Source organism: Candidatus Burkholderia verschuerenii (genome assembly GCF_001189365.1).
Classification (GTDB): Bacteria; Pseudomonadota; Gammaproteobacteria; order Burkholderiales; family Burkholderiaceae; genus Caballeronia; species Caballeronia verschuerenii.
In genome coordinates this window covers 1-40,896 of the sequence record NZ_LFJJ01000095.1, presented here as the reverse complement: position 1 = coordinate 40,896, position 40,896 = coordinate 1, and the positions used below count along the sequence as shown (strand labels likewise).

30 protein-coding genes and 4 pseudogenes are annotated in these 40,896 nt (G+C 62.9%); 24 read left to right on the top strand and 10 right to left on the bottom strand.

Annotated elements, in window-relative coordinates:
* Nucleotides 1-10 precede the first annotated feature (10 nt).
* The 6 genes from sdhC to gltA all read left to right on the top strand — a co-directional run bounded on the left by sdhC (nt 11) and on the right by gltA (nt 5,061).
* Nucleotides 11-421: a succinate dehydrogenase, cytochrome b556 subunit gene (sdhC, locus tag BVER_RS16880; protein ID WP_050454295.1), complete on the top strand. Its 411-nt coding sequence runs from the start codon at nt 11-13 to the stop codon at nt 419-421.
* A 2-nt stretch (nt 422-423) separates the two neighbouring features.
* A complete protein-coding gene (gene sdhD, locus BVER_RS16875; RefSeq protein WP_050454294.1) occupies nt 424-792 on the top strand; it encodes a succinate dehydrogenase, hydrophobic membrane anchor protein in 369 nt (122 codons plus the stop codon).
* A 6-nt stretch (nt 793-798) separates the two neighbouring features.
* Nucleotides 799-2,574 (top strand): succinate dehydrogenase flavoprotein subunit, encoded by a 1,776-nt coding sequence (gene sdhA / locus BVER_RS16870; protein ID WP_050454293.1) that lies wholly within the window; start codon nt 799-801, stop codon nt 2,572-2,574.
* An 18-nt stretch (nt 2,575-2,592) separates the two neighbouring features.
* The gene (locus BVER_RS16865; RefSeq protein ID WP_050454292.1) at nt 2,593-3,294 is read left to right on the top strand and encodes a succinate dehydrogenase iron-sulfur subunit; all 702 of its coding nucleotides are present in this window, start codon (nt 2,593-2,595) and stop codon (nt 3,292-3,294) included.
* A 1-nt stretch (nt 3,295) separates the two neighbouring features.
* The gene (locus BVER_RS16860; RefSeq protein ID WP_050454291.1) at nt 3,296-3,565 is read left to right on the top strand and encodes an FAD assembly factor SdhE; all 270 of its coding nucleotides are present in this window, start codon (nt 3,296-3,298) and stop codon (nt 3,563-3,565) included.
* A gap of 194 nt (nt 3,566-3,759) precedes the next feature.
* The gene (gene gltA / locus BVER_RS16855; RefSeq protein WP_050454290.1) at nt 3,760-5,061 is read left to right on the top strand and encodes a citrate synthase; all 1,302 of its coding nucleotides are present in this window, start codon (nt 3,760-3,762) and stop codon (nt 5,059-5,061) included.
* Between the two features lie 98 nt (nt 5,062-5,159).
* Here gltA and BVER_RS16850 read toward each other — a convergent pair whose 3' ends face one another.
* Together BVER_RS16850 and BVER_RS16845 are read right to left on the bottom strand one after the other, a co-directional pair.
* Nucleotides 5,160-6,512, bottom strand: a complete 1,353-nt coding sequence (locus tag BVER_RS16850) for a HipA domain-containing protein (protein WP_050454289.1) — start codon at nt 6,510-6,512, stop codon at nt 5,160-5,162.
* The gene (locus BVER_RS16845) at nt 6,512-6,787 is read right to left on the bottom strand and encodes a helix-turn-helix domain-containing protein (RefSeq protein ID WP_332309122.1); all 276 of its coding nucleotides are present in this window, start codon (nt 6,785-6,787) and stop codon (nt 6,512-6,514) included. Before BVER_RS16845 ends, BVER_RS16850 begins: the two co-directional genes overlap by 1 nt.
* A gap of 431 nt (nt 6,788-7,218) precedes the next feature.
* On the opposite strand from BVER_RS16845, the gene leuC reads away from it, so the two are divergent.
* From leuC to purF, 16 genes are all read left to right on the top strand, one after another.
* A complete protein-coding gene (gene leuC, locus BVER_RS16840; RefSeq protein WP_050454287.1) occupies nt 7,219-8,628 on the top strand; it encodes a 3-isopropylmalate dehydratase large subunit in 1,410 nt (469 codons plus the stop codon).
* Between the two features lie 24 nt (nt 8,629-8,652).
* On the top strand, nt 8,653-9,303 hold the full coding sequence (gene leuD, locus BVER_RS31620; protein ID WP_050454286.1) for a 3-isopropylmalate dehydratase small subunit: 651 nt from the start codon (nt 8,653-8,655) through the stop codon (nt 9,301-9,303).
* 22 nt (nt 9,304-9,325) lie between these two features.
* A complete protein-coding gene (leuB, locus tag BVER_RS16830) occupies nt 9,326-10,393 on the top strand; it encodes a 3-isopropylmalate dehydrogenase (protein WP_050454285.1) in 1,068 nt (355 codons plus the stop codon).
* A gap of 147 nt (nt 10,394-10,540) precedes the next feature.
* Nucleotides 10,541-10,693 (top strand): hypothetical protein, encoded by a 153-nt coding sequence (locus BVER_RS31615; protein ID WP_157056093.1) that lies wholly within the window; start codon nt 10,541-10,543, stop codon nt 10,691-10,693.
* Between the two features lie 84 nt (nt 10,694-10,777).
* Nucleotides 10,778-11,899 (top strand): aspartate-semialdehyde dehydrogenase, encoded by a 1,122-nt coding sequence (gene asd / locus BVER_RS16825; RefSeq protein ID WP_050454284.1) that lies wholly within the window; start codon nt 10,778-10,780, stop codon nt 11,897-11,899.
* 143 nt (nt 11,900-12,042) lie between these two features.
* A complete protein-coding gene (locus BVER_RS16820) occupies nt 12,043-13,917 on the top strand; it encodes a FimV/HubP family polar landmark protein (protein ID WP_083452219.1) in 1,875 nt (624 codons plus the stop codon).
* 1 nt (nt 13,918) lies between these two features.
* Nucleotides 13,919-14,722, top strand: a complete 804-nt coding sequence (truA, locus tag BVER_RS16815; RefSeq protein ID WP_050454282.1) for a tRNA pseudouridine(38-40) synthase TruA — start codon at nt 13,919-13,921, stop codon at nt 14,720-14,722.
* Nucleotides 14,719-15,387: a phosphoribosylanthranilate isomerase gene (locus BVER_RS16810; protein WP_050454299.1), complete on the top strand. Its 669-nt coding sequence runs from the start codon at nt 14,719-14,721 to the stop codon at nt 15,385-15,387. The genes truA and BVER_RS16810 overlap by 4 nt, the downstream gene beginning before the upstream one ends.
* Nucleotides 15,388-15,435: 48 nt before the next feature.
* The gene (trpB, locus tag BVER_RS16805; RefSeq protein WP_050454281.1) at nt 15,436-16,629 is read left to right on the top strand and encodes a tryptophan synthase subunit beta; all 1,194 of its coding nucleotides are present in this window, start codon (nt 15,436-15,438) and stop codon (nt 16,627-16,629) included.
* A gap of 11 nt (nt 16,630-16,640) precedes the next feature.
* Complete coding sequence (locus BVER_RS16800) at nt 16,641-17,492, top strand: DNA-methyltransferase (protein ID WP_050454280.1); 852 nt, start codon at nt 16,641-16,643, stop codon at nt 17,490-17,492.
* Between the two features lie 72 nt (nt 17,493-17,564).
* Complete coding sequence (trpA, locus tag BVER_RS16795) at nt 17,565-18,368, top strand: tryptophan synthase subunit alpha (protein WP_050454279.1); 804 nt, start codon at nt 17,565-17,567, stop codon at nt 18,366-18,368.
* A gap of 81 nt (nt 18,369-18,449) precedes the next feature.
* Nucleotides 18,450-19,322 carry an acetyl-CoA carboxylase, carboxyltransferase subunit beta gene (accD, locus tag BVER_RS16790; RefSeq protein ID WP_050454278.1) on the top strand — a complete coding sequence of 291 codons (873 nt, stop codon included), beginning with the start codon at nt 18,450-18,452 and terminating at the stop codon, nt 19,320-19,322.
* 73 nt (nt 19,323-19,395) lie between these two features.
* On the top strand, nt 19,396-20,706 hold the full coding sequence (gene folC / locus BVER_RS16785) for a bifunctional tetrahydrofolate synthase/dihydrofolate synthase (RefSeq protein ID WP_050454277.1): 1,311 nt from the start codon (nt 19,396-19,398) through the stop codon (nt 20,704-20,706).
* Nucleotides 20,707-20,743: 37 nt separating this feature from the next.
* Complete coding sequence (locus BVER_RS16780; RefSeq protein WP_050454276.1) at nt 20,744-21,442, top strand: SPOR domain-containing protein; 699 nt, start codon at nt 20,744-20,746, stop codon at nt 21,440-21,442.
* A 9-nt stretch (nt 21,443-21,451) separates the two neighbouring features.
* Nucleotides 21,452-21,964 carry a CvpA family protein gene (locus tag BVER_RS16775; protein WP_050454275.1) on the top strand — a complete coding sequence of 171 codons (513 nt, stop codon included), beginning with the start codon at nt 21,452-21,454 and terminating at the stop codon, nt 21,962-21,964.
* Between the two features lie 163 nt (nt 21,965-22,127).
* Nucleotides 22,128-23,693: an amidophosphoribosyltransferase gene (gene purF, locus BVER_RS16770; RefSeq protein WP_050454274.1), complete on the top strand. Its 1,566-nt coding sequence runs from the start codon at nt 22,128-22,130 to the stop codon at nt 23,691-23,693.
* Nucleotides 23,694-23,756: 63 nt separating this feature from the next.
* On the opposite strand, the gene BVER_RS16765 is transcribed toward purF, so the two are convergent.
* From BVER_RS16765 to BVER_RS16755, 4 genes and pseudogenes are all read right to left on the bottom strand, one after another.
* Nucleotides 23,757-24,524 (bottom strand): helix-turn-helix domain-containing protein, encoded by a 768-nt coding sequence (locus BVER_RS16765; RefSeq protein WP_050454298.1) that lies wholly within the window; start codon nt 24,522-24,524, stop codon nt 23,757-23,759.
* 17 nt (nt 24,525-24,541) lie between these two features.
* Nucleotides 24,542-24,882: pseudogene (locus BVER_RS30260) on the bottom strand (FKBP-type peptidyl-prolyl cis-trans isomerase).
* Nucleotides 24,883-25,168: 286 nt separating this feature from the next.
* Nucleotides 25,169-25,585, bottom strand: a pseudogene (locus tag BVER_RS33975) (glycosyltransferase family 4 protein); the annotation flags it as partial.
* A 1,116-nt stretch (nt 25,586-26,701) separates the two neighbouring features.
* Nucleotides 26,702-27,970 (bottom strand): flippase, encoded by a 1,269-nt coding sequence (locus tag BVER_RS16755; protein ID WP_050454273.1) that lies wholly within the window; start codon nt 27,968-27,970, stop codon nt 26,702-26,704.
* Between the two features lie 534 nt (nt 27,971-28,504).
* Between BVER_RS16755 and BVER_RS16750 the strand changes: the two genes are divergently transcribed.
* Both BVER_RS16750 and BVER_RS16745 read left to right on the top strand, forming a co-directional pair.
* Nucleotides 28,505-29,614: a sensor histidine kinase gene (locus tag BVER_RS16750; protein ID WP_332309121.1), complete on the top strand. Its 1,110-nt coding sequence runs from the start codon at nt 28,505-28,507 to the stop codon at nt 29,612-29,614.
* Between the two features lie 71 nt (nt 29,615-29,685).
* Nucleotides 29,686-31,051, top strand: a pseudogene (locus BVER_RS16745) (hemolysin family protein).
* A gap of 19 nt (nt 31,052-31,070) precedes the next feature.
* Here BVER_RS16745 and treY read toward each other — a convergent pair.
* From treY to glgX, 4 genes and pseudogenes are all read right to left on the bottom strand, one after another.
* Nucleotides 31,071-34,016 (bottom strand): malto-oligosyltrehalose synthase, encoded by a 2,946-nt coding sequence (treY, locus tag BVER_RS16740; protein WP_050454272.1) that lies wholly within the window; start codon nt 34,014-34,016, stop codon nt 31,071-31,073.
* Nucleotides 34,017-34,054: 38 nt separating this feature from the next.
* On the bottom strand, nt 34,055-36,220 hold the full coding sequence (gene malQ / locus BVER_RS16735) for a 4-alpha-glucanotransferase (protein ID WP_050454271.1): 2,166 nt from the start codon (nt 36,218-36,220) through the stop codon (nt 34,055-34,057).
* Complete coding sequence (gene treZ / locus BVER_RS16730) at nt 36,217-38,070, bottom strand: malto-oligosyltrehalose trehalohydrolase (RefSeq protein ID WP_232316591.1); 1,854 nt, start codon at nt 38,068-38,070, stop codon at nt 36,217-36,219. The genes malQ and treZ overlap by 4 nt, the downstream gene beginning before the upstream one ends.
* Nucleotides 38,071-38,200: 130 nt before the next feature.
* Nucleotides 38,201-40,422: pseudogene (glgX, locus tag BVER_RS16725) on the bottom strand (glycogen debranching protein GlgX).
* Nucleotides 40,423-40,896: the final 474 nt, after the last annotated feature.

Sequence of the window (40,896 nt, the reverse complement as noted above, 5' to 3'; positions counted from 1 at the left end):
GGGGTCTAGCATGGCTGAAGCCGTAAAAAAACCAAGGCCCGAGTACCGGAACATCGGGATCGGCCAACTCGCGCAATACCGCTTGCCGCTCGCAGGGAAGGTGTCGATCCTGCATCGTGTCAGTGGCTTGCTGTTGTTCGTGTGTCTGCCGTTCATCCTGTATCTGCTCGATCAGAGCCTCACGTCCGAACTGAGCTTCGAGGCGTTCAAGGGCTTCCTCGCCAATCCCATCGTCAAGATCGTCGTGCTCGTGTTGTCGTGGGCGTATCTGCATCACTTCTGCGCGGGCATTCGTTTTCTCTTGCTCGATACGCACGTCGCAGTCAATAAGGAAGGCGGCAAACAGACCGCGCTCATCGTGCTGATCGTGTCGCTGCTGCTCACGCTCGCGATGGCCCTTAAACTCTTCGGAGCGTTTTAAACATGGCAACCCACAATCGAGTCGGACCGAAGCGTCTGGTCGTCGGCGCGCACTACGGTCTGCGCGACTGGCTCGCGCAACGCATCACCGCGGTCGCGATGGCCGTCTATACCATCGTGCTGCTGGTGCTGTTCTTCGGCGCGCATAACTTCTCCTACGAAGGCTGGGCCGGCATCTTCGCGATGCAGTGGATGAAGCTCGCCACCTTCGTCGTCCTGCTGTGCCTGTTCTTCCACGCGTGGGTCGGCATCCGCGATATCTGGATGGACTATGTCAAGCCCATGGGCGTGCGCCTCTTGCTGCAAGTGCTCACGATCCTCTGGCTGCTCGGATGCGCCGGCTACGCCGCACAGATTCTCTGGAGAGTTTAAAAGAACATGGCTGCAATCAAGACATCCCTGCCGCGTCGCCGTTTCGACGTGGTCATCGTCGGCGCGGGCGGCTCGGGCATGCGCGCCTCGCTGCAACTCGCGCGCGCGGGCCTCTCCGTCGCGGTGCTCTCCAAGGTGTTTCCGACGCGCTCGCATACGGTGGCCGCGCAAGGCGGCATCGGCGCTTCGCTTGGCAACATGAGCGAAGACAACTGGCACTACCACTTCTACGACACGATCAAGGGCTCCGACTGGCTCGGCGACCAGGACGCGATCGAGTTCATGTGCCGCGAAGCACCGAACGCCGTCTACGAACTCGAACACATGGGCATGCCGTTCGACCGTAACGCGGACGGCACCATCTATCAACGTCCGTTCGGCGGCCACACGGCCAATTACGGCGAGAAGCCGGTGCAACGTGCTTGCGCCGCTGCCGACCGTACCGGCCACGCGCTGCTGCATACGCTGTATCAGCAGAATGTCGCGGCTAAAACGCACTTCTTCGTCGAATGGATGGCGATGGATCTGATCCGCGACGCTGACGGCGACGTGCTCGGCGTCACCGCGTTGGAGATGGAAACCGGCGAGGTCTATATCCTCGAAGGCAAGACCATGCTGTTCGCCACGGGCGGCGCGGGCCGTATCTTCGCGGCATCGACGAATGCGTTCATCAATACCGGCGACGGCCTCGGTATGGCCGCGCGCTCGGGTATCGCGCTGCAGGACATGGAGTTCTGGCAGTTCCACCCGACGGGCGTCGCGGGCGCGGGCGTGCTGATCACCGAAGGCGTGCGCGGCGAAGGCGGCATTCTGCGTAACTCGGATGGCGAGCGATTCATGGAGCGTTACGCGCCGACGCTGAAGGATCTGGCACCGCGCGACTTCGTCTCGCGTTCGATGGATCAGGAAATCAAGGAAGGCCGTGGCGTGGGTCCGAACAAGGATCACGTGCTGCTCGATCTGTCGCACATCGGCGCCGAGACGATCATGAAGCGTCTGCCGTCGATTCGCGAGATCGCGCTGAAGTTCGCCAACGTCGACTGCATCAAGGAGCCGATTCCGGTCGTGCCGACCATCCATTATCAGATGGGTGGCATTCCGACGAACATGCACGGTCAGGTCGTCGGCACGGCGAAGGGCTACAACGATCCGGTCAACGGTTTCTACGCAGTGGGCGAATGCTCGTGCGTTTCCGTGCACGGCGCGAATCGTCTGGGCACGAACTCGCTGCTCGACCTCGTTGTGTTCGGGCGCGCGGCGGGCAATCACATCATCAAGCACGCGATGGAAATGAAGGAGCACAAGCCACTTCCCGCCGATGCAGCGGACTTCGCGATGGAACGCCTTGCAGTATTGGAGAAATCCACCTCGGGCGAATACACGCAAAACATCGCCAACGATATCCGCGCGACGATGCAGGCGCACGCGGGCGTGTTCCGCACGGCCAAGCTGCTCGAAGAAGGCGTCGGCAAGATCGGCGAACTGGCGGAGCGCGTGAAGCACGTGCATCTGAAAGACAAATCGAAGGTGTTCAACACCGCGAAGGTCGAAGCGCTGGAATTGGCGAACCTGATCGAAGTGGCGCGCGCGACGATAGTGTCGGCCGAAGCGCGTAAGGAAAGCCGTGGCGCGCACGCGCACAGCGACTACGAGCATCGCGACGACGAGAACTGGATGCGCCACTCGCTGTGGTTCAGCGAAGGCGATCGCCTCGACTATAAGCCGGTGCAGATGAAGCCGCTGACGGTCGAATCGGTGCCGCCGAAGGCACGGACCTTCTAAGGCACAGGGGAAATTCAAATGGCAAAGAGAATTTTTGAAGTCTATCGCTACGATCCGGACAAGGACGCAGCGCCGCGCATGCAGACGTACGAGCTCGATCTGACGCACGAGCGCATGCTGCTGGATGCATTGGTGAAGTTGAAGGAAGTCGACGAAACCTTGTCGTTCCGTCGCTCGTGCCGCGAAGGCGTGTGCGGATCGGACGCGATGAACATCAACGGCAAGAATGGTCTCGCGTGTCTGACGAACCTGAACGAACTGCCGCAGAAGATCGTGCTGCGTCCGCTGCCGGGTCTGCCGGTGGTGCGCGACCTGATCTGCGACTTCACGCAATTTTTTAATCAGTATCATTCGATCAAGCCGTATTTGATCAACGATACGCCGCCGCCGGAGAAGGAGCGTCTGCAGTCGCCGGTTGAGCGCGACGAGCTCGACGGCCTGTACGAATGCATTCTGTGCGCGAGCTGCTCGACGTCGTGCCCGAGCTTCTGGTGGAATCCGGACAAGTTCGTGGGTCCGGCGGGCTTGCTGCAGGCTTACCGTTTTATCGCGGACAGTCGCGATGAAGCGACCGGCGAGCGTCTGGATAATCTGGAAGACCCGTATCGTCTGTTCCGTTGCCACACGATCATGAATTGCGTCGACGTGTGCCCGAAGGGGCTGAACCCGACCAAGGCGATTGGCAAGATCAAGGAATTGATGGTGCGTAGGGCGGTCTGACATGGACGAATCGCATCAGTCCGACCCGCTGCGCCGCGCTCGCCTTCGCTGGCGCGCCCGGCGCGGGCTGCTGGAAAACGATCTGATTTTCGAACGTTTCTTCAGCAAATACGAACAACAGCTCAGCGACGCCGACGTGGCCGCTTTGACCCGTTTGCTTGAGCTGAGCGACAACGAATTGATGGACCTGCTGCTCGCGCGCACCGAGCCGGAAGGCGATCTCGCCACGCCGGACGTCGTGCGCCTGCTGCAGATGCTGCGGAACGTGTGATTTCGGCAGAAATCCACGGAGTTTTGCAAAATAGGCAGGTCCGCACTGGGTGCTTAACTCAGGCTTCACGACGGACCGGCTAAATAACAGGCCGGCAAAGAGACCACCGGCCACCAGTACAGGCCTTTGCCCGCGCAGCTTCCGTCGTGCAAATTATCGAAACCTGTATCTATACCTTCGATTGAGGATGTGCTATGACCCCATCAGATGTTAAAGCCACGCTATCGTTCAGCGACAACTCGCCGAGCGTCGAAATGCCGATCTACAAGGGCACGATGGGCCCGGACGTGATCGACATCCGCAAGTTGTACGGTCAGACCGGCAAGTTCACGTATGACCCGAGCTTCATGTCGACGGCGTCGTGCAATTCCGCCATCACCTATATCGATGGCGACAAGGGCGAGCTGCTGTATCGCGGCTACCCGATCGAGCAACTCGCGGTGAACGCCGACTTCCTCGAAACGTGCTACCTGCTGCTGAAAGGCGAACTGCCGACCGAAGCGCAGAAGGCCGAATTCGTGGACACGGTCACGCGTCACACGATGGTGCACGAACAGATGCACTTCTTCTTCCGCGGCTTCCGTCGCGACGCGCATCCGATGGCCGTGCTGACGGCTGCGGTCGGCGCGCTGTCGGCGTTCTATCACGACTCGCTGAACATCAACGATGCGCGTCATCGTGAAGTGTCGGCCATTCGCATGATCGCGAAGCTGCCGACGCTGGTCGCCATGGCGTACAAGTTCAGCATCGGCCAGCCGTTCGTGTATCCGAAGAACGAACTGTCGTACAGCGCGAACTTCATGTACATGATGTTCTCGAACCCGTGCGAAGAGTACAAGGTCAACGACGTGCTGGTGCGCGCCCTCGACCGTATCCTGATTCTGCACGCGGACCACGAGCAGAATGCGTCGACCTCGACGGTGCGTCTGGCGGGTTCGTCGGGCGCGAATCCGTTCGCGTGTATCGCGGCCGGTATCGCGTGTCTGTGGGGCCCGGCGCACGGCGGCGCGAACGAAGCCGCGCTGAACATGCTCGAAGAGATCGGCTCGGTCGACAACATCCCCGAGTTCATCAAGCAGGTGAAGGACAAGAACTCCGGCGTGAAGCTGATGGGATTCGGTCACCGCGTCTACAAGAACTACGATCCGCGCGCCAAGCTGATGCGCGAAACCTGCCACGAAGTGCTGAACGAACTGGGCCTGCACGACGACCCGCTGTTCAAGCTCGCGATGGAACTGGAAAAGATCGCGCTGGAAGACGAATATTTCGTGTCGCGCAAGCTGTATCCGAACGTCGACTTCTATTCGGGCATCGTGCAGCGCGCGCTGGGCATCCCGACGTCGATGTTCACGTGTATCTTCGCGATGGCACGTACGGTCGGCTGGATCGCGCAGTGGAACGAGATGATCGCCGATCCCGAGCAAAAGATCGGCCGTCCGCGTCAGTTGTTTATCGGCCAGACGCCGCGCGAGGCGAAGGCGATTACGAAGCGGTAAGTTGAACGGTTGATTCGGAAGTACAAAGCCCCCGGCGAGTGATCGCCGGGGGCTTTTGTTTTGCGACGACGAACTCGATAGCCGACCGCGCAGCCTCGTCAGAGCAGCGCCTTATCGACCTTCGATATAGCGGGCGCAAGCCTCGTCAGATGTTCCGACTGCACCGCGATGAATCGCGCGATATCGTGCACGAGAGCGCGTTCGTCGCCGATGTACGACTCTGACGCGGCCAACTCGTCGGCGGTGCGCGTCGCGAGCTTTGCCAGCCGCGTCAGTTCCCTCGCGAGAAAGGCTGGCTGCGTGGCGGTGCGATGAGCGAAGTCCGCCATCGCGAAGGGTGTGATGTCGCCGAGGTGGAAAACATCGCCGTAAGCCATCGCCATGTCCTGCTCGACGCCGTCGCCATAGACATTGACGGAGACGAGATCGTAGAACGGCGCGGGCGATAGCCCCGAATGACGGACGAAGAACGAGATGTTCTTGCCGTGCGCGTCGCTATTGCCGATGAGCAACTGAAATAGCGCCCATCGCAGCATGACGCCGCGCGCCTGCGCCGGATTTTCCATCAGACGGCCGATCGAGAAGAGCCGCTCGAAACTCACGTCCTCGCGAATATTGCGCACCTCCGGCGCGTTGCCGAAGTTGCGCTCGTACTTATACGACACGGATGCATCCAGCGCCTGACAGCCATCGATGGCATGAATGCGGCGGACGGTCGTCGCCTCGCCGCGCGCATCGTCGACCTGGATTTCGCGATCGAAGCGCTCGATGAGCAGCACGGGCTCGAGAATCCTGCGCAGCGAGACCGGCGCCACCGGCAAGCCCATTCGCGCGGCCAGCGTCATGCAGAAATGCTCGTTGGCGACCATGTGAGGCGTTGCGGCATTGCGCGAATCAGGCTTGAGGATGTGCGTGGAGCTGAGCGAACCGTCCGCGAGCGAAAGTCGATCGCCTTCCACGAGAACCTGCAACTTGTCCTGATAGCCGGCGACCGACAGACGCACCTTCTGGTCCCAGACCGGAAACGGGAGCGTATCGCGGTCGCGGATGCGTTCGCTGAGTTCGGCGTCCGAGATCACGCGACGTTGCGGAGCGAGTGCCGGCGCAAGCGCGGCGCTCGCTCCGTCTGGAAAGGGCTGGAAACTCAGCGCGCCGACGGGTTCCTTTCCCAACACACGCACCAGCCCGAAGATGTTGTCCTTGGAAATCTGGCTGGCTATGGACGCTACATCGAGTGCGCGGCCTTCCGGCAGCAGATTGGCCAGAAAGCGCTGCACCGAAGCCGACTTCGGCGCGTCGCCGTTCAGCGGAATGTGCGGAGACAGGGGATAGCTGTCATCGCGTGCGCGCCAGGCGTCGTCGTAGTGGAATGTGAAGCGTTCGTCGTTCGAATCGAACCCGACGCGTCCGACCAGCGCACCCTGCGTGGCGACCTGAAGAATGTGCTCCATCAGGTCGCCGCCTCATCGGACGGCCCGAGCGCGCGGAGCAGCTTGCCGGAGTCCGCGCGGGCCACGACGAGAAGGCTCAGGCCCAAGCCATCGAGCACGCGCAACAGGCGGTCGCTGCCGACCGGATTGCCGTTCTCCAGGCGCGATAGAACGCTCGTGGACACGCCGAGCAGGGCGGCGGCATTGTCGATACGCATGGATTGTTCGTGACGCCTGTTACGGACCAGCAGGCCCAGCGCGGTCAGGTCGCTGGCAAGCGGGCTGGTGTTCTTCACAGGGAGCGGAAGCGAGCGCGGCATGATTTTCCGGATGTGGAAACTATGTGAATACGATATCTGGCTCGACCATTGTTTATCGAATATGGAAATTATAGGTCGAAAAGGAAGTTTGTAGATTATAGTTTCCGCATACCGACAATTTTCTCTTTCCGTAACCCTGTGAACTCAAAGTTGTCGAATATAGAAACGAAGGCGCGTGTTCGTGCCAAGAGAAAATCATGAGGTGGGATTTTCCAGCTCTGCCGTCACGCGCATCGTGCTGAGCGCCAGCTGGGCACAACTTATCCAGGTACTGACACCACCATAACCACTTGTTTTTACTAGGTTTTTCTCATCATCCTAGTACCCGCGCGCGTCGTGAAAGTGGCATAATCATCGTACAAGCCGGTAACAGATCAACCCCGCAGTCACCTACGAAAGCGCTCATCATGGCTCAGACTCTGTACGACAAACTGTGGAACACGCACGTCGTCCACACCGAAGAAGACGGCACCTCGATCCTCTACATCGACCGTCATCTGCTGCATGAAGTGACCAGCCCGCAGGCCTTCGAAGGCCTCAAGCTGGAGAAGCGTCCGGTGTGGCGCATCAGCGCGAATCTGGCCGTGTCCGACCACAACGTGCCGACCACCGACCGCTCACACGGCATCGCCGATCCGGTGTCGAAGCTGCAAGTCGATACGCTCGACGCCAACTGCGATAGCTTCGGCATCACGCAATTCAAGATGAACGATCTGCGTCAGGGCATCGTGCATATCATCGGGCCGGAGCAGGGCGCGACGCTGCCGGGCATGACCATCGTCTGCGGCGATTCGCACACGTCCACGCACGGCGCGTTCGGCGCGCTGGCGCACGGCATCGGCACGTCGGAAGTGGAGCACGTGCTCGTCACGCAAACGCTCTTGCAGAAGAAGAGCAAGAACATGCTCGTGAAGGTGGAAGGCCAGTTGCCGCGCGGCTGCACGGCGAAGGACATCGTGCTGGCGATCATCGGCAAGATCGGCACGGCGGGCGGCACCGGTTACGCGATCGAATTCGGCGGATCGACCATCCGTTCGTTGACGATGGAAGGCCGCATGACCGTTTGCAACATGGCGATCGAAGCGGGCGCGCGCGCCGGCATGGTCGCGGTGGACGACACGACGATCAACTATCTGAAGGACCGTCCGTACTCGCCGCAGGGCGTCGAGTGGAATCAGGCGGTGGAATACTGGCGTCAGTTCAAGTCGGATGACGGCGCGCAGTTCGATCGCGTCGTCGAGTTGAATGCCGCCGAGATCGTGCCGCAAGTGACGTGGGGCACGTCGCCGGAAATGGTGACGTCGATCGACGGCCGAGTGCCCGATCCCGAGAAGGAAAAGGATCCGGTCAAGCGCGACGCGATGGAACGCGCGCTCACGTACATGGCGCTGCAGCCGAACACACCGATCGACGCGATCAAGCCGGACAAGATCTTCATCGGCTCGTGCACGAATGCGCGTATTGAAGATTTGCGCGCCGCCGCGTATGTCGTAAAGTCGCTGGGCAAGCGCGTCGCATCGAACATTCGCCTGGCGATGGTCGTGCCGGGCTCGGGTCTCGTGAAGGCGCAAGCCGAGCGCGAAGGCCTTGACAAGATTTTCACGGACGCCGGTTTCGAATGGCGCGAGCCGGGCTGCTCGATGTGTCTCGCGATGAACGCCGACCGCCTCGATTCGGGCGAACGATGTGCATCGACGTCGAACCGCAACTTCGAAGGCCGTCAGGGCGCGGGCGGACGCACGCACCTCGTGAGCCCCGCGATGGCCGCCGCCGCCGCGATCGAAGGCCATTTCGTCGACGTGCGCAAGCTCGCGTGATCAACCCGGATATCGAGAAAGACCATGGAAAAATTCACCGTACATAGCGGCCTCGTCGCGCCGCTCGATCGCGAAAACGTCGACACGGACGCGATCATTCCGAAGCAGTTTCTGAAGTCGATCAAGCGCACCGGCTTCGGTCCGAATGCGTTCGACGAATGGCGTTATCTCGATGTCGGCCAGCCCGGACAGGACAACAGCAAGCGTCCGCTGAATCCGGATTTCGTGCTGAACCACCAGCGTTATCAGGGCGCATCGATTCTTTTGACGCGCAAGAATTTCGGCTGCGGCAGCTCGCGCGAGCACGCGCCCTGGGCGCTGGATCAGTACGGCTTCCGCGCGATCATCGCGCCGAGCTTCGCGGATATCTTCTTTAACAACTGCTTCAAGAACGGCCTGCTGCCGGTCGTGCTGACGGAGCAGCAAGTCGACAAGCTGATCAACGAGACGAACGCGTTCGTCGGCTTCAAGCTGACCATCGATCTGGAAAAGCAGGTCGTGCGCACGGGCGACGGCACGGAGTATCCGTTCAACGTACCGGGCTTCCGTAAATACTGCTTGCTGAACGGTTTCGACGATATCGGTCTCACGCTGCGTCACGCGGACAAGATCAAGCAATACGAAGCGGAACGTTTGACGAAGCAGCCGTGGTTGAATAACCGCCTCGTCGGATAAACACGCAGAAAGGAAAACAAAGATGAAGATTGCAATCCTCCCCGGCGACGGCATCGGTCCGGAAATCATGGCCGAAGCGGTCAAGGTGCTGAACGCGCTCGGCGAAAAGTTCGAGCTCGAAGAAGCGCCGGTCGGCGGCGCAGGTTACGAAGCGCACGGCCATCCGCTGCCGGACTCGACGCTGAAGCTCGCGAAAGAAGCCGACTCGATTCTCTTCGGCGCGGTCGGCGACTGGAAGTACGACAAGCTCGAGCGCGCGCTGCGTCCCGAGCAGGCCATTCTGGGCTTGCGCAAGCATCTGCAACTGTTCGCGAATTTCCGTCCGGCGATCTGCTATCCGCAACTGACGGGCGCGTCGTCGCTTAAAGCCGAAATCGTCTCGGGCCTCGATATCCTGATCGTGCGCGAACTGAACGGCGACATCTACTTCGGTCAGCCGCGCGGCGTGCGTCCTTCGCCGGACGGTCTGTTCGAAGGCGCGCAGGAAGGCTTCGACACGATGCGTTATTCGGAGCCCGAAGTGCGCCGTATCGCGCATGTCGCGTTTCAGGCGGCGCAGAAGCGTCAGAAGAAGCTGACGAGCGTCGACAAGGCGAACGTGCTGGAAACGTCGCAGTTCTGGCGCGACATCATGATCGACGTGTCGAAGGAATATGCGGACGTCGAGCTGTCGCACATGTACGTCGACAACGCGGCGATGCAGCTCGTCAAGGCGCCGAAAGCGTTCGACGTGGTCGTGACCGGCAACATGTTCGGCGACATCCTCTCCGACGAAGCGGCGATGCTGACCGGTTCCATCGGCATGTTGCCGTCGGCGTCGCTCAACAAGGCCAACAAGGGCCTCTACGAGCCGTCGCACGGGTCCGCGCCGGATATCGCGGGCAAGGGCGTCGCCAATCCGCTGGCGACCATTCTCTCCGCCGCGATGATGCTGCGTTACTCGCTCGGCAAGACGGAGCAGGCCGATCGTATCGAAAGCGCGGTGAAAAAGGTGCTGGAGCAAGGCTACCGCACCGGCGATATCGCAACGCCCGATGGCAAGATCGTCGGCACGAAGGAAATGGGCGACGCAGTGCTGAAGGCGCTGTAATCGCACGCGGGACGATCGGCCGCTTACTGCAATAAAGCGGCCGATCGTCTCGTTTTACCGATGTTCCCGCAGGATCCGCACGAATTTCATCGGCGAGCCCAATCCGGCCGACGAAAACGCCAAAGTTTCGTGTAGACTGCAAAAATCATGGCGAAGAACCCTCAATTCTCACTGGATTCCCTCGGCGGCGGCGCACAAGCTCGCTCGGCGGAACTCGCCATCGGCACGCAAATCGTGGCAATCGCCACGGTTACGACACGCATTACGAAAATCTCCATCAAAGCGATCACGATTCGCTGATCGTCCCTCGTGTCCGAGCGTCTTCCCTGCGCGGCCACGCCGGGTAAAGATGCGGGGAAGCGTCCACTTCAAAGGTAGTGAGTCATGAACGTAGGTCTCGTTGGTTGGCGCGGCATGGTCGGCAGCGTCCTGATGCAGCGCATGCAGCAGGAAGGCGATTTCGATCTGATCGAACCGGTGTTCTTCAGCACCAGCAATGCGGGCGGCAACGCGCCGTCGTTCGCCAAAAACGAGACGAAGCTCAAAGATGCGACAAGCATCGACGACCTGAAAAAGTGCGACGCCATCATCACGTGCCAGGGCGGCGATTACACCAATGACGTGTATCCGAAGTTGCGCGCGGCGGGCTGGAAGGGCTACTGGATCGACGCGGCCTCGGCGCTGCGCATGAAGGACGATGCGGTCATCATCCTCGATCCGGTGAACCTCGACGTCATCAAGGATTCGCTGGTCAAGGGCGGACGTGATTTCATCGGCGGCAACTGCACGGTCAGCCTGATGCTGATGGCGCTCGGCGGCCTGTTCCGCGAAGGCCTCGTCGACTGGCTCACAGCCATGACGTATCAGGCGGCATCGGGCGCGGGCGCGCAGAACATGCGCGAACTGCTGTCGCAGATGGGCGCGCTGCACGCGTCGGTGGCGAGCGATCTGGCCAATCCGTCGTCGGCCATTCTCGATATCGACCGCAAGGTGCTCGCCACGATGAACAGCGACGCCATGCCGACCGACAACTTCGGCGTGCCGCTCGCGGGCTCGCTGATTCCGTGGATCGACAAGGATCTCGGCAACGGCATGTCGAAGGAAGAGTGGAAGGGCGGCGCGGAAACCAACAAGATTCTCGGCAAGCCCGCGATGGGCCAGCCGGGCTCGATTCCCGTCGACGGTCTGTGCGTGCGTATCGGCGCGATGCGCTGCCACTCGCAGGCGCTGACCATCAAGCTCAAGAAGGACGTGCCGCTGGACGAAGTGAACGGCATCCTTGCCTCGGCGAACGACTGGGTGAAGGTCGTGCCGAACGAGCGCGAAGCGTCGATGCGCGATCTGTCGCCGGCAGTCGTCACGGGCACGCTGACGGTGCCGGTCGGCCGTCTGCGCAAGCTCGCGATGGGCGGCGAATATCTGTCGGCTTTCACGGTCGGCGATCAGCTTCTGTGGGGCGCGGCCGAGCCGCTGCGTCGCATGCTTCGCATTCTGCTGGACAAGTAAAGTAAACTACGCGCTTCGGAAGCCCGGAAGCGTGTGCCGTCAGCAAAAGCGCCGCGTTTCTCGCGGCGCTTTTTGTTTTTTCGGCGGTGTTCCGGCGACCGCTCCAAAGTTCGTATTCATCTTCGTCGCGCCCTGGAGTCTCAATGATTCGTCGACCTTTCCGGTCTTTCATCTCGTCATCGCGTGCGGCGTGCGCCGCAGCTGGTCTGGTCGTGTGCGCGGCTTATTGGGCGGCACCGGGCGAAGCGCTCGCTCAGGCGAGCAGCGCTTCGCCCGTTGTCGCCGCCGCGGCAGCCACCGGGCAGACTTACGCGGTCAAGCCGGGCCAGTCGCTCAATGACGTCGCGGGCGAACTCACCGGCTCGAAAGATCGCGACGTGCGTCAGAAAATGGCGCGCGCGCTGTTCGATGCCAATCCGAACGCGTTCGCCGGTCACGACATCAACAAGCTGAAGCTCGGCGCAACGCTCAACGTGCCGCCCGCCGATGGAACCGCCGCGCCTGCCGCGCCCGCGACGCCCGCGACGCCCGCTGCGTCCGCTGCGTCCGCGCCCGCCGCGCAAGAGGCCGCTCCGGCGATGGCGTCCGCGCCTGCGCCCGCACCGGCCGAAACGCCCGCTCCGGCCCAAAGCGCCGATACGGCGAGCAACGCGCAGACGTCTGCGGCCCAGCCCGCTTCGAGTGCCGAGGACGCGGCCTCGGCTGCGACCGCGGAAAGCACATCGTCCGCGCAGGCGGCGCCTGCTCCCGCGCCGACCGCGGGCGCGGAGAACTCGGGCAAGCCCGCGTCGCGACTCGGTCCGGATCCCGTCGTGTTCGGCGCGGCGGCTGCCGTGCTCGTCGTGCTGTTTCTGCTGCTGAAGCGCCTGATCGACCGGCGCAGCAAGGCAAAGGCCAAGCCGTCGGATTCCGGCGACGAACGTACTTTCGCGACGCTGGAGGAAGCGCAAGCCGACGCCGACGCGCGCAACGCGGCGCTGAAACAACGGCATGCGCCCGAGGCGCTGGCGACCGGCGCGGCCGTCGCCGCGACTGAAGCGCTTCATCGCGGCACGTCGGATGTCGGCGCGGCAGCGGAAAGCATCGAGCACGAAGAAGCCACGCAGCCCGCCGCGACGCCCGACGACGACACGCCGCCGCCGTCCACCGAGACGGCGCAATCGGTCGAAGCCGCGACCGAGCATGACGCCGTCGAATCGGACGAGAAGTTTGCGCCGGTGTCGCCGGCTGCGCATCATCCGGATTTCGTGTCGCCGGCCGTCGCCGCCGCCGCGATCGAAGCAGAAGCCGCCGAAAACACCGAAGAAGCCCAGCATGCCCGCGAGGCCGCCGCGCGCGAAATCATCGCGCACGACGCCGAATTGCGCGAAGCGAAGGCGCTCGCCGCGCAGGAACAGGCCACCGAGCGACGCGAAACCGAAGCGCGCCACGCGCTCGAAACGGCCGATGACGCCGAGGAAGAAGGCCTGTCGCCCGCGCTGCGCTTCCCCATGCCGAAATTCCCGGACGATGCCATCGAGGCAATGGATTCGCTCGATCTGAATCTGCCGCCGCGCATGGAACTGACGCTGAATCTGCCGACCGGCACGATCACGTCCGACAACACGCCGACGCCGTCGCCGGCTCCGCAGGCTGCGTCGCCGGTGGGATCGCCGACGTTCGTGCCACAGGCCGCCGCGCAAGGCGCGTCGCTGCAATCGCCGACCGTCGCTATGCAGATGGAAGCGGGCACGGCGGGCGCGGGTTCAGTCGCGGGCCTGGGTGCGACGCAGTTCCTGCCGCTCAGTCTCGACTTCGACGTGAATCAGCCGAAGAGCCAGTCCGCGCCGCTGCCCGCGCTGACGTCCACGCAACTCGCGGCGATCGCGCGCAACAAGCTGGAACTGGCGGGCGAATATATCGAATTGGGCGATCTGCCGGGCGCGCGGACCTTGCTGCAGGAAGTGATCGCATCGAACGATCCGGCTACGCGCCAGCAGGCCACCACGCTGCTGTCGACGCTCGCCTCGCACTCCTGATATGCGGATTGCGCTAGGCATTCAGTACGACGGCGCGGCGTTTTGCGGCTGGCAATCCCAGCCGCACGGCAAGACGGTTCAGAATGCGCTGGAGCGCGCGCTGGCGGAATTCGCGCAGACGCCGCTTCAGACCGTGGTCGCGGGCCGCACGGATACGGGCGTCCACGGGCTCGGCCAGGTCGTGCATTTCGATACCGACCTCGAGCGCACCGATTTCTCCTGGGTGCGCGGCACGAATGCGTTTTTGCCGGACAGCGTCGCGGTGCAATGGGCCAAGCCGATGCCCGACGACTTCCACGCCCGCTTCGCCGCGTTCGAGCGCACCTACTATTACGTGCTTTACGTGAATCCGGTGCGCTCGCCGATGCTGTCGAAGCGCACGGGCTGGGTCCATACGCCGCTCGATGTCGCCGCGATGCGCGAATCGGCCGCGTGCCTGCTCGGCGAGCACGATTTCTCGTCGTTCCGCGCCGCCGATTGCCAGTCCAAGACGCCAGTCAAGCATCTGTATCAGATCGATGTGCGCGAGCAGGGCGACTTCGTGCATTTTCGCTTCCGCGCGAACGCGTTTCTGCATCACATGGTGCGCAATCTGATGGGGTGTTTCGTCGCCATCGGGCGAGGCCGGCATCCGGCATCGTGGATGGCGGACGTACTCACCGCGCGCGACCGCCGCATCGCTGCGCCGACCTTCATGCCGGACGGGCTGTATCTGGCCGAGGTCGGCTATCCTGAACGTTTCGCGGTGCCGCCGCCGCATATCGAAAGCATGCCCTGGAGCGCAGTGTGGATGGACACGAAATGACCGATCGCGACCTTCATCGCACCAGGATCAAACTATGCGGATTGTCCAGGCAGGCCGACGTCGAGCACGCGGTCGAACTGGGCGCGGATGCGGTCGGTTTCGTGTTTTATCCGCCGAGCCCGCGTTCGGTCAGCGTCTCGCAGGCGGTCGAATTGACGCGATACGTTCCGCCGCTGGTATCGTCGGTCGGCTTGTTCGTTAACGCGACGCCCGAATGGATCCGCGAAGTGACATCGGTTGTGCCGTTGACGCTTTTGCAGTTTCACGGCGACGAAACGCCCGAACAATGCGCCGAGCTCGCGGCGATTGCGGGTTTGCCCTATTGGCGCGCAGTGCGTGTAGGGCCTGATGCAGCCGCAAGTGATTTGCTAGAATCGTCACTTAACTATGCAGCCGCAGACGGCATTTTGCTGGATGCCCTCGTCGAGGGCTTCGGCGGCGGCGGAAGGGTTTTCGATTGGTCATTTATCCCAACAGATCTCGGGCATCGGGCCGTTTTGAGTGGTGGGTTGAACGCGCAAAACGTCAGTGAAGCCATCCGGCGCGTGCGCCCGTACGCGGTCGATGTCTCGAGCGGCATCGAAGTGCCGGGCGCCAAGGGCGTGAAGGATCCCGCCCGAATGGCGGCGTTCGTGCGCGCAGTGCGCGCCGCGGACGCTGAATGAATCTGGCAGGTTCGCCGTGCGCGAGCCTGTGGACAAGAGAGTGATGCAATGTACAACTTACCCGACGATAGAGGCCATTTCGGCCAATATGGTGGCGTTTTCGTTTCCGAAACGCTGATCCATGCACTCGATGAACTGCGTGTGGCCTATGACACGGCCCGCCAGGATCCCGAATTCCAGAAAGAATACGACTACGAGCTGAAGCATTACGTCGGCCGTCCGTCGCCCATTTATCACGCCAAACGCTGGAGCGAGATGCTCGGCGGCGCGCAGCTCTACCTCAAGCGCGAAGACCTGAACCACACGGGCGCGCACAAGGTGAACAACGTGATCGGCCAGGCGCTGCTCGCCCGAAAGATAGGCAAGCCGCGCGTGATCGCCGAAACCGGCGCGGGTCAGCACGGCGTGGCGACCGCGACTATCGCGGCGCGCTTCGGGATGGAATGCGTCGTCTACATGGGCTCGGAAGACGTCAAGCGGCAGGCGGCGAACGTCTATCGCATGAAGCTGCTCGGCGCGACGGTCGTGCCGGTGGAATCGGGCTCGAAGACGCTCAAGGATGCGCTCAACGAAGCCATGCGCGACTGGGTCACGAACGTCGAGAACACGTTCTACATCATCGGCACGGTGGCGGGACCGCATCCATATCCGATGATGGTGCGCGACTTCCAGCGCGTGATCGGCGACGAATGCCGCGTGCAGATGCCGGAAGTGGCCGGCCGTCAGCCGGATACGGTGATCGCGTGCGTTGGCGGCGGATCGAATGCGATTGGCATCTTTTATCCGTATATCGAGGATAAAGATGTCCGGCTGATCGGCGTCGAAGCAGCGGGCGACGGCATTGAAACCGGCCGTCACGCGGCTTCGCTGATGGGCGGAAGTCCCGGCGTGTTGCACGGCAACCGCACGTATCTGCTGCAGGACGAGAACGGGCAGATCATCGAGACGCATTCGGTGTCGGCGGGGCTGGATTATCCGGGCGTTGGACCTGAGCACGCGTGGTTGAAGGATGCCGGGCGCGCGGAATATGTCGGCATCACGGACGAAGAAGCGCTCAAGGCGTTCCACGACTGCTGCCGCATCGAGGGCATCATTCCGGCGCTGGAATCGAGCCATGCGCTCGCCTACGGCGCCAAGCTCGCGAAGACGCTGCCGCGCGACAAGGTGCTACTGGTGAACCTGTCGGGCCGGGGCGACAAGGACATGCATACGGTCGCCGAGCGATCGGGCATTCAGTTCTGAGCTCCTGAACGATGCGTACCGTGCTCGACGAGCCGTTATCGGTCGGCGCCCTGCAAAGCGCCGATCCCGACATCCGCAACCGCGATTTTCTGGCCGATGCCGCGAATATTCCCGACGCCTCGATCGATCTGATCGTGGCGGATCCGCCTTATGGTCTGGGCAAGGATTACGGGAACGATTCCGACATGCTGTCCGGCGACGCATTTCTGGAGTGGACGTATCGCTGGCTCGATCTGGCGATTCCCAAGCTCAAGCGCAGCGGCTCGCTGTACATCTTTTGCACCTGGCAATATTCGCCCGAACTGTTCGTGTTTCTGAAGCGCCGGATGATGATGATCAACGAGATCGTCTGGGACCGGCGCGTCCCGAGCATGGGCGGAACGACGCGGAAATTCTCCTCGGTGCACGATAACATTGGCTATTTCGCGGTATCGAAGGATTACTACTTCGATCTCGATCCGGTACGCATTCCCTACGACGCAGTCACGAAAAAGGCGCGGTCGCGCAAGATCTTCGAAGGCAGCAAGTGGCTGGAGATGGGCTATAACCCGAAAGATGTGTGGTTGGTGTCGCGTTTGCATCGGCAGCACGCGGAACGGGTGGATCATCCGACGCAAAAGCCGCTGGAAATCGTCGAGCGCATGGTGCTGGCGAGCTGTCCGCCGGGCGGCCGCGTGCTCGATCCGTTCATGGGCAGCGGCACGACCGCCGTCGCCTGTGCGTGGCACGGACGGCACTTCACGGGTTACGAGATCAATGCAGATTACTGCAAGATCGCGCACGATCGCGTCGCCGAAGCGCGAGCGATTGCGCCGGTGCGCGTGCCCGTTTCAGCGCCAATCATTGTCGAAGCTGCCGAATAACGCCTTTTTCGCCGTCTGATCGTGACAGAAGCGCGTCGATCGCGCATCTGTCGCCAATGAAGAGAATTCAACATGTCTCGAATCAAGAACACGTTCGCGGCGCTGTCCGCGCAAGGCAGGAAAGGGCTGATTCCGTTCATTACCGCTGGCGATCCGAATCCCGAGCAGACGGTGGAATTCATGCACGCGCTGGCCAAGGGCGGCGCGGACGTCATCGAACTCGGCGTGCCGTTTTCCGACCCAATGGCCGATGGTCCCGTCATTCAGCGTTCGTCGGAGCGCGCACTGGCGCGTGGTGTCACGCTGAAGCAAGTGCTCGCCGATGTCGCCCGCTTCCGCGAAACCGACGACAAGACGCCCGTCGTGCTGATGGGCTACGCGAATCCGATCGAACGCATGGGCGCCGAAGCGTTCGCCCAAGCCGCCCGGAAAGCGGGCGTCGACGGCGTGCTGGTGGTCGACTATCCGCCCGAAGAAGCCGAAAACTTCGGCCGGGCGATGCGCGCGGCGGACATCGATCCGATCTTCCTGCTTGCGCCCACGTCGAGCGACGAACGCATCGCGGAGGTCGGGAAAATCGCCAGCGGATACGTCTATTACGTTTCCTTGAAAGGTGTGACCGGCGCGGCGAATCTGGACGTTTCCAGCATCGCGAGTAAAATCCCGGCCATCAAGTCGCATGTGCCCCTGCCGGTGGGCGTCGGTTTCGGCATCCGGGACGCGCAAACCGCGCGCGCCGTGGCCGATGTCGCGGACGCCGTCGTGATCGGCAGCCGTCTCGTGCAACTGCTGAAGGAAGCGCCGCCGGCCACGGCCGCCGCGTCGCTGACGAGCTTCATCGCCGAGATTCGTCAGGCGTTGGACTCGGCCAAGTAAATACACTCGTCACTCGTCGCCGCGCCGCGCGATCCCTGACCATCCGCGCGCCGCGGCAACCCGATTACTGAAGGAATTACGATGAGCTGGCTCGACAAATTGTTGCCGCCGAAGATCAAACAAACCGATCCCAAAAGCCGCAAGGGCATCCCGGAAGGGCTATGGGTGAAGTGTCCGTCGTGCGAGGCCGTGCTGTATCGCAACGACGTCGAGGCGAATCTGCACGTTTGCCCGAAGTGCAGCCATCACATGCGGATCGGCGCGCGCGAGCGTCTGGATCATCTGCTCGATCCGGAAGGCCGCTATGAAATCGGCCAGGAAGTCGTGCCGGTCGACGTGCTCAAGTTCAAGGACAGCCGCAAGTACCCGGATCGCATCAAGGAAGCGATGGACGATACCGGCGAAACCGACGCGATGGTCGTCATGGGCGGCGCGATTCACACGCTGCCGTGCGTGGTCGCGTGCTTTGAGTTCTCGTTCATGGGCGGCTCGATGGGTTCGGTCGTCGGCGAACGCTTTGCGCGCGGCGCGCGTAACGCGCTCGAACAGAACGTGCCGTTTATCTGTTTCACGGCATCGGGCGGCGCGCGCATGCAGGAAAGCCTGCTGTCGCTGATGCAGATGGCCAAGACCACGGCGCTGCTGACCAAGCTGTCCGACGCCAAGCTGCCGTTCATCTCCGTGCTGACTGATCCGACGATGGGCGGTGTGTCCGCGAGCTTCGCGTTCCTCGGCGACGTGGTGATCGCCGAACCGAAGGCGCTGATCGGCTTTGCCGGCCCGCGCGTGATCGAACAGACGGTGCGCGAAAAGTTGCCGGAAGGTTTCCAGCGCGCGGAATTCCTGCTGCAGAAGGGCGCGGTCGACATGATCACGGACCGTCGCAACCTGCGCGCGGAGCTGGCGCAACTGATGGCGCTGATGACGCGGCAACCCGCCGACGCCGTCGCCTGATATCGACAAACGGTGCGCCGCCGCGCGTGAACCACGGGTTCCGCGCGGCGTTTTTGTTTTTGCTATCTCGAAAATGAATACATTCCCCACACTCGACGCGTGGCTTGCCCATCTGGAAGCGGCGCATCCGGTCGGCATCGACATGGGCCTGACGCGCATCGGCCGCGTCAAGGACGCTTTAGGCCTCAGCTTCGAATGCCCGGTCATCACGGTCGGCGGCACGAATGGCAAAGGCTCGACCTGCGCGATCATCGAAGCGATCCTGCTGAAGGCGGGGTTTCGCGTGGGTTGCCATACGTCGCCGCATTTGCTGGCGTTCAACGAGCGCGCGCGCATCGATGGCGTGGATGCCAGCGAGGCGGACCTGCTGCCGCATTTCGAGGCGGTCGAGAAGGCGCGCACGAGTCTGCCCGAACCGGTGTCGCTGACGTACTTCGAATTCACGACGCTCGCGATCCTGCATCTGTTCGCGTCGCGCAAACTGGATGCGGTCGTGCTGGAAGTCGGGCTCGGCGGGCGGTTGGACGCGGTGAATATCGTCGATACGGATTGCGCGGTGGTGACGAGCATCGACATCGATCACACGGACTATCTGGGCGATACGCGCGAGAAAATCGGCTTCGAGAAAGCCGGCATTTTCCGCGCGGGCAAACCGGCCGTTTGCGGCGATCCGCAGCCGCCGCAGAGCCTGGTCGATCATGCGGAGGCGATCGGTGCGGATCTGTGGCTGGTCGGCCGTGATTTTCGCTACGAAGCGCAGCCGGGCAACGAGCGTCAGCAATGGAGCTACCTCGGACGCGAACAGCGGCGCTCCGCGCTGGCTTATCCCGCGTTGCGCGGCGCGAATCAGCTGATCAATACGTCGGCGGCACTCGCCACGCTCGAGGCTTTGCGCAGCCTGCTGCCGGTTTCGGCGCAGGATATCCGCCTCGGACTCGCCAATGTGGAACTCGCCGGGCGCTTTCAAGTGCTGCCGGGCAAGCCGCAAATCATTCTGGATGTTGCGCACAACCCTCACGCTGCCGCCGTTTTGGCACAAAATCTCGGCAACATGGGCTATTTTCCGTACACTTACGCGGTGTTCGGTGCGATGGGTGATAAAGACATCGAAGGCATCGTGTCGCGGTTGACGAGCGAAGTCGATTACTGGAATGTCGCCGCGCTGCCCACGCCGCGCGCTGCCACGCCGGATCAGCTGGAAGCCGCGCTGCGTGAAGCCGGTGTCAACGAAGGCCCCGACAGCAGCGTTTCACGGTTCGAGACCCCCGTCGATGCATTTCGAGATGCGTTAAATCGGGCGTCTGAAAATGATAGAATTTTGGTCTTCGGCAGTTTCTACACGGTAGCCGGCGTCATGGCTTACCGGAAATCGCAGCATCACTGAGGCGACTGGCCCCAGCGCCTCACGCACCAAGCCATACATGGGACTTTTCTCGTTCGGCAAGAAAGACGATTCCGGTCGCGACGCATACTCCGACTCACCGCGCGGCGCGCGTCACACCGTCCGCACGGAGCGCCGCACGCGCAGGACCGAGCGCACCGATGCCGACGCGATGATGCTCGACCCCACTCTGCCGGAAAAGCAGCGCGCGCGGCGACGTCTGGTCGGCGCGATCGCGCTGGTGCTGGCCGCCGTCATCGTCCTGCCGATGGTGCTGGATTCGCGCCCGAAGCCCGTCACCGACGACATTTCCATCGATATCCCGAATCGCCCGGCGCCGGCCGCCAAGCCGTCGCGCGCCGCCGCCGCCGCACCGAAGGCCGACGCCAAGCCGGCCGCGACGCCGAAGCCCGCCGCCAAGCCGCAAGCCGACGAATCGACAGAATCCACGCAAGCGCAAGCCAAGCCTGCCACGCCGAGCGCGCCGTCATCGGGCGCGGCCGGCAGCCGCTTCGTGTTGCAAATCGGCCAGTTCGACGACGAAACGGCAGCGCAGAACTGGGTCAACAAGTTGAAAGCCGCGGGCGTGCCCGCATATCTCGAGCATCGCAAGCTGTCCGATGGCGGCACCAAGTCGCTGCTGCGCGCGGGTCCGTTCCCGGATCGCGCGTCGGCGGAAGCGGCACTCGCGAAGGTGCGCCGGGCAGGTCTCGGCGGCGGCGCGCGGCAATCGAACTAAGCGCAGTCGATGTTTACGTTTTTCGACTATGCCGTGATGGCGGTGATCGTCCTGTCGGCGCTGCGCGGAATGTGGCGCGGCCTCGTGTCCGAAGCGTTCGGACTGGTGGGCTGGATCGTCGCCATCCTGATCGGCGGACGCTTCGTCGGGCTGGTGGTGCCCTATATTCCGTCGACCTGGCCGGGCGGCCAGTTGACGCAATGGCTGGTGTCGTTTCTGCTGGTCGTCGGCGCGGTGTTGCTGCTGTCGCAGGTGCTGTCGGCACTGCTGACGCGCATCACCGAAGTGACCGGCCTGCGCGGCGTCGACCGCTCGCTCGGCCTGCTGTTCGGCCTCGCGAGAGGCGCTATATTGGTGGTGATTCTGGTCGCCCTGGCTGGCTTGACCGAACTGCCGCAAATGGAATTTTGGCGCGATGCGCTGCTGCGACCGACGGTCGAGCAGAGCGTGCGCCTGTTGAGACCGCTGCTCCCCGATACGCTCGCCGCGTATGTGCATGTGCCCGAAGTCCCGAGCGACTAGGCGCAAAACCCAGCACAATAGACGAACGGCCAGCTACACGAGAACGCGCGACGGCTAGGCCGTTCGCTCAATCGATTGTGCCCCGCTTGCGGCCCAATTTTGAGAGAGCGGCCGAGTCCGGCAACGCCTCATCTACCGTTTCGACTCTTTGAAGGACCATGCCATGTGCGGCATCGTAGGTGTAGTTTCGCAGAGCCCCGTCAACCAGCTGATCTATGACAGCCTCCTCCTGCTGCAGCATCGCGGCCAGGACGCGGCGGGGATCGCCACGGTGAACGGCAACATCTTCCACATGCACAAGGCCAACGGCATGGTGCGCGACGTGTTCCGCACGCGCAACATGCGCAGTCTGCCGGGCAATGTGGGCATCGGTCAGGTGCGTTATCCGACGGCGGGTTCCGCGTCGAGCGAGGAAGAAGCGCAGCCGTTCTACGTGAACGCGCCGTTCGGCATCATCCTCGCGCACAACGGCAATCTGACCAACTGGCAGCAATTGAAGGACGAGATGTTCCGCATCGACCGGCGGCACATCAACACCGCGTCCGATACGGAAGTCCTGCTCAACGTCTTCGCGCACGAATTGCAACTCGCGAGCTCGGGTCTGCAACTCGATGCCGCCGCGCTGTGGAAAGCCGTCGCGGGCGTGCATCGCCGAGTGAAGGGTTCGTATGCGATCGTCTCGCTGATCGCGGGTTACGGGCTGGTCGCGTTCCGCGATCCGTTCGGCATTCGTCCGCTCGTGCTCGGCAAGCTTGAGACGTCGACGGGCGTGGAGTGGATCGTGGCGTCGGAGTCGGTGGCGATCGAAGGCATCGGCTTCGAATTCGTGCGCGACGTGGAACCGGGCGAAGCGATTTTCATCGACAGCGACGGCAATCTGCACAGCCATCAGTGCGCGGAAAAGCCGCTGCTCAATCCGTGCATTTTCGAACTCGTGTATCTCGCGCGGCCGGATTCGTGCCTTGACGGCGTGCCGGTCTACAACGCGCGTCTGCGTATGGGCGACTATCTCGCCGAGAAGATCAAACGCGTGCTGCCGGATGTCGAGATTGACGTGGTGATGCCGATTCCCGATTCGTCGCGTCCCGCGGCGATGCAGGTCGCCGCGAAACTCGGCGTCGAGTATCGCGAAGGCTTCTTCAAGAATCGCTATGTGGGCCGCACGTTTATCATGCCGGGCCAGGCGGTGCGCAAGAAGTCGGTGCGTCAGAAGCTCAATGCAATGGCGATCGAGTTCAAGGGCAAGAATGTGCTGATCGTCGACGATTCCATCGTGCGCGGCACGACTTCGCATGAGATCGTGCAGATGGCGCGCGATGCAGGCGCGAACAAGGTGATCTTCGCCTCCGCCGCGCCGCCGGTGAAGTTCCCGAACGTGTACGGCATCGACATGCCGACGCGCGGCGAACTGGTGGCGCACGGCCGCAGCGACGAGGAAGTGGCGCGCATGATCGGCGCGGATTATCTCGTCTATCAGGATGTCGAAGACCTGAAGAGCGCGATTCGCGACATCAATCCGAATCTCAAGGAGTTCGAAGCATCGTGCTTCGACGGCAACTACATCACGGGCGATATCACGACCGATTATCTTGATCGCATCGAGAGCGCGCGTCTTGCACCGCAATCGCAATCGCAATCGCAATCGCAATCGGATCGCGATGCGGCGAGCGACGCGCAGGAAGGCGGCATTTCGCGTTCGCAATTGCACTTGCAGTTGTCGATGGAATAAGGCGTTTCGGCGCTGTTCGAAAGCCCGCTCGTTCGATAGGACGTGCGGGCTTTTTTACTACGTCTAGGCGCGGCAACGCCATTGCCCCGGCGACACGCCGAAGCGCTTCGAGAACGCATGCGTGAACGCGCTTTGATCGGCGAATCCGACATCGAGTGCGACATCCGACAGCGTCGCGCGCGGATCGGCCAGCAACGCCAGCGACGTATCCAGCCGCAAGCGATGCAGATACCGATGCGGCGTCTCGCCGAACGCTTCGTTGAAGAGCTGATGAAAGCGCCGCATGCCGAAGCCGCAATGCGCGGCGAGATCGGCGATACGCAGCGGCTCGGAAAGATGCGCGCGCAGCCAGCGGTCGATGCGCGCGAAGTCGAGTCCGCGCATGAGATCGAGCGCGTGCTCGCGATCGGCGTCGGCCATCAGGATGCTGCATAGATGCGTGGCGGCTTGCCACGAAAAACGGCCGGGCAGCGTGAGGTCGTCGGCATGCGCGCGCAGCGCGATATCCGCGACGAGTTGCGTCATGCCGGCATCGAGTTCGACGGTGCGCGCGCGTTCGAAAAAACGGCGCGGTATCGCGACCGACGACGCGGGCAAGTCCAGCACCAGTTGCCGGTTCTCGCCCTCGGCCCAGTAATCGTGCGATGCGCCCGCCGGGATGATCCACGCGCGGCGCGCATCGATGCTCGCTTCGAGCCCGTCCACCGCCATGCCCATCGCGCCGTCGAAGCCGAGCACAATCTGATGGAAGTCTTGCAGATCCGTCGCCGACACCGCCTGATAGCGGCGCAGCGTCACGGAAGGACGATGGATGGTGTGGACGTGGCTCATCGCGAGCGATGAGCGACTCAAACGTCGAGCAGTTCCACTTCGAACACGAGCGTGGCGTTCGGCGGAATCACGCCGCCCGCGCCGCGCGCGCCGTAGCCGAGTTGCGGCGGAATCGTCGGCGACGCATGCCGCCGACCTTCATGCCCTGCACGCCTTCGTCCCAGCCCTTGATGACCATGCCGCCGCCCAGCACGAATGCGAACGGGTCGTTGCGGTCCTTGCTCGAATCGAACTTCTGGCCGTCGGTCAGCCAGCCCGTGTAATGTACGCTGACGGTCTTGCCCGCGACGGCTTCGGCGCCGCTGCCTTCCGTGATGTCTTCGTATTTGAGGCCGGAATCGGTCGTGACAATCGCCATGTTGGGTTGCTCCCTGGTTGCCCGGCCATGAAGCCATGTGCCGGTAGTCGAAACCGATATTGTAGTTCGTCGACGGGAAGCGGTCAGGCGGCGCGCTGACTTCACCGACTACTTTCACCAGCGCGTCGGAGTGCTCGCGCTTGGCGTGGCTCGGCTTGCCGCGCGACGTCCGTGCGGGCGCGACGCTTTGCTGCGCCTGCGCATCGAAGGTTTCGCGCGAGAAGCGTCGCCGGAAGGCGCGGGTGAGGCCGTCGAGCGGAACATCGGGCGCGGCGACGATGCGTTCGACCATCGCGTTCGCATCTTCGGCGGGGAACAGCAGGCTCGGCGGCAAGTAAGCGTCGAGACCCGATACGCGCGATGCCACGATCGGCCGTCCCGCGAGCACCGATTCGATCATCACGAGCGGCACGCCTTCATACGCGGACGGCAGCACGAGCACATCGCTCGCGATGATGTACGGCAGCACGTCGACTTGCGGCCCCGTCATCTTCACGCACGCGCTCAACACCGGACTCGCGTCGATGCGCGCCTTCAGCGACCGCGCGTCCGCGCCTTCGCCGACGATCAGCACGAGCGTATTGCTGAACGCGCCTGCATGACGTTCGATCGCGTCCATCAGAAAGTCCTGACGCTTCTGCGCAAAATTCACGCGGCCGATATGCGCGACGATGCGTCTGCCGTCATCCGGCAAGCCGAGCATGACGCGCGCGTTGTGCTTGTCGAGCGCCGAATGATTGAAGCGATCGTCGACGTAGTTTTCGAGCGTGGTCGTCAGCGTGTTGGGCGCGAGACGATTGAGCTTGCCGCGCAGATGTTCGTTGAGCGTGACGTATTCGTCGGGCAGGCGATACAACGCGCGCTTGATCAGCCACTTGATCGTCTTGATGCCGCCTTCGTTGACGGGCGCTTCATCGACCAGCGGCAGATACGTCACCGCCTTCACGCCGGCGAGCCGCGCGGCGAACAAGCCCGCGAGTCCGGACGCGATCGTGCCTTGCGCGATCAACAGCTTGGGCAGTTGCAGCGCGCGCAGCAACGCCGCCGTCGATCGCGTCATGCGCGCTATCGCGATCATGTCGCCCTGAATCGATTCGGCGGTATAGGAAAGCGCGTGCAGCCTGACCTTCGGATGCGCGTGCGCCAATGCTTCGACATGCCGATACAGTTCGACGTTGAGCCGTGACACGAGAACATGAAGCGTATCGATGTCCGCGCTCGCGATGAGCGCTTGCATGTAGCGCTTGAGCATCTCTTCGTGACCGCCGTTGATCCCCGAGTCGCAGTAGATTCCCAACTTCACCAGCCGTCTCCTGTGCTTGGGTGGCACCTTGGCAGCGCGCCTCGTCGATGAACAGCATGAACCGGCTCATGTGTGCCGTCCATCGGAGATTGATAGGGACCATGCCGCGTCGTCCGAGGCTTGCACGCGTGTAAGCAAATGCGTTGCGGAGCTCGGGAGCGGGCATTTCATGTGTGCGCCATAAGCGGCGAGAGACTCAATGCCTGCGATGAACCGCCGGGCATGGAACTTACGATTGCGTTATCTGCATTCTGTCGACGTGAGCCTTTACAAGCCGCGTGGCAACACGTTCACGCATTTCGATCGATCGTTCGTCAGACGATATCGCTCGTCGAATCGTTAGACAGGGTATCCTACCGATACGTTAGCCGCTCAAAGCACTTGCTTCAGTGCGCGACGCCACATACAGGCGATTCGATTGCGAGTAGGACGTTAAGCTAATCGACAGAAATCCCTAAGTTTTCCCGAGCAGATCGACTTGCGTGCGCCGAGTGTGATGCACGAATCGCGCCGGGATCACGAACCCGCGCTTTCGGTGGTGATGGAACGCTTGAGCAGCGGCACGCCTTCGAGGTGAAGCGTGAATGCCATCGCCGCCGCGATCGATGCTTCGACGACCAGCACCGTCGCCGCCGCGCCCTGTTCGCCGAAGAGCTTGGCGAGCACCGCGAGCAAGCCGAAGTTCAGCACCGCCGACGCGATCAGCACGCGGCTGAACGCGGTCTTCAGGCCGAGCGGCAGCATGGTCTGAACGCCGAACAGATCGGAGAGGCCGGACATCAGCGGCACGAAGGCCATCCAGTGCAATACGTCGATGGTCGGTTCGAACTGCGGTCCATACAGCAGCTTCACCGCGAGCGGCGCGCCGAAAAAGATGCACACCGAGATGAACGCGACGATGCTTCCCTGCAGCACGAACATCTTGCGCAGGAAAGCAAACGCGTCTTCGCGCGCGTGATGCATAAGGAAACTCACGCGCGGATACGCGGCCGTCTTAAGCGGCTGCAACATGCCGAGCGCGGCGCGGATCAGCTTGTCGCCCGCGGCGAAGTAACCGGCCGCGACGTTGCCCGAGATGAACGTCAGCAGCACGATATTGCTCGACGCATAAATCTCGACGAGCGACGTCGCCATGAACACGCTCCAGCCTTCCTTCAGGCGATGCAACGCGGTCTTGAGCGAGACCGGCACGAAGTCCAGTTCGCGTTTGAAGTAGAGATACGCACAGATCGCGATACCGGACAGCAATGGCACCAGCGCATTGACGAGCATCGCGTGATAGACGTCGTCGCGATGACGCACGAACAGATACATCGCCGGGACGCTCAGCGCGCGGCCCGCGAACACCAGAATGCTGATGGGACCGAGATCCTCGATGCCCTGGAAATACCACGTGGGGATCAGCATCGCGCCGACCGCCATGCCGAAGCCCGTCAACAACAGTGCGCGATTTTCCGCGAGATGCGGCACGGCGAACGTGAGCGCGAGCAGAAACAGAAAACCGGCGACGGCCAGCACGCTTTGCGCGGCCATCGTTTCCCAGAAGACGCGCGAGCGCATCGCGCGATCGTCCCGATTGATGGACACCCTGGGCGTCGCCGTCAGCGAGAAGCTGAAGTTCGTCAGCGTGATGAAGTACGCGGTGAAGGCAAGCGCGAAGGAAAGCCGTCCATATTCGTTCGGACCGAGCACGCGCGCGAGCCACGGCAGCGTCAGCAGCGGTGCCACGTAAGTGGACACCTGCAGGGTCATCAATATCGTGAAGTTCTTTCTGAACGATGCCATCGAGCGCTGGTTCCCCGGCTTGAGCGATTGAATACGAATGACGCACCAGAGGTCGTCGTTTGATGTGTTGGTCGCGGGAGCGGCCCGTCGTCAGGCGCGGGCCAGGAAGGTTCGCATATTCGGGCTACCGTGTCGCGGCCCGTAGCGCGTGTGTCGGATCGAGCGTCGTCTCAGTGACGCGAGGCGTTCTGTATGAATCATTTAAAAGCAATTGAAACGAACGCTCAGTGGGATGGCCCACGCAAGACCTTTGCCAGACGAGCGCCCGGCTCTTGAATCTGCCGGGAAACGCTGGTATGCGCGCGACTCGCCCGAAACCCCGAACGATCGGGCGGCCAAGTATGACGCTTGCTTGCCCAAGCCCCGGCGATCCTGCCGGCACGCGCGGCGCATCAGGATCGAACCGTCACATATAATGGCCTGCACAAAGACTTGCAGGGTTTGCCCGCACGACATTTTCGCGTGATCCGCAGCATGTGTCGTGAATTCCGAAGCCATTAACCGCAACCTCAATAAAAGCAAGGATACAAAATCGTGACCACGTCTTTTTCCGGTTCGGTCGATACCGGCACGCAGTCCAGCGATGGGTCCGTGGCAGGAAATGACGGCGTGCTCGTGCTGGATGCGGCGCAACGCTGCCTCTCCGCCGATGCCGTCTTCGCCCACGTATTCGACGTCGATCCGTCATCCCTCACGGGCCGCATGCTGGGCGAGACCGCGCCGCTCGCCGCCGCGCTCGCCATGGCCGCCGATGCCGCGCTCGCCGGCAACGGCACGCGTCGCGCGCAAGTGGTCATCGGCGAGGACGAGACGATGCGCACCTTCAGCGTGCTCGCGCTGCCGGGGCCGCAATCCGTCACGCTGATCGTGTCGCCATGCGCGAACGCGGGCGGCAGCGACGAAGTGGCGTCGCGTATCGCGCATCTGCGGGCCGAGGTCGCGCTGTTCATGCGCGATCACGTGCTGTCGATCGTGTCGCACGATCTGCGCGGTCCGCTCAACGCGATCCACAGCTGGGGCTACGTGCTCGAACGCAAGGTCGACGCCAACGATCCCGCCTCGCAACGCGCGCTGACGGGCATTCGTTCGGGCGTCGAGCAGCAGGTGAAACTGATCGAACAAACCGTGGACGCAACGCGCGCCGAAACCAAGGCGGTCGCGCTCAAGCTCGCGCCGGTGGCCGTGCGTCCGGTTTTGGAGCGCAGCGCATCGCTGGCGCGCGCGGGCGTGGCCAATGCGCGTGGCGTGACCATCGCGCTCGATTCGCCGCTCGCCGAGGAACAGGTCGAAGGCGACGCCGAACGTCTGATGCAGACCTTGTGGCTGATGCAGGCGTTCGCCGCCGAAGCCAGCCCGCGCGACGCGCAAGTGAGCGTGCCGAGCAATATCGAAGGCAACATGTGGCGCACGGACGTGCGTTTCACGGCATCGGCGCAGGCGCTGAAGGATGCCGCGTCGCCGCACGTGCTGGAGGCGTTCTCGCGGCGTCAGGCGCTGGAGCCGCGCGAAACGGGCCGCATCGCGTGGGGCCTGGCGCTGTGCAAACGCGTGTCGGAGGCGCACGGCGGCGCGTTCGAGCACACGGATATCGTCGATGGCGGCGAAGTCACGCTGTCGGTGCGTATTCCGGTCGCAGGGATGTAGCGCGATGTAAATTGACTTTCGATTGCCTGTCGCCCATATACTGACGCTTTCCATTCTCAGAGAGAGTTGCTTTGGCTCAGGTTGTCGCGCTCATCGGCGCATTGTTGCTCGTCGCCCTGAACGGTTTTTTCGTCGCGGCGGAGTTCGGACTCGTCAAACTGCGGGCGACGCGCGTACAGGCCATCGCGCGCAAGAACGGCTTGCCGGGCCGCTTGCTCGCGAAGGTGCACGGGCAACTCGATGCCTATCTGTCCGCGTGTCAGTTGGGCATTACGCTGGCATCGCTCGGGCTCGGCTGGATCGGCGAGCCCGCTTTTGCCACGTTGTTGCATCCGCTGTTCGATCTGCTGGGCATTCAGTCGGAGAAGCTGGTCGAGTCCATCTCGCTGTTCTTCGCGTTCTCCGTCATCTCCTTTTTGCATATCGTCCGTCGTCGGCGAACTCGCGCCGAAGTCGTGGGCCATCCGCCGCTCGGAACAGGTCGGGCTGTGGCTCGCCATGCCGCTCTACGGCTTCTACTGGCTGATGTATCCGTTCATCTGGGTGCTGAACTCGAGCGCGAATTTCGTGCTGCGTCTGTTCGGCATGTCGGGCGAGCACGGCCACGACACGCATTATTCGACCGACGAGCTCAAGCTGATTCTGCGCGGCCGGCATATGGGCGGCGCGTCGTCGTATAACGAGGACGAGTGGAAGACCATTGCGCATTCGCTAGATTTCAGCCGCATGACGGTGTCGGACCTGATGCGGCCCGCGCACGAACTCGTCGGCCTGCGCGACGACCTGCCGATGCGCGACAACCTCGCGACGATCTCGCGTCACCGTTTTTCGCGTTATCCGCTGTATGCCGATGCATCGGGCGAGCGCGTGGTCGGCATGATCCATCTGAAGGACTTGCTGCTGGCGGGCGATCGAACGGGGCGCGGCTTCAATTTCAGCCTGTCGAAAGAGGCCGACAAGATCGACAAGCTGTCGCGTCACGTGCGACCGGTGCAATACGTCGCGCCGAATCTGTCGGCGCTCGAACTGTTCCGGCGCTTTCGCAAGGGCGCGCCGCATTTCGCGATTGTCGGCAGAAAGGGTTTCAAGCCGATCGGTTTCATCACGCTGGATAACCTGCTGGGCGCGCTGGTCGGCCAGATTCACGACGAATTACGTCAGGGCGATGCCGACTGGTCGCGCATGGACGACGGCACGCTGATGGGCAAGGGCAGCTTGCCGGTGGTGTCGCTGGAGCGCGCGCTGGGCATCGATATCGACGAAGGGCGCGCGGAATCGGTCGGCGGACTCGTCATCAACGCGCTCGGCGATCTGCCGACCGAAGGACAACGCGTCGAATTCGACCGTTTCGATATCGTCGTGAAGAAGATGAAGGGCCCGCGCATCGTGCTGGTGCGCGTTTATCCTCGCGAGGAAGCCCTCGAAGAAGCGGATTGAGGCCGCGCATTAAGGCCGATCAAGCTTTCGGCACGCCTTCTTCCACCAGCAGCGCGACGGGCATCACGGCGAGCGCGTCGCGAATCAGCAGGCGCGCGCCTTCCGCCTTCGGCGCGTTCTGACTCAACCAGTCGAACAACGCGCGCGAATGCAGCGCTTCGGGCAGCACGATCGACGTATCGCCCCACTTGTGCGGATCGACCAGCGGCACGTCGCTGGTCGCATCGAGCAACGGCGCGGCGAGGCGCGTCGCGATCGTGACGGCATAGGCGCTGCCCGCATGACGCGCGTACGCAATCACATGCTTCGCCTGCTCGCCCTCGACCTTCAACGGAATGTAATCGCCCTGTGCGAATAGCGACTCGCAATGCTTGCGCAACGCCAGCGCGCGCCGCACGATCGCGAGCTTCACGCGTCCGTCGCGCCAGTTCGCGAGTTGTTCGGACGGCGGCCCTTTCGCTTCGATATCCGCGAGCCATTCGCGGCGCTGGTCGTAATCGACCGGACGGCGATTGTCCGGATCGACCAGGCTGAAATCCCACAACTCCGTGCCCTGATACAGATCGGGCACGCCGGGCGACGTGAGCCGTAGCAAGGTCTGCTGCAGGCTGTTCATCGCGCCGAGCGGCCCGATGCGGCCGACGAACGCCGACAACTCGCGCAGAAAGCCCTCGCGACGCTGCGGCGCGACGATATCGAACAGAAAGTCCTTGCACGCGTTCTCGTAGGCTTCGTCGGGCGCGAACCAGCTCGTGCGCAGCTTCGCTTCGCGTAGCGCTTTCAACTGCCATTGCGCGACGCGTTCCGCGAGTTCGTGCACGCCGGCGGCATCGTCCGGATCGAGCGTGAGCGGCCAGCAGCCGACCAGCGTCTGATAGAGCATCGCCTCCGCAGCGGGACCGGGCGACCAGTCACCGTTGGTGATCGTTTCGCCGTGACCGCCTTCGGGACCGCGCCGCAAGGGCGTGTTGAGCGTCGACCATTGTTTGAGCGTCGCGGCCCATTCGTCGGGAATCTGGCTTAACGCGGCGATGCGCGCGCGCACGTCTTCGCCGCGCTTGTGATCGTGCGTGGCGGTGCAGAGCATCGCGTGCGGAAACGCCGTGAAGCGCTCCTGATTGCCGTCGTGGAATTGCTCGACGGACAGCGAGAATTCGCCCGGGTCCGCGCCGACTTCGTTGCGCGAGATCAGCCGGCCATAGCGATAACACGCGGTGTCTTCGACAGCCTTCGCTGCAACGGGCGATGTCAGTTGCGAGAACAGCGTCTGCGCGGCGCGACGCTGCGATCCGCTTGTCGGCGGCGGATTCTGTCCCGCTGGCGCCTGCGCATGATTGCGATCGCGATTGCGGTCCGCCGTGCGATCGCGCGGGCACTCGGTGCGTTCGCTACGTTCGCTACGTTCCGGCTGCGATGCCGGCGCTTCGTCGGGCAGCTTGCCGCCGAGCCATTGCGCGACCTGTTCGAGCACCACATGATCGGCACGCGCAAGCGATGCCCGCGCGGCGTCCAGCGCCTGCGAGAAATAGCGCTCGTCTTCCGCGCTGCGCACGCCGCCGACCGGATAGATGCGATACACCGGAAAATGCACCACCAGTTCCGTGACCACGCGACGAATCGACGTGAAGGTGAAATCGCGCGTGGTCTGCGCATCGCGTGCGAAACGATGCAGCGCGCGCGTCACGCGATCCAGTTCCGCCGCGAGATTTTCCGCGAGGATCTTGCGACGCGCGATCAGCGCTTCCTCCGCGAAACTCGAGCTGCGGCCGGTCAGTTCCGCCCACAGCGCCGCGAGCGGTTGCGCGCCGTCCGGATCGTGCAGCAGCGCGCCGACGTCGTTCATGAAGTCGTAGCCGGTGGTGCCGTCCACTTGCCAGTCGCGCCGCAAGGGTTCGCCGCGCGCGAGAATCTTCTCGACGACGAAGTACGTGCGGCCATTGCCGTGCCGCAAGGCTTCGGGACGTTGCGCCGGCAATTCCTCCAGCCGCGCGCGCAGACGTTGCGAGTATTCGCGCGGTTCCGCGAGGCCATCGACGTGATCGACGCGCACGCCGTCGATCAGTCCTTCGGTGAAGAGCCGGAAAATCAGCGCATGCGATGCCTCGAACACTTCGGGCCGCTCCACGCGCACGCCGCCGAGCGTGCTGACGTCGAAGAAGCGCCGCCAGTTCACTTCGTCGGCGGCGGTGCGCCACCACGCGAGCCGGTAGTGCTGACGTTCGAGCAGCCGATGCAGACGCTCGCGCCCGGTTGGCGTATCAGGCGCGTGCGCGGCGAGGATCGCCTCGATCGCGGCCTGGCCGTCCTCGGTCTGCGCGATGGTCGCGAGCGCGGTGCGGGCATCGGCGGCGCGGGGTTGATCGGCGGGTTGCGTCGTGAGGCCGCTGAAGCGTTGCGCGAGTTCGGGCGCTTCCTGCATCACCGCGGGGTAATCGACCGGGCAGACCGGAAACACGTTCGAGTAGTACTCGATGACGAAGCGGCCTTCGTCCGCGCGATACGCGAGCTTGATCTTGCCCGCCTGCAATTCCTCGCCGTAAGCCGCGCCGAGAAACGGCGCGAGCACCTTGCCGCGCAACGCCGGATCGGGCGAATGCCAGTCGACGTCGAAGAAATGCGCGTGCGCCGCGTGGCGTCCCCACTCGAGTATGTCTTGCCACCATGCGTTTTCCGCGCCGCCCACGCCCATGTGGTTCGGCACGATATCGACGATCAGGCCCATCTCATGTTCGCGCAGCTTCTCGACGAAGCGGCGCAAGGCTTCTTCGCCGCCGAGCTCGGGATTGACCCGCGCGTAATCGACTACATCGTAGCCGTGCGTGGAGCCCGAAGTGGCGGTCGTGATCGGCGATGCATAGGCATGGCTCACCCCGAGCGATGCGAGGTAGTCCACTTGCGCGGCGGCATCGTCCAAGGTGAAGCCTTTGTGAAGCTGGAACCTGAGCGTGGAACGCGGTACGGTCATGGTGAGTCCGCTTGTCGTGACGAGTCAGTATTGTTGGGTTATCCTGAACGCTTGCGCGCGTCGTCTACCGCTTGCAAGCGATCACAAAAGGCGTCGTCGAGAAACAGCTCGTCGACGGGTTTCGTCAAACGCCGGCGCCAGTTCGGATGCTCGTCGATGGAGCCGGGCAAATTCGGCTGCTCGACCAGCGCCAGCAAATCTTCCAGCGGATACGTGACGAGCGGCGCGGGCGTCGCGGCCACGAAGGCCAGCGCTTCGTCCACGGGCGCATGGTCGATATCCGGAGCATCGACATCGGCGGGCGCGATCTGCGCATCCTGAAACGCGCGCCACAAATGCCTGCGATCCTCGCCGCGTTCTTCCAGCGCGACTTCCACCGCATCGCGACCGTCGGCGCGCGCCATCGTCTGACCGATTTTCGAACGCCACACGATGTCCTCGCCGCGCCACCATCCGGTGACGGTCGGCAGGTCGTGCGTCGTCGTGGTCGCCGTGACGCCGCCATCCCAGTCGCGCGGCGGCTTGAAGCCATCGCCTTGTTCCGTACGCTCGAACCACAATACGCGGATGCCTAGCAATCCGTGCTCCTGCAATCGCTCGGTGAAACCGGGCGGCACGGTGCCCAGATCTTCGCCGACGACGATCGCACGATACCGCCACGATTCCAGCGAAATCAGACGGAGCAGGTCGTCGAGCGGATAGCGCAGATACGAGCCGTCCTTCGCGCTTTCGCCTTCAGGCACCAGCCACAGGCGGCGCAAGCCCAGAATATGGTCGATGCGGATGCCGCCGCCCGCGCACTTGAACGCGCAACGCAGCATGTCGATGAACGCGGAAAAGCCTTGCGTGCGCATTGCGCGGGGAGAAAAGGTCGTGAGTCCCCACGATTGACCCGCCTGATTGAAAAGATCGGGCGGCGCGCCAACCGACACGCCCGTCAGCATTTCCTCGCGATACGACCACGCATGACTGCCCGCGCTGTCGCAGCCGACCGCGAGATCGGCGACGAGGCCGACGGCCATGCCGGCATCGCGCGCGGCGTGCTGCGCGTGCGTGAGTCCCTTGGCGGCGAGCCATTGCGTGAAGAGATAAAAGCGCACTTCGTCGCGATGCGCTTCCGCGAAGGCCGTCACCGCCTCGCTGCGCGGGTCCTGCAATTCGTCGGGCCAGTTGCGCCAGTGTCCATCGCCATGCCGGGCGATCTGTTCAGCCTGCAAGGCCTCGAAGCGCGCGTGATCTTCGAGCGGCCGTCCGCCGTCCTCGACAAACGAAGCAAAGTCCTTGTGCAAAGGCGATGCTTCATCTTTCGAGAAGGTTTCGAACAACGCGCGCAGGATCGCGAGACGCACTGTCATGGCGCGCGGCCAGTCGATCAGCGTCAGCGCTTCGAGCGCGTCGAATTCGCTTTTCACGCCGGCTTTTTCGATGGCCGCGCGCGCGGCGGGCGCACCGAGCACCGCCGCTAAATCGATATGCGCGATGTTCAGGAACAGTCGCGACGACGGCGAATACGGGCTGAACTTGTTCGGCTCGGCGCTGAACATCGCGTGCATCGGGCTGATGGCGACCGCGTGACCGCCGCGCCGCGCGGTTTGTGTCGCGAGCGTCGCCAGCGCCGTGAAATCGCCGATGCCGCCATCGCCCACGCGTCGCAGTCCGTAGACTTGTGCCGCGACGCCCCACAACGGCGGCGCGTTTTCGTCGGTATCGTTCAGCGCGCGCCAGGCATCGTCGATCGTGTAGCAGCGCGTGGGCGCGACGGCCAGCGTCGTGCGATGGTCGTTGATGACGAGCGTGTGATAGCCCGGCTCCGAGATCGGCGAGAGCAGGGCGGTTTCGCCCTTCGGCGTCGTGAATCGTCCGTCGATGACTTCGCCGCTTTCCATCTCGATGCGATAGCGCGCGCCCGATTTCGCCGCCGACACCGGCAGCGCGATCGCGCGATCCACTTCCGCCGTGATCAGCGGCGGCAGCTTGCGGCCGGTCGTTTCGGCATCGATCGCGGCCATGCTCTGCTTGATCTGCGTGGCGTTGCCGCACGGCAGCCCGAGCTTTTCCAGCAGGATGCGCAGCGTGGTTTCGGGCACGCGCTGCATCTTCTTGTGCGCGTTTTGCCATTCGACTTCGAAGCCGGCGCGCGCGGCGAGTGCTTCGATCGGGCTCAGCGTGGCGGCGTCGCCCGTTTTGGTGGTGGTCGCGCTCACGTTCTGTTTCCCCCCGCGTGCGACGGCTCGAAACGGCGCGCGTCGTTGGCGATGGCGAACTGGTTCACTTCGCCCGTCAGCCACGCGAGGAACGTGTGGCCGCCGAGTTCGCCGTCGCTTGCGCGATCGCAGGCGCGCGCAGGCGTCTCGAACACGAGCTTGCCTTGCGGCGCGTCTTTCAGCGCGACCGGCTGCGCAGCGAGATTGAGCGCGATGCTGAGCGTCTCGCCGTCGCCGAGTTTCCAACGCGCGATCAGCGCCTTCTCGCCGAGCACATCGACGCCGAGCGACTTCGTGCCACGCAGACGCGGCGCGATCAGCTTCGCGCGCACCGTTAGCGCCGAGCGATAAAAATGCAGCCACGCGAGCCGATCGGCTTCGTCCTGCTTGCCGCCGATTTGCGGCGACGACATCGCGAAGGTCTTCACGCTGTTCGGATCGGGAATCGACGCGCGCTTCTTTTCATCGGTGAAAGCGGAAAACTTCGCGAACTCGCGACGACGGCCTTCGCGCACGGCATCGGCAAGTTCGTCGTGATAGTCGGTGAAGAACAGGAACGGCTGCGTTGAACCGTATTGCTCTTCCATGAACAGCAGCGGAATTTGCGGCGACAGCAGCAACAGGCCGGTCGCGGCGTAGAGCGCTTCGTCGTCGGTCAGCGAGCGCAGACGATCGCCCATTGCGCGATTGCCGACCTGATCGTGATTCTGCAAAAACATCACGAAGGACGTGGGCGGCAGATGCGCGCTCGATTCGCCGCGCGGCGCACCATCGTGGATCGGCGACGGATCGCCCTGATACGCGAAGCCTTCCGAGAGAATGCGCGCGAGCTTGTCGATCGGCTTGTCGCTATACGCGCCGTAGTAGCTCTCGTCCTCGCCCGTCAGCAGCACGTGCAGCGTGTTGTGCGAATCGTCGTTCCATTGCGCGTCGAAATGCGTTTCCAGCAGATTCGCCGTGTTGCGCTCGTTTTCCAGCACCAGATGCACATGACGTCCCGCTTCCACCGACGAACGAATGCGGTCCGCCAGTTGACGCAGCCATTCGTCATCGTCGATGGCATGCACCGCATCGAGGCGTAAGCCGTCGAAGCGATATTCGTTGAGCCAGTACAACGCGTTATCGAAGAAGAAGTCGCGCACTTGCGGACGCTCGAAATCGATTGCCGGACCCCACGGCGTATTCACGCCTTCGCGGAAAAATGTCTTTGCATAGGTGCTCAGATAGTTTCCGTCCGGGCCGAAGTGGTTGTAGACCACATCGAGAAAGACCATCAGGCCGAGACCGTGCGCGGTGTCGACGAGCGTCTTCAGTTCGTCGGGATGACCGTACGACGAGTCGGGCGCGTAGGGCAGCACGCCGTCGTAACCCCAATTGCGCGTACCGGAAAAATCGTTGAGCGGCATCAGTTCGATGGCGGTGACGCCGAGTTCGGGAAGACGCGCGGTGACGCCCTTGTATCCGCCCATCGTGCCGACATGCAACTCGTACAGCACAGTTTCTTCCCACGGGCGGCCATGCCAGTTCGTGTTCGTCCATTCGTAAGCGCGCGGATCGATCACCTCGCTCGGGCCGTGCACGTCTTGCGGCTGAAAGCGCGAAGCGGGATCGGGCACGGCCAAATCTTTATCAATTCGATAACGATACAGTATCCCCGCGCCGCCGTCGACTTCCGCTTCGAACCAGCCGTCGCCGGCGCGCTGCATATCGACGAGTTCGGGCGCGTCGCTGCCCTTGCGTTGAACTTCCACTTGCAGCGACTCGCGCGACGGCGCCCAGAAACGAAAGCGCGTGCGAGGGTTCTCGCATTTCGTGCCCGTGAGATGCGCGCCGAACGGCAGGCTATGCACGTGATGATGCTTGTGCGGATCGATCGGACGTTCTGACGATGTGAGTGCTTGTATGCTGCGCGTGCAGCGAAATTCCCGTTCGGTTTCGACGAGCCAGCCGGATGGGGTTGCCTGCGGATAGTGACTGCGTTCACTGCGTCTGATCGATCTCGGGCGGTCGATGCGGAACCATCGTTCCCGGGTCGGGCGGCAGCGCCGTGAGCAGACGCGGCCCCTGATACGGCCCCGCCATCCAGACGGCTTGCCAGTCGGCGTCGCCGGTCGGCTGCGCGAGCAGCACCACGATGCTGTGCGCGGCGACTTCGAGCTCGGCGCCGCCCACCAGCGGATGTTCGACCGCATTCGGTTCCGCGCTATCCAAGAGCACATTCCATTCCAAGTGCGGCGCGGGCGGCGTGAAAGCCAAGCTTTGCGCGAAAGCGTTGAACATGAGGAGAATCACATCGATTTCGCCGTTCAGGCCGGGACCTGCTCTTCGCAATGTCAGCGCGCGGCCTTCGGGGTCCTGCCATGCCTCAATGGTCAGCGCATTGCCGCGTTCGTCGAACCAACTCACGTCGTAGAGGCCCGGCAGCACTTCGCGATCGCCGTAAAGGAAGCGCGTTTCGCGCAGCACCGGGTATTTTTTGCGCAGCGCGATCGTGCGCGCGATGAAATCCGTCATGGTCTGGCTGGCGTGTGCGCGGCGTCCCAGTCGATCCACGAGATTTCGTTGTCTTGACAGTAGGCGTTGTTGTTGCCGCGCTGGGTGCGTCCGAACTCGTCGCCGCCGAGCATCATCGGCGTGCCGAGCGAGAGCAGCGTCGTGGCGATCATCGAGCGCGCGTGACGTTCGCGCAGATCGAGAATCGCGGGGTCGTCGGTCGGGCCTTCCACGCCCCAATTTGCGCTGCAGTTTTCATTATGACCGTCGTTATTGCCTTCCTGATTGGCCTCGTTGTGTTTGTGCGTGTAGGCGGTCACGTCCGCCAATGTGAAGCCGTAATGTGACGCGACGAAATTGACCGATGCCCACGGCTTTCTGAAGTGCCGATTGAACAATTCCGCCGAGCCCGTCAGACGCGCGGCGAGATCGGGCCGCATGCCGGCGTCGCCGCGCCAGAAACGTCGCACGCCGTCGCGATACTTGTCGTTCCATTCCGCGAAACCCGGCGGATGATTGCCCACCTGATAACCATCGGGGCCGATGTCCCACGGTTCGGAGATGAGCTTACGCGTCGAAAGAATGGGGTCTTGTCGAATAGCGTCGAAGAAGCCGGAGCCGGGATCGAAGCCGTGGCCTTCGCGCCCGAGCGTCACGCCGAGATCGAAACGAAAGCCGTCGATATTGAACGCGGTGCACCAGTAGCGCAGCGAGTCCATCAACATTTGCAGCACGCGCGGATGCGACAGGTTCACGGTGTTGCCGCAGCCGGTCTCGTTGATGTAATGCCGCTCGTCGCCGGGAATGAGGCGGTAATAGCTCGCGTTGTCGAGCCCGCGCCATGACACGGTCGGGCCGAGTTCGTTGCCTTCGCAGGTGTGGTGACGACGTCGAGAATCACTTCGATGCCTGCCGCATGCAGTTGCCGCACGGCGATGCGCATTTCGTTGAGGCGATGCGTCGACAGATACGACGGCTCCGGCGCGAAGAACGCGGCCGTATTGTAGCCCCAGTAATTGCGCAGTCCGCGTTCGACGAGAAAGCGGTCGTTGAGAAACGCGTGCACCGGCAAAAATTCGACGGCGGTAATGCCGAGTTTCTGCAGATGCTCGATGAACCAGGGCGACGACAGCGCGGCGAACGAGCCGCGCTCATGCTGACGAATATCGCCGCGACACATCGATGCACCGCGCACGTGCGTTTCGTAGATGATGGTTTCGCCCCACGGCACATCGGGACGCACGTCGCGCGACCAGTCGAAGGCGTCGTCGGTGACGATGCATTTGGGCATCGCGGGCGCGGAGTCGCGGCGATCCAGCGACATGTCGAGCCGATTCGAATGCACGCGATAACCGAACAGGGCATCGGACCATCGCCACGGACCGACGAGCTTTTTCGCGTACGGGTCGAGCAGCAGCTTATGCGGATTGAAGCGATGTCCGTGCTGCGGCTGGATACGGACCGTGCGCGCGAAAGCCGTACACGATGCCCGGATGCGCGCCTGGCAGATAGCCGTGCCAGATTTCGTCGGTGCATTCGGGCAAGTCGAAACGCATCAGTTCCTTGCGGCCGGTGCTGTCGAACAGGCACAGTTCGATGCGATGTGCGTTCGATGAAAAGACCGCGAAGTTGACGCCTAGTCCGTCCCAATTGGCTCCGAGCGGGTAGGGTGCGCCCGGGAGTAATTTGTCGGGGAGTGCATTTGGCATATTTCCCAATCCTCTGGTTTTTTTGCTTGCGCGCGGGGGTTAGTTTAGGCGGGTTTTTTTTGTGGTGCTTTGTCGGGTGTTGTGCGGGAGCTCTTGCGCTTGGTTTGGGGTATGGGTCTCTTGTCGTGCGGTTTTTGCAGTAGCCGCCTCCCCGGCGGAGGGGTCACTTTCTTTGCGGCGGCAAAAAAAGTAACCAAAGAAAGCCGCTTGGCCGATCCTAAGCACCTTCTTGAGCGGCCGCGGCACAGGAATTTAGACTTGGCACAGCAGTAGCGAGTGTTCGCGCCGTGTGTCTGGGCGCTGGTTCCCATGCGATCACCGCTTTCTCGCCCACCCTGGTAACGGTCCACTTCGGCTTACTCCGGCCTCACTACGCGGCTGGTTTAGGGCCGTTTGGGCCACCGGCAGATGATCTGCGAAACGACCTTGCACACGACATCATTTAGATCGTTATTCGGCCCTACCTCGGTTAGC

Coding starts and splice junctions, on each gene's coding strand:
- sdhC (WP_050454295.1), top strand. CDS start 11: ATGGCTGAAGCCGTAAAAAAACCAAGGCCCGAGTACCGGAACATCGGG.
- sdhD (WP_050454294.1), top strand. CDS start 424: ATGGCAACCCACAATCGAGTCGGACCGAAGCGTCTGGTCGTCGGCGCG.
- sdhA (WP_050454293.1), top strand. CDS start 799: ATGGCTGCAATCAAGACATCCCTGCCGCGTCGCCGTTTCGACGTGGTC.
- BVER_RS16865 (WP_050454292.1), top strand. CDS start 2,593: ATGGCAAAGAGAATTTTTGAAGTCTATCGCTACGATCCGGACAAGGAC.
- BVER_RS16860 (WP_050454291.1), top strand. CDS start 3,296: ATGGACGAATCGCATCAGTCCGACCCGCTGCGCCGCGCTCGCCTTCGC.
- gltA (WP_050454290.1), top strand. CDS start 3,760: ATGACCCCATCAGATGTTAAAGCCACGCTATCGTTCAGCGACAACTCG.
- BVER_RS16850 (WP_050454289.1), bottom strand. CDS start 6,512: ATGGAGCACATTCTTCAGGTCGCCACGCAGGGTGCGCTGGTCGGACGC.
- leuC (WP_050454287.1), top strand. CDS start 7,219: ATGGCTCAGACTCTGTACGACAAACTGTGGAACACGCACGTCGTCCAC.
- leuD (WP_050454286.1), top strand. CDS start 8,653: ATGGAAAAATTCACCGTACATAGCGGCCTCGTCGCGCCGCTCGATCGC.
- leuB (WP_050454285.1), top strand. CDS start 9,326: ATGAAGATTGCAATCCTCCCCGGCGACGGCATCGGTCCGGAAATCATG.
- BVER_RS31615 (WP_157056093.1), top strand. CDS start 10,541: ATGGCGAAGAACCCTCAATTCTCACTGGATTCCCTCGGCGGCGGCGCA.
- asd (WP_050454284.1), top strand. CDS start 10,778: ATGAACGTAGGTCTCGTTGGTTGGCGCGGCATGGTCGGCAGCGTCCTG.
- BVER_RS16820 (WP_083452219.1), top strand. CDS start 12,043: ATGATTCGTCGACCTTTCCGGTCTTTCATCTCGTCATCGCGTGCGGCG.
- truA (WP_050454282.1), top strand. CDS start 13,919: ATGCGGATTGCGCTAGGCATTCAGTACGACGGCGCGGCGTTTTGCGGC.
- BVER_RS16810 (WP_050454299.1), top strand. CDS start 14,719: ATGACCGATCGCGACCTTCATCGCACCAGGATCAAACTATGCGGATTG.
- trpB (WP_050454281.1), top strand. CDS start 15,436: ATGTACAACTTACCCGACGATAGAGGCCATTTCGGCCAATATGGTGGC.
- BVER_RS16800 (WP_050454280.1), top strand. CDS start 16,641: ATGCGTACCGTGCTCGACGAGCCGTTATCGGTCGGCGCCCTGCAAAGC.
- trpA (WP_050454279.1), top strand. CDS start 17,565: ATGTCTCGAATCAAGAACACGTTCGCGGCGCTGTCCGCGCAAGGCAGG.
- accD (WP_050454278.1), top strand. CDS start 18,450: ATGAGCTGGCTCGACAAATTGTTGCCGCCGAAGATCAAACAAACCGAT.
- folC (WP_050454277.1), top strand. CDS start 19,396: ATGAATACATTCCCCACACTCGACGCGTGGCTTGCCCATCTGGAAGCG.
- BVER_RS16780 (WP_050454276.1), top strand. CDS start 20,744: ATGGGACTTTTCTCGTTCGGCAAGAAAGACGATTCCGGTCGCGACGCA.
- BVER_RS16775 (WP_050454275.1), top strand. CDS start 21,452: ATGTTTACGTTTTTCGACTATGCCGTGATGGCGGTGATCGTCCTGTCG.
- purF (WP_050454274.1), top strand. CDS start 22,128: ATGTGCGGCATCGTAGGTGTAGTTTCGCAGAGCCCCGTCAACCAGCTG.
- BVER_RS16765 (WP_050454298.1), bottom strand. CDS start 24,524: ATGAGCCACGTCCACACCATCCATCGTCCTTCCGTGACGCTGCGCCGC.
- BVER_RS16755 (WP_050454273.1), bottom strand. CDS start 27,970: ATGGCATCGTTCAGAAAGAACTTCACGATATTGATGACCCTGCAGGTG.
- treY (WP_050454272.1), bottom strand. CDS start 34,016: ATGACCGTACCGCGTTCCACGCTCAGGTTCCAGCTTCACAAAGGCTTC.